This window comes from Streptomyces sp. SID8352 (genome assembly GCF_009862265.1).
In the GTDB taxonomy this organism is placed as follows: Bacteria; Actinomycetota; Actinomycetes; order Streptomycetales; family Streptomycetaceae; genus Streptomyces.
In genome coordinates this window covers 231699-288016 of sequence record NZ_WWGX01000006.1, presented here as the reverse complement: position 1 = coordinate 288016, position 56318 = coordinate 231699, and the positions used below count along the sequence as shown (strand labels likewise).

At 74.5% G+C, this 56318-nt stretch carries 48 protein-coding genes and 1 riboswitch (1 of these 49 only partly in view); of the genes, 29 read left to right on the top strand and 19 right to left on the bottom strand.

The features are described 5' to 3' along the window. The first annotated feature begins 195 nt into the window (after positions 1-195). On the top strand, positions 196-645 hold the full coding sequence (locus GTY84_RS02420; RefSeq protein ID WP_161224330.1) for a spore-associated protein: 450 nt from the start codon (positions 196-198) through the stop codon (positions 643-645). Between the two features lie 276 nt (positions 646-921). Beyond that, positions 922-1142, top strand: a riboswitch (cobalamin riboswitch). 159 nt (positions 1143-1301) lie between these two features. Continuing rightward, a complete protein-coding gene (metE, locus tag GTY84_RS02415) occupies positions 1302-3623 on the top strand; it encodes a 5-methyltetrahydropteroyltriglutamate--homocysteine S-methyltransferase (protein ID WP_161224328.1) in 2322 nt (773 codons plus the stop codon). A gap of 50 nt (positions 3624-3673) precedes the next feature. Here the strand turns inward: metE and GTY84_RS02410 are convergent, their stop codons facing one another. After that, a complete protein-coding gene (locus GTY84_RS02410) occupies positions 3674-3925 on the bottom strand; it encodes a hypothetical protein (protein ID WP_161224326.1) in 252 nt (83 codons plus the stop codon). Positions 3926-4213: 288 nt separating this feature from the next. Between GTY84_RS02410 and GTY84_RS02405 the strand changes: the two genes are divergently transcribed. Beyond that, on the top strand, positions 4214-4582 hold the full coding sequence (locus GTY84_RS02405; protein WP_161224325.1) for a hypothetical protein: 369 nt from the start codon (positions 4214-4216) through the stop codon (positions 4580-4582). Between the two features lie 305 nt (positions 4583-4887). On the opposite strand, the gene GTY84_RS02400 is transcribed toward GTY84_RS02405, so the two are convergent. After that, positions 4888-5613 (bottom strand): MerR family transcriptional regulator, encoded by a 726-nt coding sequence (locus GTY84_RS02400; RefSeq protein ID WP_161224324.1) that lies wholly within the window; start codon positions 5611-5613, stop codon positions 4888-4890. A 125-nt stretch (positions 5614-5738) separates the two neighbouring features. Here GTY84_RS02400 and GTY84_RS02395 point away from each other — a divergent pair, with 125 nt between their 5' ends. After that, a complete protein-coding gene (locus tag GTY84_RS02395; RefSeq protein WP_161224323.1) occupies positions 5739-6965 on the top strand; it encodes an erythromycin esterase family protein in 1227 nt (408 codons plus the stop codon). A gap of 16 nt (positions 6966-6981) precedes the next feature. Here the strand turns inward: GTY84_RS02395 and GTY84_RS02390 are convergent, their stop codons facing one another. Further along, positions 6982-7464 (bottom strand): DUF4259 domain-containing protein, encoded by a 483-nt coding sequence (locus GTY84_RS02390; protein ID WP_345943323.1) that lies wholly within the window; start codon positions 7462-7464, stop codon positions 6982-6984. A 53-nt stretch (positions 7465-7517) separates the two neighbouring features. Between GTY84_RS02390 and GTY84_RS02385 the strand changes: the two genes are divergently transcribed. Continuing rightward, a complete protein-coding gene (locus tag GTY84_RS02385) occupies positions 7518-8285 on the top strand; it encodes an aminoglycoside adenylyltransferase domain-containing protein (RefSeq protein WP_345943322.1) in 768 nt (255 codons plus the stop codon). Then, the gene (locus GTY84_RS02380; RefSeq protein ID WP_161224322.1) at positions 8282-8890 is read left to right on the top strand and encodes a DUF1629 domain-containing protein; all 609 of its coding nucleotides are present in this window, start codon (positions 8282-8284) and stop codon (positions 8888-8890) included. The genes GTY84_RS02385 and GTY84_RS02380 overlap by 4 nt, the downstream gene beginning before the upstream one ends. Before the next feature lie 78 nt (positions 8891-8968). On the opposite strand, the gene htpG is transcribed toward GTY84_RS02380, so the two are convergent. Continuing rightward, positions 8969-10870, bottom strand: a complete 1902-nt coding sequence (htpG, locus tag GTY84_RS02375) for a molecular chaperone HtpG (protein ID WP_161224321.1) — start codon at positions 10868-10870, stop codon at positions 8969-8971. A gap of 432 nt (positions 10871-11302) precedes the next feature. Here htpG and GTY84_RS02370 point away from each other — a divergent pair, with 432 nt between their 5' ends. From GTY84_RS02370 to GTY84_RS02360, 3 genes are all read left to right on the top strand, one after another. Continuing rightward, the gene (locus tag GTY84_RS02370; protein ID WP_161224320.1) at positions 11303-12259 is read left to right on the top strand and encodes a helix-turn-helix domain-containing protein; all 957 of its coding nucleotides are present in this window, start codon (positions 11303-11305) and stop codon (positions 12257-12259) included. 202 nt (positions 12260-12461) lie between these two features. Beyond that, entirely contained in the window at positions 12462-13460 is a 999-nt protein-coding gene (gene gap, locus GTY84_RS02365) for a type I glyceraldehyde-3-phosphate dehydrogenase (protein WP_161224319.1), read from the top strand. 82 nt (positions 13461-13542) lie between these two features. Next, entirely contained in the window at positions 13543-14043 is a 501-nt protein-coding gene (locus tag GTY84_RS02360) for a peptidylprolyl isomerase (protein ID WP_161224318.1), read from the top strand. Between the two features lie 156 nt (positions 14044-14199). Here GTY84_RS02360 and GTY84_RS02355 read toward each other — a convergent pair whose 3' ends face one another. Continuing rightward, entirely contained in the window at positions 14200-15225 is a 1026-nt protein-coding gene (locus GTY84_RS02355) for a glycerophosphodiester phosphodiesterase family protein (RefSeq protein ID WP_161224317.1), read from the bottom strand. A gap of 112 nt (positions 15226-15337) precedes the next feature. After that, positions 15338-15781: a DUF3093 domain-containing protein gene (locus GTY84_RS02350; protein ID WP_161224316.1), complete on the bottom strand. Its 444-nt coding sequence runs from the start codon at positions 15779-15781 to the stop codon at positions 15338-15340. Between the two features lie 169 nt (positions 15782-15950). Between GTY84_RS02350 and GTY84_RS02345 the strand changes: the two genes are divergently transcribed. Then, positions 15951-16703, top strand: coding sequence for a hypothetical protein (locus GTY84_RS02345; protein ID WP_161224315.1), 753 nt, complete (start codon positions 15951-15953; stop codon positions 16701-16703). Positions 16704-16913: 210 nt separating this feature from the next. Here GTY84_RS02345 and GTY84_RS02340 read toward each other — a convergent pair whose 3' ends face one another. Next, positions 16914-17966: a LacI family DNA-binding transcriptional regulator gene (locus GTY84_RS02340; RefSeq protein ID WP_161224469.1), complete on the bottom strand. Its 1053-nt coding sequence runs from the start codon at positions 17964-17966 to the stop codon at positions 16914-16916. Positions 17967-18258: 292 nt separating this feature from the next. On the opposite strand from GTY84_RS02340, the gene GTY84_RS02335 reads away from it, so the two are divergent. Beyond that, positions 18259-20070: a glycoside hydrolase family 35 protein gene (locus GTY84_RS02335; protein ID WP_161224314.1), complete on the top strand. Its 1812-nt coding sequence runs from the start codon at positions 18259-18261 to the stop codon at positions 20068-20070. Between the two features lie 117 nt (positions 20071-20187). Here GTY84_RS02335 and GTY84_RS02330 read toward each other — a convergent pair whose 3' ends face one another. Next, positions 20188-20619 (bottom strand): hypothetical protein, encoded by a 432-nt coding sequence (locus GTY84_RS02330; RefSeq protein WP_202548982.1) that lies wholly within the window; start codon positions 20617-20619, stop codon positions 20188-20190. Positions 20620-21212: 593 nt separating this feature from the next. On the opposite strand from GTY84_RS02330, the gene GTY84_RS02325 reads away from it, so the two are divergent. The 10 genes from GTY84_RS02325 to GTY84_RS02280 all read left to right on the top strand — a co-directional run bounded on the left by GTY84_RS02325 (position 21213) and on the right by GTY84_RS02280 (position 32190). Then, the gene (locus tag GTY84_RS02325; protein ID WP_161224313.1) at positions 21213-21740 is read left to right on the top strand and encodes a hypothetical protein; all 528 of its coding nucleotides are present in this window, start codon (positions 21213-21215) and stop codon (positions 21738-21740) included. A 433-nt stretch (positions 21741-22173) separates the two neighbouring features. Then, positions 22174-24312 carry a hypothetical protein gene (locus GTY84_RS02320; RefSeq protein WP_161224312.1) on the top strand — a complete coding sequence of 713 codons (2139 nt, stop codon included), beginning with the start codon at positions 22174-22176 and terminating at the stop codon, positions 24310-24312. Positions 24313-24355: 43 nt separating this feature from the next. After that, complete coding sequence (pelF, locus tag GTY84_RS02315; RefSeq protein WP_161224311.1) at positions 24356-25867, top strand: GT4 family glycosyltransferase PelF; 1512 nt, start codon at positions 24356-24358, stop codon at positions 25865-25867. Continuing rightward, entirely contained in the window at positions 25864-27273 is a 1410-nt protein-coding gene (locus GTY84_RS02310; RefSeq protein WP_161224310.1) for a hypothetical protein, read from the top strand. The genes pelF and GTY84_RS02310 overlap by 4 nt, the downstream gene beginning before the upstream one ends. Before the next feature lie 402 nt (positions 27274-27675). After that, on the top strand, positions 27676-28677 hold the full coding sequence (locus tag GTY84_RS02305) for a GDP-mannose 4,6-dehydratase (RefSeq protein WP_161224309.1): 1002 nt from the start codon (positions 27676-27678) through the stop codon (positions 28675-28677). A 31-nt stretch (positions 28678-28708) separates the two neighbouring features. Continuing rightward, positions 28709-29422 carry a nucleotidyltransferase family protein gene (locus GTY84_RS02300; RefSeq protein WP_161224308.1) on the top strand — a complete coding sequence of 238 codons (714 nt, stop codon included), beginning with the start codon at positions 28709-28711 and terminating at the stop codon, positions 29420-29422. Between the two features lie 7 nt (positions 29423-29429). Further along, positions 29430-30356: an NAD(P)-dependent oxidoreductase gene (locus GTY84_RS02295; protein WP_161224307.1), complete on the top strand. Its 927-nt coding sequence runs from the start codon at positions 29430-29432 to the stop codon at positions 30354-30356. Further along, complete coding sequence (locus tag GTY84_RS02290; RefSeq protein WP_161224306.1) at positions 30353-31015, top strand: spherulation-specific family 4 protein; 663 nt, start codon at positions 30353-30355, stop codon at positions 31013-31015. The genes GTY84_RS02295 and GTY84_RS02290 overlap by 4 nt, the downstream gene beginning before the upstream one ends. Next, entirely contained in the window at positions 31012-31857 is an 846-nt protein-coding gene (locus tag GTY84_RS02285) for an endo alpha-1,4 polygalactosaminidase (protein WP_161224305.1), read from the top strand. Before GTY84_RS02290 ends, GTY84_RS02285 begins: the two co-directional genes overlap by 4 nt. Before the next feature lie 15 nt (positions 31858-31872). Further along, on the top strand, positions 31873-32190 hold the full coding sequence (locus GTY84_RS02280; RefSeq protein ID WP_161224304.1) for an antibiotic biosynthesis monooxygenase: 318 nt from the start codon (positions 31873-31875) through the stop codon (positions 32188-32190). Positions 32191-32267: 77 nt separating this feature from the next. On the opposite strand, the gene GTY84_RS02275 is transcribed toward GTY84_RS02280, so the two are convergent. After that, positions 32268-35642 (bottom strand): pyruvate carboxylase, encoded by a 3375-nt coding sequence (locus tag GTY84_RS02275; protein ID WP_161224303.1) that lies wholly within the window; start codon positions 35640-35642, stop codon positions 32268-32270. Positions 35643-36666: 1024 nt separating this feature from the next. Between GTY84_RS02275 and GTY84_RS34835 the strand changes: the two genes are divergently transcribed. Further along, positions 36667-37032, top strand: coding sequence for a CAP domain-containing protein (locus tag GTY84_RS34835; RefSeq protein WP_345943314.1), 366 nt, complete (start codon positions 36667-36669; stop codon positions 37030-37032). 433 nt (positions 37033-37465) lie between these two features. On the opposite strand, the gene GTY84_RS02265 is transcribed toward GTY84_RS34835, so the two are convergent. Continuing rightward, complete coding sequence (locus tag GTY84_RS02265) at positions 37466-37732, bottom strand: hypothetical protein (protein WP_161224301.1); 267 nt, start codon at positions 37730-37732, stop codon at positions 37466-37468. A 449-nt stretch (positions 37733-38181) separates the two neighbouring features. Between GTY84_RS02265 and GTY84_RS02260 the strand changes: the two genes are divergently transcribed. Continuing rightward, positions 38182-39411 carry a cytochrome P450 gene (locus tag GTY84_RS02260; RefSeq protein ID WP_161224300.1) on the top strand — a complete coding sequence of 410 codons (1230 nt, stop codon included), beginning with the start codon at positions 38182-38184 and terminating at the stop codon, positions 39409-39411. 112 nt (positions 39412-39523) lie between these two features. Here GTY84_RS02260 and GTY84_RS02255 read toward each other — a convergent pair whose 3' ends face one another. The 5 genes from GTY84_RS02255 to GTY84_RS02235 form a co-directional block, all read right to left on the bottom strand. After that, a complete protein-coding gene (locus tag GTY84_RS02255) occupies positions 39524-40789 on the bottom strand; it encodes a cytochrome P450 (protein ID WP_161224299.1) in 1266 nt (421 codons plus the stop codon). Next, complete coding sequence (locus tag GTY84_RS02250) at positions 40786-41412, bottom strand: ATP/GTP-binding protein (protein WP_161224298.1); 627 nt, start codon at positions 41410-41412, stop codon at positions 40786-40788. The genes GTY84_RS02255 and GTY84_RS02250 overlap by 4 nt, the downstream gene beginning before the upstream one ends. Next, a complete protein-coding gene (locus GTY84_RS02245; protein WP_161224297.1) occupies positions 41393-41749 on the bottom strand; it encodes a DUF742 domain-containing protein in 357 nt (118 codons plus the stop codon). Before GTY84_RS02245 ends, GTY84_RS02250 begins: the two co-directional genes overlap by 20 nt. Continuing rightward, complete coding sequence (locus tag GTY84_RS02240; RefSeq protein WP_161224468.1) at positions 41746-42159, bottom strand: roadblock/LC7 domain-containing protein; 414 nt, start codon at positions 42157-42159, stop codon at positions 41746-41748. The genes GTY84_RS02245 and GTY84_RS02240 overlap by 4 nt, the downstream gene beginning before the upstream one ends. Positions 42160-42253: 94 nt before the next feature. Further along, positions 42254-44107: an ATP-binding protein gene (locus GTY84_RS02235; RefSeq protein ID WP_161224296.1), complete on the bottom strand. Its 1854-nt coding sequence runs from the start codon at positions 44105-44107 to the stop codon at positions 42254-42256. Between the two features lie 998 nt (positions 44108-45105). On the opposite strand from GTY84_RS02235, the gene GTY84_RS02230 reads away from it, so the two are divergent. Further along, complete coding sequence (locus GTY84_RS02230) at positions 45106-45942, top strand: lysozyme (RefSeq protein ID WP_161224295.1); 837 nt, start codon at positions 45106-45108, stop codon at positions 45940-45942. 87 nt (positions 45943-46029) lie between these two features. Here GTY84_RS02230 and GTY84_RS02225 read toward each other — a convergent pair whose 3' ends face one another. Together GTY84_RS02225 and GTY84_RS02215 are read right to left on the bottom strand one after the other, a co-directional pair. After that, a complete protein-coding gene (locus GTY84_RS02225; RefSeq protein WP_161224294.1) occupies positions 46030-46752 on the bottom strand; it encodes an FAD binding domain-containing protein in 723 nt (240 codons plus the stop codon). 426 nt (positions 46753-47178) lie between these two features. Next, entirely contained in the window at positions 47179-48651 is a 1473-nt protein-coding gene (locus tag GTY84_RS02215; protein ID WP_161224293.1) for an MFS transporter, read from the bottom strand. 244 nt (positions 48652-48895) lie between these two features. Here GTY84_RS02215 and GTY84_RS02210 point away from each other — a divergent pair, with 244 nt between their 5' ends. Then, positions 48896-49459, top strand: coding sequence for a DNA starvation/stationary phase protection protein (locus GTY84_RS02210; RefSeq protein ID WP_161224292.1), 564 nt, complete (start codon positions 48896-48898; stop codon positions 49457-49459). 330 nt (positions 49460-49789) lie between these two features. Here the strand turns inward: GTY84_RS02210 and GTY84_RS02205 are convergent, their stop codons facing one another. Beyond that, on the bottom strand, positions 49790-50146 hold the full coding sequence (locus tag GTY84_RS02205; RefSeq protein WP_161224291.1) for a PRC-barrel domain-containing protein: 357 nt from the start codon (positions 50144-50146) through the stop codon (positions 49790-49792). A 263-nt stretch (positions 50147-50409) separates the two neighbouring features. Between GTY84_RS02205 and GTY84_RS02200 the strand changes: the two genes are divergently transcribed. Both GTY84_RS02200 and GTY84_RS02195 read left to right on the top strand, forming a co-directional pair. Beyond that, the gene (locus tag GTY84_RS02200) at positions 50410-51258 is read left to right on the top strand and encodes an RNA polymerase sigma factor SigF (RefSeq protein ID WP_161224290.1); all 849 of its coding nucleotides are present in this window, start codon (positions 50410-50412) and stop codon (positions 51256-51258) included. Between the two features lie 173 nt (positions 51259-51431). Next, the gene (locus GTY84_RS02195; protein WP_161224289.1) at positions 51432-52556 is read left to right on the top strand and encodes a peptidoglycan bridge formation glycyltransferase FemA/FemB family protein; all 1125 of its coding nucleotides are present in this window, start codon (positions 51432-51434) and stop codon (positions 52554-52556) included. Between the two features lie 218 nt (positions 52557-52774). Here GTY84_RS02195 and GTY84_RS02190 read toward each other — a convergent pair whose 3' ends face one another. Beyond that, complete coding sequence (locus GTY84_RS02190; RefSeq protein WP_161224288.1) at positions 52775-53533, bottom strand: class I SAM-dependent methyltransferase; 759 nt, start codon at positions 53531-53533, stop codon at positions 52775-52777. Positions 53534-54809: 1276 nt separating this feature from the next. Between GTY84_RS02190 and GTY84_RS02185 the strand changes: the two genes are divergently transcribed. Both GTY84_RS02185 and GTY84_RS02180 read left to right on the top strand, forming a co-directional pair. Next, complete coding sequence (locus tag GTY84_RS02185; protein ID WP_161224287.1) at positions 54810-55682, top strand: hypothetical protein; 873 nt, start codon at positions 54810-54812, stop codon at positions 55680-55682. A gap of 70 nt (positions 55683-55752) precedes the next feature. Further along, positions 55753-56318: the 5' portion of a DMT family transporter gene (locus tag GTY84_RS02180; RefSeq protein ID WP_161224286.1), read on the top strand. The gene runs 298 nt beyond the window's last position; only the first 566 of its 864 coding nucleotides appear in the window; the start codon lies at positions 55753-55755; its stop codon lies off the right edge, out of view.

Sequence of the window (56318 nt, the reverse complement as noted above, 5' to 3'; positions counted from 1 at the left end):
GCGCGCCCCGGTACGACCCCCGCCGCCCGGTCGCGCTGCCGGTCGAGGGGCGGCGCGAACGGCGCCGACCGCCGCGCGCCGCACGGTGCGGGACCTCTCCCACCGGCCAACTGCTCGACGGAGCACAACCATTGACGAATGTCGTGGGTCACACCGGACAGGAGGAATCACCTTCGGACTTCGCAAGGGGGAACAATGATCGCCACTCGTTCCGTCCTGACCGCCGCCGCCCTGGCCGCGCTGTCGCTGGGCGCCACGACCGCCCTGGCCGCACCCGCCTCGGCGGCGCCCAACACCACTCCGCAAAAGCTCTGCGGCACCGCCTACAAGACCGTCAACTCCCAGCCCGTGGGCGCGGTCGGCACCCTGTACCTGACCTACAACGCGACGAACGGCAAGAACTGTGTCGTCACCATCCGCAGCAACCCGGGCACGGTGCTCGACATGTCCGCGTGGCTGTACGTCAACGGCACCGACCAGGGCGCGGACGACTTCGGGCGCTACACCTCGTACGCGGGTCCGGTCCAGGTCTACGGCAAGGGCCGCTGTGTGGACTGGGGCGGCAGCATCGACAACGTGTACGTGCAGGTGTACGGCTCCAACTGCGGCTCGCTGAAGGAGCACGTGGTCACCTACACCCGCTGACCTCACGGGACCGGACGGCGCACGGCGCCCCGGGGAGGGGACCGGAAGGGCTCACCCCGGGGCGCCGGACCACCGCGCGGGACCGACCGCGCGACCGGCGGCCGGTGCCGCGGTGCGACCGCCGGTGACGGGGCGCGGCGGGACCGGCCGCTCCGGCCCCGTCACCGCGCGCCCACTCCCGTCCCGTCCAGCCCGCCCCGGCCTGCCAGTCCCGTCTCGTCTCGTCTCACCATCCGGATGGTGGACGCACCGTCCCACACCTCTCCCGCACCCCGTAGGCTGTGAGGTGCAGCTGGTTCGCCCCGTCCGCCAGGCGGGGTGTCGCAAGAGGGAACCCGGTGGGAATCCGGGACTGCCCCGCAGCGGTGAGCGGGAACGACCGCCGTCATACGCACTGCGCCCGGGAGACGGGCGTGGGAAGCGACGGCCAGTAGGTGTCCTCCGGACGGGGGACGTGCCCGCGAGTCCGAAGACCTGCCACTGCCCGTGCGCGGAGCCCCCGCGCGCGGACATTCCGGTGACCTCGTGGGCGGGTCGGCGCGCATACCCGGCGGACGGCCGCGCCCTCGCGCGCGCTCCCTCCCCGGGTCGGCCACCCTTCGCGCCCTCGTCCCGTCGCCGGGATCTCAGGGATTCATCTCGCGAAGGAGATCTCCGTGACCAGCAAGTCCGCAGCCGCGGCGGCACGGGCCACCGTGTACGGCTACCCCCGCCAGGGTCCGAACCGGGAACTGAAGAAGGCCGTCGAGGGGTACTGGAAGGGCCGCGTCACCGCCGACGCCCTCCGGACGACCGCCGCCGAACTGCGCCGCGCCAACTGGCGGAGCCTCGCCGAAGCCGGTGTGCACGAGGTCCCCACCGGTGACTTCTCGTACTACGACCACGTCCTCGACACCTCCGTCATGGTCGGCGCGGTCCCCGGGCGCCACCGCGCCGCCGTCGAGGCCGACCCGCTCGACGGCTACTTCGCGATGGCCCGCGGCACCCAGGACGTGGCGCCGCTGGAGATGACCAAGTGGTTCGACACCAACTACCACTATCTGGTCCCCGAGTTGGGACCGGATACGGTGTTCGCCGCCGACTCCGGCCGGCAGGTCGCCGAGCTGACCGAGGCTCTGTCCCTGGGCCTCACCGCCCGTCCCGTGCTGGTCGGCCCGGTGACGTACCTGCTGCTCGCCAAGCCCGCCCCCGGTGTGGCGGCGGACTTCGACCCGATCACCCTGCTGGACCGGCTGCTCCCCGTCTACGCGGAGATCCTGGCCGATCTGCGCGCCGCCGGGGCCGAGTGGGCGCAGCTCGACGAGCCCGCCCTCGTCCAGGACCGTACCCCGGCCGAGCTCAAGGCCGCCGAGCGGGCCTACCGCGACCTCGGCGCCCTCACCGACCGGCCCAGGCTGCTGGTCGCCTCCTACTTCGACCGCCTCGGCGACGCGCTCCCGGTGCTGGCGAAGGCCCCGGTGGAAGGGCTCGCGCTGGACTTCACCGAGGCCGCCGCCGCCAACCTGGACGACCTGGCCGCCGTCGGCGGGCTGCCCGGCAAGCGCCTGGTCGCCGGTGTCGTCAACGGGCGCAACGTCTGGATCAACGACCTCCGGAGGTCCCTCTCCACCCTCGGCACCCTCCTCGGGCTGGCCGACCGCGTCGATGTCGCCGCCTCCTGCTCCCTGCTGCACGTCCCGCTGGACACCGGGGCCGAGAAGGACATCGATCCGCAGATCCAGCGCTGGCTGGCGTTCGCCCGGCAGAAGACCGCCGAGATCGTCACCCTCGCCAAGGGCCTCGCCCTGGGCACCGACACCATCGCCGCCGAACTGGCCGCGAACCAGGCCGACCTCGCCTCCCGCGCCACCTCCCCCCTCACCAACGATCCGGCCGTGCGCGCCCGCGCCGCCGCCGTCACCGGTGCCGACGCCCGCCGGTCCCTGCCGTACGCCGACCGGGCGGCCGCCCAGCGCACCCGACTCGGGCTGCCGCTGCTGCCGACGACCACCATCGGGTCGTTCCCGCAGACCGGTGAACTCCGCGTCGCCCGCGCCGACCTGCGGGCCGGCCGCATCGACACGGCCGGGTACGAGGAGCGCGTCAGGGCGGAGATCCAGGAGGTCGTCTCCTTCCAGGAGAAGGCCGGCATCGACGTCCTGGTGCACGGCGAGGCCGAGCGCAACGACATGGTCCAGTACTTCGCCGAGCAGCTCACCGGCTACCTCGCCACCCAGCACGGCTGGGTCCAGTCCTACGGCACCCGGTACGTCCGCCCGCCGGTCCTGGCCGGGGACATCTCGCGGCCGGCACCGATGACCGTGCGCTGGACCTCGTACGCCCAGTCGCTCACCGGCCGCCCGGTCAAGGGCATGCTCACCGGGCCGGTCACCATGCTCGCCTGGTCCTTCGTCCGCGACGACCAGCCGCTCGGCGACACCGCCCGGCAGGTGGCCCTCGCGCTCCGGGACGAGGTCGGCGACCTGGAGGCGGCCGGGACGGCGGTCATCCAGGTCGACGAGCCCGCGCTGCGCGAGACGCTGCCCCTGCGGGAGGCCGACCACGCCGCCTATCTCTCCTGGGCGACCGAGGCGTTCCGCCTCACCACCGGCGGGGTGCGGCCGGACACCCAGATCCACACCCACATGTGCTACGCGGAATTCGGCGACATCGTCCAGGCCATCGACGACCTCGACGCCGACGTCATCAGCCTGGAGGCGGCCCGCTCCCATATGCAGGTCGCCCGGGAGCTGGCCGCCCACGGGTACCCGCGCGAGGCGGGTCCGGGGGTGTACGACATCCACTCGCCGCGCGTCCCGAGCGCCGAGGAGGCGGCGGAGCTGCTGCGCGCCGGTCTGAGGGCCATCCCCGCCGAGCGGCTGTGGGTGAATCCCGACTGCGGGCTGAAGACCCGCGGCTGGGCCGAGACGCGGGCCTCGCTGGAGAACATGGTCGCCGCCGCCCGCACGGTCCGCGCGGAGGCGCCCGCCGGGTCCTGACCACGGGCGTGTGCGGGGGACGGCCGGGCGGCCGTCCCCCGCACACGGGTTCATCCGGCGCGGACGCCGTCGGGCAGCAGCGCCGTCAGGGAGGTGACCGGGTGCCCCACCTCCAGCGATCCGAGCACCCCCTCCAACAGCGGCACCCCGGGCGCGCCCGGCAGAGGTACGGCGGAGACGGCCGGAACGGAGGGTTCCGAGGGGGTGGCGGGCGCGGCCGGGGCGGCGGTGGCGGTGGCGGTGGCGGTGGACGCCAGCACCGCGGCGGACAGGACGGAGACACACACGAGTCGCTTGACCATGACCGCCCCAACGACCGCTGCCCCCACGGGGAAACGCCAGCCGCGCCAAACGTGTGACAGCCGCCGGGACGGAGATCCGGGAAGGAACGGGGACCAGCCCGGCCGAACCCCGGCAGGACGCGGTGGGAGGCGCCCGAAGACGATCACCGAGGGGCCTTCCGGGGCGGACGGCCCTCTTTCCTCTCGTTGAACTATGAAGCAAAGTGGCTCACGGTCCCGGGCCGCCCGGCCCATGACCGGACCTCCCCACGGCGTATCCGCCGAACGACACGAAGTGAGGCATCGCGTATGAAGCCGCACCACCGACGTCTGGGCAGTGCCGCCTTCGCCACCGCCGCGGCGGCACTGTGCCTTGCCGGGGCGGGCCAGGCACAGGCCGACCCGCTCGGCAGCGTCACCTTCTACACGGGCGCCGACCGGACCGGGACTGCCGTCCGGCTCGACCTGGAGAAGGTCGGCGTGTGCCAGGAACTCGACACCCCGGCCCGCTCCTTCCTCGCCCTGTCCGACCAGGCCGTCGACGTCTTCTTCAACGAGGACTGCGTGACCGGCGCCCCCGGCCGGACGGGCGACCTGTACTTCCGCACGGGCACCCTCGGCCAGGGCGACTTCCCCTACCCGGCCGTCAGTTACCGGATCCGCTCGGCCGCGGGCTGACCCGGCCCGGAGGTCTCGGGAGCCGCACCGACCGGGGTGCCGGTTCCCGAGGACCGGTACCCGGGCTCACCCGCGGGATCCTTCCCGCGCTCCCCCTGTGCTCCCCCGCACTCCCGGCACCGCCCCGCGCGGAGACGCGCGGGAAGCGCGGGAAGCGCGGGAAGCGCGGGAAGCGCGGGAAGCGCGGGAAGCGCGGAGGGGGCCGCCGGGCCCCGCCGTCGCCCCGTCCCCGCCGGGCCCCGGCCGCCGTCTCCGGCCCCTTCCGGGACCCCGTCCGCCGCCGCGCCGTTCCGCCGCCCGGCGCGTCATTCTGCCGGGCCGTCCGCGCCCCCGGCTCCGCCCCCGTCCAGTACGCCGAGGTAACGGCCGGTCTCCGCCGACGCGTTGAGCATGGCGAGGGCCCGGGTGTGCAGGCGCCTCCGGCGCTCCGCGATGGCGGCGGACGCGGAGTCGGGGGAGGTGGCCCCGCGCAGTTCGTCCAGCAGCGGCGCGATCTGCGCCAGCAGGTAACCGCTCCGGCGCAGTTGGTGCACGATGCGGGCGTCGCGGACGTCGTCGGCCGTGTAGGTCCGGTAGCCGGTCCCCCGCTCCCGCCCCGGGCGCAGCAGTCCGGCACGCTCCCACCGGCGCAGGGTGGCGGGGCGCAGGCCGAGCCGGTGGGCCAGGGCGCCGACGGTGGTGGCGCGGTGGGCAGGAGAGGAGGCGGGCCCGGGGGTCAGCTCGGCGAGGGCGCGTTCGATGGCGTCCAGGGTCCGGCGGTCGGCGAGCAGCTCGGCGTGGCCGGCGTCGACGGCGGTGAGCGCCTCCTCGGTGGCCCCGGTGTTGAGCAGCGTCATGATCCGCCGTGCCGTGGCGTGGCCGTGGGCGGGGACGAGGGCGAGGAAGGTGCGCAGCGCCGCCGCGTGCAGGGGCGTGTAGCGGCGGTAGCCGGTGGGGGTGCGGTCGGCGGCGGGGAGGATGCCGGCGGCCTCGTAGTTGCGGACCGCCTGTCCGGACAGTCCGTGTGGCCGCGCGAGGTCGACGGGCCGCATCGCATCCCCTCCAGGTGTCACGTCGTTTGAAGGTCGTCCGGTCGGTCGATCCCCGTCGACCGGCTGTTTTCGGGTCGGACGGCGCCCCAACCCTCAACCGTCGCGTCAACGATAGCGTCGAAGCCATGATGACGGATGACTTCCCGTACCCGGCCGTCGACCGGTTCCTGGCCCGCCGCCCCCGCCCGCCGCGCGTGCTGGCGCTGGGCGAGCCGTTGCACGGCGTGGAGACCTTCCCGCTGCTGCGCAACGCCCTGCTGCGCGGGCTCGTCGAGCACCGGGGGACCCGCCTGGTGGCCCTGGAGTCGGACTGCCTCAAGGGCCGCTTGGTCGACGCCCATGTGCGCGGTGACGGCACGGCTCTCGACCCGACGATGTCCCGGGGCTTCAGCCACGGCTGGGGGGACCGGCCCTCGAACCGGGCCCTGGTGGAGTGGCTCGGCGCCCGCAACCGGGGCGCGGGCGCGAACGACGCGGTGGGCTTCGCCGGGTTCGACGCCCCCATGGAGATCACCGGCGCCGAGAGCCCCCGCGCGGCCCTGCGCCTGCTGCACGGCTTCCTCACGGACCACGCCCCGTCGGTGCCCCATCCGTGGGAGCGGATCGACGCCCTGCTCGGTGACGACGTGCGCTGGACCCATCCCCGGGTGATGTGGGAGCCGTCCCGCTCGGTCGGGGACACGGCCGACGCCCGGGAGCTGCGGGTGATCACCGACGATCTCCAGCGGCTGCTGGCCGGGGTGGCGCCCCGGTACGCCGCCGGGGACACGGCCGGGGCCCTGCGCGACGCCGAACTCGGCGCGCGCACCGCGGCGGGGCTCCTCGCCTACCACCGGGTGCTGGCGGAGACCGGTCCGGAGGAACGGATGTCCCGGGCGCTGGGCCTGCGGGACACGATGATGGCGGAGAACCTGGCCGCCCTCGCGGACCGTGAGCGGGGCCGGGGTCCCCTCCTGGCCTTCGCCCACAACCAGCATCTGCGCCGGGGTGTCGCCTCGATGCGGATGACCGGGGTGCGGCCGGCCTGGAGCCCCGCGGGCGCGCACCTGGACCGCGCACTGGGTCCGGAGTACGTGGTGATCGCGCTGGCGATCGGCTCCGCGCCGCACCTGGGGATCGACGCGCCGCCCCCGGACAGTGTGGAGGGACGGCTGTGCGCGGCCTCGCCGGAGCCGAGGCTGGTGTCCGGCGGCGAACTGGCCCGGCTGCGCGCCGGGTCCGGGGACCTGACGGCGCGCGGGACGGACGACTTCGCGTACTTCCCGCTCGATCCGGACGGTCTCGACGACTACGACGCGATCCTGTTCCTCCCCCGCCTCGCCCCGCCCCCGCCCGGGGCGGCGACACCGTAGGGTTCCGGGGCGCCCGTCAGGACGTGGAGGGCGACTCCTCCCCGGCCCCCTGGCCGGGCACCAGGACGGCGCGGAGACGCAGGACTCCCTCCCGCCACTCCGCCGCGTCGGACGTCTCGTCCCAGAGCTCGGCGAGTTCCGACTCCTCGGACAGCACCCGGGTGAGCGCGTCCGCGGCGAGCCGCCGGAGGTCGTCGCCGAAGGTCGGCAGGGCGCCGGCGGGCCCGTAGCCGGTGCTGACCGGTTCGCCGCCGGGGCACTGGGCCGCTATCAGGGCGGCCGCCGCGACGGCCTCCTCGGCCTCCGGGCTGTCGAGGAACTCCACGGCCCCGGCGGCCCGCTGGAGGGTCGCCCGGAGGAACTCCGCGCGCCCCTCCCGGTCCGTCCCGTCCAGGGTGCCGGCGAAGTCCGCGGCGGTGTCGTTCTCGAAGGGGCCGATGTCCCAGGTGCCCATGATGTACTCCTCGGGTCGATGTGCGGTGATCATCGCACCGGCCACTGACAACGGCCGTCACGGTGCGGTCGGCCGGATGAACGGAGGACGCGGGTGTGGTGAACCTGACGGAGAGGGTCGTCGGACTGGTCGACGAGGTGCTGGGCCCCGAGGTCGTCGGCATGTATCTGCACGGCTCCTCCGTGCTCGGCGGACTCCGCCCGGCCAGCGACGTGGACGTGCTGGTCGTCTCCCGGCGGCGGCTGGACGGGACCGGGCGGCGTGCCCTGCTCGGGGGCCTGCTCGGCATCTCGGGGGACGCGAACGGCGCCCGCCCGGTCGAGCTGGCCGTGGTGGTGCGGTCCGAGGTCCGGCCGTGGCGGTACCCGCCGGTCTGCGACTTCCTCTACGGGGAGTGGCTGCGCGCCGACTACCGGGCCGGGCGGGTCCCCGGGCGGGAACCGATGCCGGATCTGGCCCTGCTGATCACCATGGCGCTGGCCGGTGACCGCCCCCTCTCCGGTCCGCCCCCGGGCGAGGTCCTGGCCCCGGTGCCGTGGGCCGACGTGGTCCGGGCGAGCCTGGCCGGCCTCCCCTCCCTGCTCGACGACCTGGACGACGACACCCGCAACGTCCTGCTGACCCTCGCCCGGATCCGGGCCACCCTCGCCACCGGACGGATCATGTCCAAGGACGCCGCCGCCGACTGGGCCCTGCCACGGCTCCCGCCCGAGCACCGCCCGCCCCTGGCCCACGCCAGGCGGCTCTACCTCCACCACCCCTACGCCGGGGAGAACTGGAGCGACGCCCTGCGGGACGGGGTGCGCCCGCACGTGGAGCTGATGCTCGCCGGGATCGACCGGGCGGCGCGCGGGGAGGACCGATGACGCTGTGGATCGTCGAGCACGCCCCGGGAGCGCGAGGGTGCCCGAGGGTGCTGAAGGGCGTGCTGAACCGGCCGTGGGCGTGGGCCGTCCACGATCCCGAACCGCCGTCCGCGACGCCGCCCGGGGACTACGTGCTGACCACCCGGCACCGGGCGCTCGACGTCGACCACTGGGGGGTCAACTGGCTCGCCTCGGAGCACTTCGTGGGGATCTGCCGGGAGTTCGGGCTCCGGGTGACCCCGGTTCCCGTGCGGGTCCTGCTGTCCGGCGGGGTGCCCACGGCGAAGCGGTACTTCTACCTGCTGTGGTCCGAGTGGGCCTCGGTGATCGACCGGGAGGCGTCCGCGTACACGGCCGACACCGATCTCGTGACCGGGGAGCCCCTGCACCACCGGCACTTCCCCTCCGTCCCCGTGCTGCTGTCCGTCGACACCTTCGTGGTCGACGCGGCGAGGGTCCCGCGGGCCGCCGCCTTCCGCTGCCCCGACCTCGACCACGCGCTGGTGTGCGGTGACGCGTTCCGGAGGGCCTGCGAGGAAGCCGGTCTGCTGGGCCTCGGGTTCCGGGAGATCACCGGCTACACCAAGGCCGGGTTCTGGGGGTAGCGGACAGGCGGGCCCCCGCGGCCCGGGAGGGCGGCGGGAGCCCGTTCCCTCCGGGCCGCGGGGGCCTCAGTGAGGCGCCTACAGGGTGCGCTCCAGGCGGTCGGCGACCAGCTTCACGAACCGCGCCGAGTCCTTCGGACGGCCGCCCTCGGCCAGCACGGCGAGGGAGTAGAGGAGTTCGGCGGTGTCGGTGAGTTCCGCGCGGTCCCCGCCGCCGGTGTGGGCGCGGTTGAGGGCCTTCACCAGCTGGTGCTCCGGGTTGAGTTCCAGGATGCGCTTGGCGTGCGGGATCTCCTGGCCCATCGCCCGGTACATGTTCTCCAGCGCGGGCGTCAGCTCGTTCGCGTCGGAGACGACACAGGCCGGGGAGACGGTCAGCCGGGAGGAGAGCCGGACCTCCTTGACGTCCTCGCCCAGGTGCTCGGTCATCCAGCCGAGCAGTCCGGCGTACTCCTCGGACCGCTTGTCCTTCTCCTCGTCGGACGCCCCGTCCCCGTCCTCCGCGAGGTCGAGTTCGCCCTTGGCGACCGAGCGCAGCGGCTTGCCGTCGTACTCGCCGACCGCGTCGGCCCAGACCTCGTCGACGGGGTCGGTGAGCAGCAGCACCTCGATGCCCCTGGCGGTGAACGCCTCCATGTGCGGGGAGTTCTCCAGGGCCTGGCGGGACTCGCCGGTGAGGTAGTAGACGGCTTCCTGACCGTCCTTCATCCGCTCCGCATACTCCTTGAGCGTGGCGGGCCGCTCGGCGTCGTGCGTGGTGGCGAAGGAGCAGACGGCGAGCAGCGCGTCGCGGTTGTCCGGGTCGGTGACCAGACCCTCCTTGAGGACGGCGCCGAACTCCCGCCAGAAGGTGGCGTAGCGGTCGGGCGCGGACGCCATCATGTCCTTGACCGTGGCGACGACCTTCTTGGTCAGCCGGCGCTGGATCATACGGATGTGGCGGTCCTGCTGGAGGATCTCGCGGGAGACGTTCAGCGAGAGGTCCTGCGCGTCGACGACGCCCTTGACGAAGCGCAGGTGCGGCGGGAGCAGTTCCTCGCAGTCGTCCATGATGAAGACGCGCTTCACGTAGAGCTGGACGCCGCGCTGGTGGCCCTGGGTGAACAGGTCGTGCGGTGCGTGCGAGGGGATGAAGAGCAGGGCCTGGTACTCGAAGGTGCCCTCGGCCTGGAGGCGCACGGTCTCCAGCGGGTCCCGCCAGTCGTGGCTGATGTGCTTGTACAGCTCGTGGTACTCGTCCTCGGACACCTCGTCGCGCGGACGCGCCCACAGTGCCTTCATCGAGTTGAGCGTCTCGGCCTCGGGCGCCTCGCCGTCCTCGCCCGGAGCTGCGGTGGGCAGCAGCCGGACCGGCCAGGTGATGAAGTCCGAGTACCGCTTGACGATCTCCTTGATCTTCCACGTGGAGGTGTAGTCGTGGAGCTGGTTCTCGGAGTCCTCGGGCTTGAGGTGGAGGGTGACGGAGGTGCCCTGCGGGGCCTCCTCGACCCGTTCGAGGGTGTACGTGCCCTCGCCGCGCGAGGTCCAGCGGGTGCCGTGCTCCTCGCCCGCGCGCCGGGTGAGGAGGGTGACCTCGTCGGCCACCATGAAGCCGGAGTAGAAGCCGACGCCGAACTGGCCGATGAGCCCGTCGGCACCCGCGCCGTCCCGCTCCCGCAGCTCGCGCAGGAACTGGGCGGTGCCCGAGTTGGCGATGGTGCCGATGAGCCGGGTCACCTCGTCGTACGACATGCCGATGCCGTTGTCCCGCACGGTGAGGGTGCGTGACTCGCGGTCGACGTCGATCTCGATGTGCGGGTCGGACACGTCGACGTCGGGCGCGTCGTCCTTGAGGGAGGCGAGGCGGAGCTTGTCCAGCGCGTCGGAGGCGTTGGAGACGAGCTCGCGGAGGAAGACGTCCTTGTTCGAGTAGACCGAGTGAATCATCAACTGCAGGAGCTGACGGGCCTCTACCTGGAACTCAAACGTTTCGGTCGACATGGCGGGTGGCTACCTCACAGGTCCGCGGTGATCCGTACTGGCGGAGGCCACTCTAAAACAGCCGCGCCCGGATTCCGCAGGCGTTCCGGTCAGTCGTCCTCCGGCACGGCGGTCTCCGCCAGCCACGCGGTGCGGGCGTCGGGCGGATCGAGGCACAGGATCCGCTCGTCCTTGCCGGTGTCCAGCGGGCCATGCGGTGCTCGCCCCGGCAGTGGAACGGGGAGCCGGCCCAGGACCGCCCGAGGTCGAGCGGGTCGCGCCCGGCGCGGGCGGCCTCGGCGACGAGCGCCCCCCGTGACCGGGGGGGCGGGGGGCGCCCGGGGCGCGTCCGGAGCGGGCGCCGGGACGTGGCCGGACCCCGCGGTCCGGCGCCCCGCCGGGACGGTCACCGCACCGCCGGGCGACCGCCCCCGCCCGCGTACGCTGGTGGGCGTGTGTGCCGCCCGTCTGCATCGTGTCGCCGTCCTCGTCCTGGAGGGTGCCAAGCCGCTCGACGTGGGAATCCCCGCCCAGGTGTTCACCACCCGGGCCAGCATGCCGTACGAGGTGCGGGTGTGCGGGGCGGTCCCCGGGCTGGTGACCGGCGGCGACGGACTGTCGTACCACGTGGCGCACGGACTGGACGCATTGGCGTGGGCCGACATCGTCTTCGTCCCCGGCTACCGCTTCCCCGACCGCGACGATCCGCCCCGGCCCGTGGTCGAGGGGCTGGCGGCGGCGCACGCGCGGGGCGCGCGGCTGGCGGCGATCTCCACCGGCGCCTTCGCGCTCGCCGCCACGGGCCTGCTCGACGGGCGGCGCGCCACCACCCACTGGCACTACTCACGGGCCCTGGCTGCGAAGCACCCCCTGGTGCGGGTCGACGAGAACGTACTCTTCGTCGACGAGGGCAGCGTCCTCACCTCGGCGGGCGCGGCCTCCGGCATCGACCTGTGCCTGCACATCCTGCGCGGGGACCTCGGGGTGGCCGCCTCCAACCACGCGGCCCGACGGCTGGTCGCCGCGCCGTACCGCAGCGGGGGCCAGGCGCAGTACGTGCCGCGCAGCGTGCCCGAGCCGCTGGGCGAGCGGTTCGCGGCCACCCGGGAGTGGGCGCTCAGGCGCCTGGGCGAGCCGCTCACCCTGGAGGCGCTGGCCCGGCACGCGGCGGTGTCGCCGCGCACCTTCTCGCGGCGGTTCGTGGAGGACACCGGGTACACGCCGATGCAGTGGGTGATGCGCGCCCGGATCGACGTCGCCCGCGAGCTGCTGGAACGCTCGGAGCTGAGCGTCGAGCAGATCGCCGCCGACGTGGGCCTGGGCACCGGCGCGAACCTCCGGCTGCACTTCCAGCGCATCCTCGGCACCACGCCGAGCGAGTACCGGCGCACCTTCGCCCGGGGGGAGTGAGCACCCGCCCGGCGCGCGCCTCTCGGGGGAGGGCCGTCCGGGGCGCCCCGACGGATCCTCGGGGTTCCCCGGAGGGTCTCCCGGACCGTCTTCGACAGTGCTCCGGGGGCCGTGGCGCGATCCTTGCGAACCGTGGCGCTCCTGCCGCTGCCACGGGCCGCGGCGGCGGGCGAGGCTGGTGGGGAACCGAAGGGACTCCATCATGACTCGCATCGGCATCAACGGATTCGGCCGCATCGGACGCAATGTGCTGCGCGCCCTGCTGGAGCGCGACAGCTCCCTTGAGGTCGTCGCCGTCAACGACCTCACCGACCCCACCGCCCTCGCGCGGCTGCTCGCCTTCGACACGACGGCCGGGCGGCTGGGCCGCCCCGTGACCGTGGACGGGGACACCCTCGTCGTCGACGGGCGCCGCATCCGGGTGCTGGCCGAGCGCGAGCCGGCCCGGCTGCCCTGGGCCGAGCTGGGCGTGGAGATCGTCCTGGAGGCCACCGGACGCTTCACCTCGGCCAAGGCGGCCCGCGCCCACCTGGACGCCGGCGCCAGGAAGGTGCTGGTCGGCGCGCCGTCGGACGGCGCCGACGTGACGCTCGCCTACGGCGTCAACAACGACGCGTACGACGCGGAGCTGCACACCATCGTCTCCAACGCGTCCTGCACGACCAACGCGCTCGCGCCGCTGGCCTCGGTGCTGGACGGACTGGCCGGCATCGAGCACGGCTTCATGACGACGGTGCACGCCTACACCCAGGAGCAGAACCTCCAGGACGGCCCGCACCGCGACCCGCGCCGGGCCCGTGCCGCCGGGGTCAACATCGTGCCGACCACGACGGGCGCGGCGAAGGCCATCGGCCTGGTGCTGCCGCAGCTCGACGGGAAGCTGTCCGGCGACTCGATCCGGGTGCCGGTGCCGGTGGGCTCGATCGTGGAGCTGAACACCACGGTCGCCCGCGACGTGACCCGCGACGAGGTGCTCGCCGCGTACCGGGCCGCCGCGGAGGGCCCGCTCGCCGGTGTCCTTGAGTACTCGGAGGACCCGCTGGTGTCGGCCGACATCACGGGCAACCCGGCCTCGTCGATCTTCGACTCGGAGCTGACCCGCGTCGACGGCCGGCACATCAAGGTCGTCGCCTGGTACGACAACGAGTGGGGCTTCTCGAACCGGGTGATCGACACGCTGGAGCTCCTCTCCGCCCGCTGACCGGGCGACATCGGGGCCCGTCACGGGGTGGACCCCGGCAGCCGGTTTCCGGCCGCCGGGGTCCACAGGTCACAATGGGTGGATGAGCAATTCCCATGTTTTCTTCGACATCGACATCGACGGCCAGGACGCGGGCCGGATCGTCTTCGAGCTCTTCGAGGACGTGACCCCCAAGACCGCCCGCAACTTCATCGAGCTGGCCACCGGCGAGCACGGCTTCGGCTACAAGGGCTCGCCCTTCCACCGTGTGATCCCGCAGTTCATGCTCCAGGGCGGCGACTTCACCCACGGCACCGGCATCGGCGGCAAGAGCATCTACGGTGCGAAGTTCGCCGACGAGAACTTCACCCTCAAGCACACCGGTCCGTACCTGCTCTCCATGGCGAACGCGGGCCCGAACTCCAACGGATCGCAGTTCTTCGTCACCACGGTCGCCACCCCCTGGCTGGACGGCAAGCACGTCGTCTTCGGCAAGGTCATCCAGGGCACGGACGTGGTGGACCGCATCGAGGGCCTCGGCTCCCCGTCGGGCAGCACCTCCGCGAAGATCACGGTCCGCGACTCGGGCCTGGTCAAGGGCTGACCGCGTACCGCCAGTGACCGCGAACGCCCCGGGGGCCGTGACGGACCCCGGGGCGTTCCGCTCGTCCGGGACCCGCCCGCCGGGCCCCCGCCGCGCCCCGGCGGGCGCCCGGCGGGCGGGTCCTCGCCGTGTCCCCCCGAATGTGCCCGCGGGGGCTCAGCGCGCCGTCCGGAGGCCGGGGTGCCGGGTGAGGGACTGGGGGAAGTCGGTGATGACTCCGTCGACGCCCAGCGCGGCCATGCGGCGCATGGCGCCGGGCTCGTCGACCGTCCAGACGTTGATCTCCATGCCCAGCGCGTGGACGCGGTCGACCAGCCGCCGGTCGGTCACCGTGTACTGGGGGTTCACCTGGTCGGCCCACCGGCTGAGCCGGACGAGTTCCGCGTCGGTCGGCCGTTCGGCGTCCAGGACGCCGACCGGGACACCGGGCAGCCGGGAGCGGAACTCGCGGGCGTCGTCCGGCCGGAAGGACTGCACGGCGAGCCGGTGCCGGGTCAGGGCCTGCCGGAGGTAGCGCGGGCGCTGCCGCAGTTCGCCGGCGAGGTCCGCCGGGAGCCCGGTGTAGTGGGAGCAGGGGCTGATCTCGGCGAGGAGTCCGGTGCGGGTGCCGTCCAGCCGCGCGATCACCTCGCCCACGGTGGCGATCCGTTCGCCCGCGAAGTCCCGGTCGAACCAGGACCCGGCGTCCAGCCGCCGCAGTTCGGCCCAGGTGAAGTCGGAGACCCGGTACCGGGGGCGGCCGGGGAAGACCTCCTCGACGTCGGTGGTGCGCTCCATGGTGCAGTCGTGGAAGTCGACCAGGCGGCCGTCCCTGGTCCGCTGGACGTCGATCTCCACGAAGTCCGCCCGCTGCGCGACCGCCAGTCCGACGGCGGCGGCCGTGTTCTCGGGCGCCATGCCCGAAGACCCGCGGTGCGCGATGACGTCCGGCCCCGCCGCGCCGTCCGGCCGCCGCGGGCCGGCCTCCGGCCGCGGGACACCGGGCCGCGCGCCCCCGGGCCCCGCGGCGCCCGGCCGGGCCGTGTCCGAGGGGGCCGCGGCGGGCAGCGCCCGGTCCGCCCGTACCGCCCCGCGCGCTCCCGCCGCTCCGTCGGCATGGGCGCCCGTCGGTGCCACCGCCAGGGCCAGGCCGCTCAGCAGGGCCACGACCACTCCGCCACGCCGTCCACTCGTCCGTCCCATGTCGGCCTCCCGGGTCCGCTGGACTCCCGGCAGCCTCGCGGCCGGAGGTTACGAACGCCCCGCCGCCGCATGGCGGCGCCCCGAACCCCGGCGGGCGGGCGGACCCCGCCGCTCAGCGCCGGGCGAACGCCAACACGGCGAGCAGCGTGGTCGGCTGACGGGTCGACAGATAGAGGTAGGGCGCCGGATGGCCGGGGTGGTTCAGCTCGATGCGCAGCGCCGTGGGGACGTAGCCGCGCAGCAGCATCGCCGCCCGTCCGTCGGCCCTCCGGGTGCGCCACAGGAACGCCTCCTCGGCGTCCAGGATCTCCGCCAGGCCGAGGGAGGCGAGCGGGAAGCGGTGGGTGCCCGCCGTGAGGTGACCGCCCGTCACCACGATGCCGACCGCCCCGTAGGCGTACAGGCCGAGGGCCGCCAGGGCCGCCGCGGCGGCGAGTCCGGCTCCCGCCGCCACCGGGCCGAGGGGCAGCAGGACGAGGCCGGTCATCACGGCCGGAAGGGCGGCGAGCCAGTGCCACGTCCTCGGCACGCCGAGTCGTTCTTCGTACAGACGCATGCCGCCAGCCTGTCAGCTCCGCCCGGCCCGGTGCGCACCGCCCCGGCTACGGTGCCGCCCTCCGCCCCGTCCGGGCTGCGCCGAACGGGGGACAGCGGGAGGAGGCGGGGCACCCGCTCGTGTATGTGGTCAACCAATGAGGTGTCCACGTACGGAGTCGGAGGTCGGTATGCCCGTCAGGAGAGCACTGGTGCTCGTCGTCGGTGCCGTCGTGTGCGCCGGTGTGCTGGGAGGCGGCTGCGCCCCGCCGTCGCGGGAGGGTCCGCCGCCCGCGCGGCAGCGGACGGCGGCGGCCCATCCCGGTCCCCCGGCCGTCGTCTTCCGCCCCCTCCCCGGGCTCGGTCCCGGGATGCTGGCGCGGATCCCGGCCGCCACCCGGCAGGTGCTGATGGTCCGGGCGGCGACGGAGGACGCGTCCCGGGGGCGGGCGGTGCTGTACGAGCGCGACCCCGTACGGGGCTGGAGCGCCGCGGCCGGACCCTGGCCGACGCACAACGGGCTGCGCGGCTGGACCGACGACCACCACGAGGGCGATCTGCGCACCCCCGTCGGCGTCTTCGGACTGTCGGACGCCGGGGGCAGGCTGCCCGACCCGGGGACGCGGCTGCCGTACGACGAGGACCCGGCGTTCACGGTCGAGGGTGACGGCCATCTCGGCGAGCCGCTGGAGGGCTCGTTCGACTTCGTGATCGCCATCGACTACAACCGGGTCCCGGGCACGACCCCGCTGGACCCCACCCGGCCGCTGGGTGACGAACTGGGCGGCGGGGTGTGGCTCCATGTGGACCACGGCGGGCCCACCAACGCCTGCGTCTCCCTGAGCGAGGAGCACATGCGGGCACTGCTGCTCGCGCTGGACCCGGCGGAGCGGCCGGTGGTCGTCATGGGACCGGAGCCGGCGCTGCGGGACGGCATGGCGTGACCGGGGGATCCCGGTGTCTCCCCCGGGCCGCCCCTCCGGGCCGCTCCCCCGGACCGTCCGGCCGGGCGTCCGCACACCGGCCCGCGCGGGACCGGGCACGTCCCCCGTGACCCCGCGTCCGGTTCCCGCCTCGGCCGTGGCCGCGCGTGCGGGCACGCCGCTGCGGCGCGGGGCCCTCGGCCCTCCCGGCCGCCCCCTGCATCCGGCCGGTCAGTCGCCCGGCCCGCCGCCCGGCGCGCCGTCGCCCGGGCCGCCCCGGCGGGCCGTCCGCGCGACGGGCCGGGCCGCCGGTGCCGTGCTGGCGCGCACCACCAGCACCGGTTCGGGTCGGGCGGGGGCGGCGGCCTCCGCCGCGCCCCCGACGCGGCGCAGCAGCCGCGCCACGGCCAGCGCCCCGACCGCGGTGAACGGCTGGGCGACGGTGGTGAGGCCGGGCGCGCAGTAGGCGGCCAGGGCGATGTCGTCCACACCCACGACGGAGACGTCCTCCGGCACCCGCCTGCCGAGTTCGCGCAGGGCGCGGATCACCCCGAAGGCCATCTCGTCGCTCGCCGCGAAGACCGCGGTCGCCTCGGGGATCCGGCCGAGGACCAGCCCGTTGCGATAGCCGGACTCCGGTGTCCAGTCGCCCTCCAGCACCGGCGGCGCGGTCAGGCCCCGCTCCCGCAGCGCGTCCTGCCAGGCCGTGCGGCGGGCGGAGGCGTCGAGNCACTCCCCCGGTCCGGCGACGTGCCAGACGCTCTCGTGCCCCAGGTCGGTCAGGTGCCGTGTCGCCAGCCGGGCCACCAGCGCCTGGTCGACGGCGACGACCTCGGCGGCCGCCGTCCGCGCCCCGTCGACGGTGACCGTCGGCACGGCGCGGGTGAGGCGTTCGAGTGCCGGGGAGGCCCGCACCAGCGGGACGCAGAGGACGACGCCCTCGACGCCCTGGTCGACCAGCCGGGTCAGGGCCTCCGTCACGGCCGCCGCGTCCGGCGATGCGGTGGTGGCGCCGGAGACGGCGTAGCCCGCCGCACGGGCCGCCGTCTCGACGCCGAGGGCGAGGCCGGCCCGGGAGGCGAAGGTGGTCCGCAGGGTGACCACGCCGATGGTGCGGCTGCGGCCCGAGGAGAGGGCGCGCGCCGCGTTGTTCCTGCGGTAGCCGAGCTGCCCGACGGCGGCGAGGACCCTGGCCCGGGTCTCCGGGCGGACGTGGGGGTGGCCCGCCAGCGTCCGGGAGACGGTCTGCGCCGACACCCCGGCGAGCCGGGCGACGTCGGTCATGCCCGGGGGCCGGGCGGCACCGCCCTCCGGCGCGGTCCGTCCCTCCGCCGGGCCCCCGGCGGTCCCGGGCGTCGTCGAAGCCATCGTGTCCCTCCCGGGGGCGGTGCGTACGCGGAGCGGGCGGTGTGCGCGGAGCGGGCACCGCCGCCCATGGCCCGCAGTGTACGGCCGTCGAGGCGCCATTGGCATCGATAACAGCATCTGCCATAGTTCCGGCCGGGGCCGCCCGCACCGAGCTGGGAACAGCCTGGTGTTTCGGGGCGAGGCGGTCCGATGTCCGAGGGAGGACCGGATGGTATCGATCACACCGAGCGCACCCGATCATGCGCCGGTCCTCACCCACCCCGGGGGACGGCTGCTGCGCGCGGGGCGTCCGCACCGCGTGCTCTCCGGCTCCCTGCACTACTTCCGCGTCCATCCCGGCCAGTGGGCGGACCGGCTGCGCCGGATCGCGGCCCTGGGCCTCAACACGGTGGACACCTATGTCCCGTGGAACTTCCACGAGCCCCGGCCGGGCCGGTACCGCTTCACCGGGTGGCAGGACGTGGAGCGGTTCGTCCGGACCGCGCAGGAGATCGGCCTCGACGTGATCGTCCGGCCGGGCCCGTACATCTGCGCCGAGTGGGACAACGGCGGGCTGCCGGTCTGGCTGACCGGTCGGCCCGGCATGCGGCCGCGCTGCTCCCACCGGCCGTACCTGGACGAGGTCGGGCGGTGGTTCGACGAACTCGTGCCGCGCCTGGCCGCGTTGCAGTTCTCGCGGGGCGGACCGGTGGTCGCCGTGCAGATCGAGAACGAGTACGGCAGCTACGGCGACGACCGGGAGTACCTCCGCTGGGTGCGGGACGCCCTCGTCGGGCGCGGCATCACCGAGCTGCTGTACACGGCCGACGGGCCGACGGAGCTGATGCAGGACGGCGGCGCTCTGCCCGGCCACCTGGCGACGGCCACCTTCGGCTCGCACGCAGGGGAGGCCGCCGCGCTGCTGCGGTCGCGCCGCCGGGACGAGCCCTTCCTCTGCGCCGAGTTCTGGAACGGCTGGTTCGACCACTGGGGCGAGAAGCACCACGTCCGTTCGGCGGAGAGCGCGGCGGACACGCTCTCCGGCATCCTCGGTGCCGACGGCTCGGTCAGCCTCTACATGGCGCACGGCGGCTCCAACTTCGGTCTGTGGGCGGGCGCCAACCACGACGGCGAGCGCCTCCAGCCGACGGTCACCAGCTACGACTCGGACGCCCCGGTGTCCGAACACGGCGCGCTCACCCCGAAGTTCCACGCCTTCCGTGAGCTGCTGCGCCCGGTGACCGGCGCGCCGCCGCGGCAACCGCCTCCCGATCCCGTGCCGCTGGCGCCCCGTTCCGTCCCCGTCGTCGCGGGCGCGGGGCTGCTGGAGGGGCTGCGGACGGTGTCCGAGCCGGTGTCGTCGCCCCATCCGCCGAGCTTCGAGGAACTGGACCAGGCGTCGGGGCTGGTGCTCTACCGCGCCGGACCGCTGCTGCCGGACGGCGCCCACCCGCTCACCGTCACCGGCCTGCACGACCGTGCCCAGGTCTTCCTGGACGGTGCCCCGCTCGGTGTCCTCGACCGGGAGGACGGCTCGCTGGAGGTGACCGGCCGGGGTGAACGGGTCCGTCTGGAGCTGCTGGTGGAGAACCAGGGCCGGGTGAACTACGGTCCGCTGCTCGGCGCGCACAAGGGCATCCTCGGCGGCGTGGCGGTCGGGCGGCGCCTGGTGCACGGCTGGACCGCGCGCGGTCTGCCGCTGGACCTCTGGACCCCGGACGACCTGGAGCGCGCGGTGGCGGCGGCGCCGGGCGGGGGCGGCACCGGCGGGTTCTCGACGGCGCGGTTCACCCTCGCCGGGACCGCCGACACCTTCCTCGCCCTGCCGGGCTTCACCAAGGGGTTCGTCTGGGTCAACGGCACCCTCCTCGGGCGCTATTGGGAGATCGGCCCGCAACGCACCCTGTACGTCCCGGCGCCGCTGCTGCGGACGGGGGACAATCTGCTCACCGTCCTGGAACTGCACCGCTCCGGGGACCATGTCGAGCTGCGCGACCGGCCCGAACTGGGGCCCGCCGAGGAGTACGTGGAGACCTTCTGACCCCGCTCCCCGGCTTCTCGCGCACGCGACTCCCCTGCTCCGCGGCTCAGTTGGCCGTCGATACCGTCGGCCGAGGCGGCCCCGGTGGGCACGCGGGCGCCCCGTGACCCGGCCGGCTCAGGCGGCGCGCACCCGCGGCGGCAGGGACCGCACGGGTTCGGCGGGGGTGCGGACGGTCCGGGCCGGGGTGCGGGTGGGTCCCACCGGGGTGCGGGCGGAGCGCACCCGGTAGGTGGTACGCGTCGGATCGACGATCGGCTCGCCCAGGGCGATTCGGCCCTCGGCGCGCAGGAGTTCGCAGGTCTCGGTGGGCAGCGCCACATAGCAGCCGCCCTTGCCGGTCACGGAGTCCAGCGGGCGCCAGTAGCGGTATCTGCGCCGCCCGTCGGGGTGTTCGGTGACGAAGACCGGGGTGCGGGAGTCGGAGACGATCCGCAGGACGTCGGCGTCGGCGGTGGACGGCGCGGGCGGGACGGCCCGGCGGGTGCGGGCGGAGGACGGGGCGCGGGCCGGTATGGGTGCCTCGGCGCGGACGGCGATGAGCGGCATCGGGGGGTGACCTCTCCTGGGCAGGGACTCGATCGAGACCCGCGTACCCGGTTCGGCCGGTGTTGATCTCGCTATCCGCATTGTGCGGCACCCCGCCGACAGCGGGGCACTCCGACACTTCCCCGCATCATCCTCCGGTATGCCTCCCCTCATGATCGTCCTTCAACCGCCGCCTCCCCACCGCCCGTTCCGCCCGCCTCCGCGGCCCGGCCGCGCGTGGCGGAGTCCCCGGCGCGCCCTCGGGCCGGGCGGCCGGCCCGTCGTGCGCCCCCGGACGGCACCGGCGCGTACGCGTCGCGCACGGACCCGCTCCGGGCCGCGGTGGCCCGGGTTCCGCGTCCGTCCACCGCCGTCGGCACCGACGCGGAATCCGCCATTGCCGTGCGACGGCTCAACCGGCCCGCTGACGCGCCCTTGTCGCCGGCAGGAGCGCGGGGCACTTCCGCGTTCAGGTGCGGCGACGTCCTCCATCCCGCGACGTTGCGACACCCTCACGAGTCCTTCACGGGACGCACACTTTCCGGCCGACTCGTGCTTCCGGCGTGACCCGGGGTGCAGACGGTGCCTCGGGGCCGTGCTTAGTCTCCCGGGCCATGCGATCCTCTCGAACGAGGCACTTCGGTCTCGCCACGATCATTGCCCTCGCCCTCGCCCTGTTCGGCATGGCGCCCTCCGCGAGCGCCGCCGCCGCTCCGTCGGCCGAGCTGACCTTCAGCACCGACACGGCCACCACCACGCCCGGCGGCACGGTGAACCTGTCGATGACGCTCACCAACCACAACACCTACGACGTCTGGTTCGTCTACCAGACGATCGACCCGACGTACCTCACCACCATGCGGCCCGACCTGAAGTACAGCTTCACCGGCTGTAGCCTCGCCACGGCCACCGGTCCGGTCCCCTGCACCGGTACCGGCCCGGCCAACCTCGGCCAGAACTACGGCACCACCGTGCCGCCCGGCCAGAGCCGCACGGTCACCCTGACCCTCTCGGTCGCCGCCGACTCCGGCTGCAACGGCAACATCGGCTTCTACTCGTACTACTACGCCGAGTTCAGCGACAGCAGCAGCGTCAGCAGCGGTCCCGTGTACACCCCCGAGACCCGGATCCTCTGCGCCTGAGCGCCCCCTCCTCACGGCCGGTCCCCCCTGGGGGGCCGGCCTTCGGCGTGCTTCCGGGCGGCCGGCCGTGACTTGATCTCGACATCGGGCCGAACGGCTTTCCGCGCATGGTTCCCCCGGCCGCGGCGGCGTGGATCGCACTCTTTCCGGCGCGGGCATCGCCGCAGCTCCGCAGCGCAGCGGCATACCGGACGGAGCGGTCCGGCGGGGACGAGCCGCCCCGCACGTCCGGAACAGCGCGTTTCCCGAAGCACTGGACACATACGCTTTTCCGTCAAGTTCCGCAGCAGAGACACAAAAGCTCCACACAGACCTCACTATGTGACCCGATGGATGAGGCGACGACCGGCGTCTAGGGGGGCGGCGGCGTGAGCCATGGGGTGGGAAGCTCCCTACGAGCTCCACCCCTGCCCTTGGGAGGGGATTTCACCGAATGAAGCGGACCATACGCACGACGGCACTGGCAGTGGGGGCGCTCCTCGCCTCGGTCGGACTGCCGGCCGGTGCGGCCCACGCCGACACCGCCGCTCCGCGCGTCGACCTGCGCGTGCTGGTGGTGAGCGACGGCGGGCCGTCCACCGATGCCATAGCCGCCGAGCTGGCGACCGCCGGAACGCCCTACACGAAGATCGACTTACAGAGCGCCACCAGACCCGTGATCAACGCGGGCTTCCTCGCGGACACCGTGGACGGCCGCCCCCGCGCCAAGTTCCAGGCCGTGGTCCTGCCGAGCGACAACCCGTTCCCCGCCGGCTCCGCCGAGATGGCCGCGCTGGCGACCTACGAGCGGACCTACGACATTCCGCAGGTGGATGCCTACACCTACGCCCGCCCCGAGGTCGGACTCCAGTACGCGGTCGGCACCGGCTACGCCGGCAGCCTCGACGGCACCCGCGCCGAGGTGACCTCCGCCGGTCTGGCCGGGCCCTTCGGCTACCTCGACGGCGGCGTGCCCTTCGAGGACAACTCCCCCACCGTGGGCGAGTCCTACGCCTACCTGTCGACGCCGGCGCCGGGCGCCGACTTCACCCCCTACGTCCAGGCGACGATCCCGGGCCGCTCCACCAAGGGCTCGCTGGTGGGCGAGTACCGGCACGACGGACGCCGCGAGCTGGTCGTCACCTTCGTCTACAACCAGTACCAGCAGCAGTTCCGGCTGCTGGCCCGCGGCATCGTGGAGTGGATGACCGGCGGGGTGCACCTGGGCGCCGGCCGCAACTACTTCGCGGTCCACGTGGACGACGTCTTCGCCGCGGACGACCGCTGGGACACCGAGCTGAACTGCACGCCCGGTGACGTGGACTGCCAGCCCGGCGAGGGCGGCACACCCAACCCGATCCGCATGCTCCCGGCCGACGTCGACTACGCCGCCGCCTGGCAGAGCAGCCGCGGCATCACCCTGGACCTGGCGTACAACGCCTCCGGCAGCGTCGACCACCGCGAGGACAACAACGGCGCCGACCCGCTCGCGGACAAGCTGATCACCGACCGGAACGCCTTCCGGTGGATCAACCACACCTACACGCACGCCTTCCTCGGCTGTCTCCAGGACATCAGCGTGGTGCCGTGGAAGTGCGTCACCGACCGGAACGGCGCCACCCAGTGGGTCAGCCGCTCCGCGATCTCCGACGAGATCGCCCTCAACCGGACCTGGGGCCAGACGGCCCAGCTCCCCCTGCAGAACGACGAGCTGGTCACCGGTGAGCACTCGGGGCTGAAGCTGTTCCCGCAGCAGCCGGTGGACAACCCCAACCTCGGCCCGGCCCTCACCGACCACGGCATCGCCTGGCTCGGCTCGGACAACTCCCGCGACCCCGAGCAGCGGACGGTCGGCTCCGCCACCACCGTCTCCCGCTACCCGATGAACGTCTTCTACAACGCGGGCAAGGCCGCCGAGCAGGTCGACGAGTACAACTGGATCTACACCAGCCGCGCCCAGGGCGGCAGCGGGATCTGCGAGGACAACCCCGCCACCTCCACCTGCCTCTCCGCGCCGCTGAACACCGCCACCGGGTACGCTGACTACATCGTGCCGCTGGAGACCCGGATCGCGCTCGGGCACGTGCTCGCCAACGACCCCAAGCCGCACTTCATCCACCAGTCGAACCTGGCCGAGGAGCGCATCGCCTACCCGGTCCTCGACGGTGTCCTGGGCGGCTACGACAGCCTCTTCGCGGCCAACACCCCCGTGGTCAACCTGCGGATGAAGGACATCGGCGTCGAGCTGAAGCGCCGCTCCACCTGGAAGACGGCCGTCGACTCCGGCCAGGTCACCGCGTACCGCATCGGTGACGCCGTGACGGTGCAGGCCCCCGCGGGCACCGCGGTCCCGGCCACCATGCCCACCGGTACCGTCAACGGCGGTTCAGGCTTCGGCTCCGCCTACGCGGGCACCCTCTCGGGCTGGACCTCCCCGGCGGGCGGCACCCTCTCCCTGACCCTGCCGACGTCCGCCGCCGGTCCCTCCGCACTCGCCGCCCCCGGCGGCACGGCCGCCCCGACGCCCGCGGCTCCCCGCACGCGCGTCCCGGCAGGCGTGACCGAACAGGTGCCGTACGGCGCTCAGCGCTGAGTCGCGGAACCGATCACCCCACACCCGGCCGTGGAGCACATCCATGCACGTTTCCCACGGCGCGCGGCGCCCCGGCGCGCCGCGCGTCACCCTCCTCACCGAAGGCACCTACCCGCACAGCCACGGCGGTGTGAGCGTCTGGTGCGACCAGCTCGTGACCGGCATGCCGGACATCGGGTTCGACGTCATCGCCGTCACCGGCACCGGCCGTGAGCCGGTCGTCTGGAACACGCCAGCCCACGTCTCCCGGGTCGTGTCCGTACCCATGTGGGGGCCCGCGCCGCAGGGCCGGGCCCCGCGCGGCCGGGCGGGCAACCAACTGGCCGCCGCCTACGAGCAGTTCGTGATGTCACTGCTGGACCCGCGGGCCGAGTCCGGGTTCGGCCCCGCGCTGTACCGGCTCGCGGACGCCGCCGCGGAGGGCGGGCTCAGCCCGTTCCTCCGCGGCGACCGGGCGATCGGCGTCCTCACCTCCGTCTGGAACCGGCCGGGGCTGGCCGTGCGGGAGGCCCGCCCCACCCTGCACGACGCGGTCACCGCGACCGCGCTCCTGGAACACGCGCTGCGTCCGCTGGCCGCGCCGCCACCCGAGCACGGGGTGGCGCACGCGGTCAGCGGCGGTGTGGCCGTGCTGCCCGGGCTGGCCGCGCTGGAACGGCACGGTGTGCCGCTGCTGCTCACCGAGCACGGCGTCTACCTGCGCGAACGCTATCTGGGCTATCGCACCGCCCCCTACCGCTGGCCGGTGAAGGCACTGGTGCTGGGCTTCTTCCGGCTGCTGGCCGAGGAGACCTACCGACGGGCGGCCCTGATCACCCCCGGCAACCGCTACAACCGGCTCTGGGAGGAGCGGGGCGGCGCCGCCCCGGACGCCATCCGGACCGTCTACAACGGGGTGGACCCCGCCGCCTTCCCGCCCGCCGGACCGGAACCGGAGCGGCCGGTGCTGAGCTGGGCCGGGCGGGTCGACCCCATCAAGGACCTGGAGACCCTGATCCGCGCCTTCGCCCAGGTGCGGTCCCAACTCCCCGATGTACGACTGCGGTTGTTCGGCGGAACCCCGCGCGGCGGCGAGGCCTACCGGGAGCGCTGCGAGGCGCTGGCGGAGCAGCTCGGGCACGGCGACGCGGTCACCTTCGAGGGCCGGGTCGACGACATCAAGGACGCCTACGCGGCCGGCAACGTCGTGATGCTCTCCAGCATCAGCGAGGGCTTCCCGTTCACCCTGATCGAGGCCATGTCGTGCGGCAGGGCAACGGTGTCAACGGACGTCGGCGGCGTCCGGGAGGCGGTGGGCGACACCGGGCTGGTGGTCCCGCCCCGCGACCCGGCCGCCATGGCCTCGGCGGCGCTGGAGCTGCTCGGCGATTCCGTGCGGCGCCGCGCCATGGGCGAGGGCGCCCGACTGCGGGTGATCGAGCAGTTCACCCTCCGGCAGACCATCGACACCTTCCGCTCGATCTATCTGGAACTGTCCGCGTTCGGCGCACCGACGACCGGAGCGGCCATCGTGACGCGGGAGTTCGCCTCCTCGGTGAGGAGTGCGACCGGATGAGCGGCCCCATGCCGCTGGAACCCGGCGGCGCGGAGCAGGACACCCTTGCACTGCGGCTCGCCGACCAGCGCACCCTCACCCTGCACCTGCCGGACCAGCACACCCTGGCACTGGTCCGGCCCGGCGAGGCGGTGCGGCGCGAGGCGGTGGACCGGCTGGCCGCCGACCTGGCCGACCGCATCGCCCCCGCCGTCCACGCCTACGAGGTGGCCGCCCTGCTGGAATCCGAGGGGCTCACCGGGGAGGTGATCCGGGAACGGTACGGGCACCGCGATCTCTTCTCGCTGGCGGAGGCGCTGTACACGCGCATACCCCGCCGGTTCCCGGAACCGCCGCTCCCGGCCGACCCCTGGCGGCCCGACCACGCGCGCTGCGCGCTGCGCGGCGCCCTGTTCGCGCTGCCCGGTCTCGCCTACGCGCTGGCCGGACGGCTGCTGCCGTCCGCCGGAGTGGTGACGGCGCTGGTGACGGCAGGACTGGTGTCCTGGGCCTGGAACCAGGCCCTGGGCCACCGGGCGTATCTGCGGATGGCGGCCGGCCGCCGGGAGGCGGGCCGCACCCTGCTCAAGGGGGCGCCGCTCGGCGCAGCGGCGGCCGTCGCCGCCGGTGTCCCGCTGGCCGGGTCCGGTACCGCCGCCCTGGTCGTGGCGGTCCAGTCCGGGTACCTCGCGGCGGCCGGGGTGCTGCTGGTGCTGGGCCGGGAACGGCTGCTGCTGGCCGCGCTGGCCCCGGTGACCGCCGGCGCCGCGACGCTGCCCTGGTGGGAGCCGGGGACGGCGCTGCGCGCGGGGCTGCCGTTGCTCTCGCTGCTCGGCGCCCTGGCCGCGGCCGGCTGGGCGCTGCGCACCGTGCTGGCCGAACCGCCGGTCCCGGACGCCGCCCGGCCGAGGCTGCTCCAGTCGCTGCCGTACGGGCTGTTCGGGCTGGCGGCCGGTTCGCTGGTCTTCCTGATGGGCCGGCAGTTCCCGTGGGCGGTGATCGTGCTGACCGTGAGCATGGGCCCGGCCGAGTGGCTGCTGTACCGCTACCGGGGACTGTCCGTGGCCGCGCTGCGCGCCACCGCCACCCCGGCCGGCTTCCGGCTGCGCTCCGCCGCCGTCCTCACCGGCTGTCTGCTGGTGTACGCCGGGCCGCTGGTCCCGGTGGCGCTGCTGGTCGACGCCGATCCCACCACCCTGGCCCTGCTGGCGGCGGCCCTGTGGGTGTCACTGCTGCTCCAGGCGTTCGGCACGGCCTGGCCCCCGGCCGCGCTGTGCCTCGCCGCCGCGGCGGGCGCGGCCGCGGGGGTGCTGTCGGGCCCCGCTTCCGGGGCGGCCACCGTCCTGGCGCTGTGCTGCGGCGCGGCGGCGCTCTGCCTGACGGCGCTCGCCGTGCGGACCCTAGGGCGGCCGGCCGCCCATGCCTGATCCCGGGCGCCCCCGCGCGCCCCATCCCGCCGAGCCGGCGCCCCGCGCCGCGGGACCACCGGGGCGCCCCGTCCCGCCGTCCTCCCGGGCCGCCGGTCCCCGCGCCCCCGCACCGCCCTCCGTCGTCCGCGGGCACCGCCGGCCCCCGTGCCCGGTACCGCCCGCGGCCCCGGGTCCCCGCGCCCGGCGCACCACCGACCGTCCCCGCGGCCCGTCCCCACCGCCCGCCGCACCACGAGGCGTCACGCCGTCCTCTCCACCGACCCGCGTCCCGGACCACCGCGCCGGGAACCGGCCCCGGCCGGTTCCCGGTGGCGGGGCACCGGGCTGCCCCGCCGCGCCGCCGCCTCCCCGTCCCCTTCCGTCCGCAGCACGTCCCGTCACCGATCGAAAGGATCACGCGTGACCTCCGCACCGCTCGCCGCCGTCACCGGAGCCGAGGGCTTCATCGGCTCCCACCTCACCGAGGCGCTGGTCGCCTCCGGATACCGGGTCAGGGCCATGGCCCAGTACAACTCCTTCTCCTCCTACGGCTGGCTGGAGACCCTCTCCCCCGAGGTCCTCGACCAGGTCGAGATCGTCCTCGGCGACGTCCGGGACCCCGGCTCCGTCGGCCACCTCGTGGAGGGCGCCGAGTGCGTCTACCACCTGGCCGCGCTCATCGCCATCCCGTACTCCTACCGCGCTCCGCACAGCTACGTGGACACCAACGTCACCGGCACCCTCAACGTGCTGGAGGCGGTGCGCGCCCAGGGCACGCCCCGGCTGGTGCACACCTCGACCAGCGAGACCTACGGCACCGCGCAGACCGTGCCGATCACCGAGGACCATCCGATCAACACCCAGTCGCCGTACGCCGCGTCGAAGGCGGGCGGGGACCGGCTCGCCGACAGCTACCACGCCAGCTTCGGCACCCCCGTGGTGACGCTGCGGCCGTTCAACACCTACGGCCCCCGGCAGTCCATGCGGGCCGTGATCCCCACCGTCATCGGCCAGGTGGCGTCCGGGGAGCGGACCATCACCCTGGGCGACCTGCGGCCCACCCGCGACTTCATGTTCGTCAAGGACACCGCGCGGGCGTTCCTCGCGGTCGGCACCGCGCCCGCCGACCGGGTGGTGGGCCGCACCCTCAACGCGGGCACCGGCGGCGAGATCTCCGTCGGCGACCTCGTCGCGCTGATCGGCAAGGTGATGGACACCTCCCTCGACGTCCGCGAGGACGCCGAGCGGCTGCGGCCCGCGGCCTCAGAGGTGATGCGGCTGGTCGCGGACGCCACCCGGCTGCGGGAGGCCACCGGCTGGAGCCCCGGGCACGACCTGGAGCAGGGCCTGGCGCAGACGGTCGAGTTCTTCCGCGAGCCGGCCAACCTGGCCCGCTACAAGACCGGCATCTACAACATCTGACCACCACCGGCACTGAATCGAGGGGAATCCCATGCACGCAGTGATCCTGGCCGGGGGCAAGGGTGTCCGGCTGCGGCCCTACACCACGGCGCTGCCCAAGCCGCTCGTGCCCATCGGCGACCAGCACGCCATCCTGGAGATCGTGCTGCGCCAGCTGGCCGGGGCGGGCTTCACCGGCTGCACCATCGCCATCGGCCATCTGGGCGAGATCATCCGCGCCTACGTCGGTGACGGCTCCCAGTGGGGCCTGACCGTCGACTACTCCTCCGAGGAGAGCCCCCTGGGGACGATGGGGCCGCTGCTCACCATGCGCGAGCGGCTGCCCGAGCACTTCCTCGTGATGAACGGGGACATCCTGACCGACCTCGACTACGCCGACGTCCTGCGCCGGCACCGCGCCGAACGGGCGCCGCTGACCATCGCCACCTACGCCCGCAAGGTCCACATCGACTTCGGGGTGCTCACCACCGACGCCAGCAGGGTGGTCGGCTTCACCGAGAAGCCCAGCATGGACTACCGGGTCTCGATGGGCGTGTACGGTCTGTCCCGGGCCACGCTCGACGGCTACACGGCCGGACTGCCCCTGGGCTTCGACGAGTTGGTGCTCGACCTGCTGCGCGCGGACAATCCGCCGCACGCCTACGACTTCGACGGCTACTGGCTCGACATCGGCCGTCCCGACGACTACGACCGGGCCAACGCGGAGTTCACCAGCCGCAAGGCGCTGCTGCTCAAGGGAGCCTGACCACCGCATGCGCATTCTCGTCCTGGGGTCCACCGGCTACCTGGGCACCCATGTCACCGAGCGGCTGCGCGCCCTGCCGGGCGCGCGGGTGCTCGACGGCGGCCGGTCGCCCGACGCCGAGGTCCCCGTCGACCTCGCCACCGTCCCGGCGGAGCGGCTGGCCGCGCTGCTGGAGGCGGCGGCGCCCGACGCCGTCGTCAACTGCGCGGGCGCCGTCAGCGGTGACCCGGTCTCCCTCGCGGAGGTCAACGCCCGCGGCCCCGCCGTGCTCTGCGCGGCGCTGCGCCGGTCCCGTCCCGGGGCGCGGCTGGTGCACCTCGGCTCGGCGGCCGAGTACGGGCCCGGCGAGGGACGGGTGCCGACCGCCGAGTCGGCGCCCACCCGTCCCGTCACCGCCTACGGTGCCACCAAGCTGGCCGGCACGGTGGTCCTGACCGTGTCCGGACTGGACGCGGTGGTCCTGCGGGTCGGCAACCCGGTGGGGCCGGGCGCCCCGGCGGGCGGTCTGCCCGGCAGGGTCGCCGGGCTGCTGCGCGAGGCGGGCACCGGCCCGGAGGCGGTGCTCAGACTGGGCGACCTCTCGGCCTACCGGGACTTCGTGGACGTCCGCGACGTCGCGGGCGCCGTGGAGCGGGCGGTGACCGCCGACGGCCCGCTGCCGCGGGTGCTGAACATCGGCGGCGGGCGGGCGGTCCGGGTGCGCCGGCTGGTGGACACGCTCGCGGACATCGCCGGGTTCCGGGGCCGGATCGAGGAGCGGGGCGCCGGTTCGTCCCGCTCGGACCAGGTGTCCTGGCAGTGCTCCGACATCGGCGCCGCCCGCGAGGCCCTGGGCTGGCGGCCCGCGCACACGCTCGACGAGTCCCTGGACGCGCTGTGGTCGCACCGCCCCGTACCGGCCGCCGAGCCCGCGGACGAGGGCCGGGCGTCGTGAGCCTCCTCGTCCCGCTGTACGTCCATCCGGCCGAGGACCCCGGCGCCTGGCACCGGCTGATCACCGCCGCGGACCGCACCTACGCGGTGGTGCTCAACCCGGCCGACGGCCCGGGTGACACGCCCGACCCGGCGTTCACCGCGGCGGCCGGGGCGCTGCGGGCGGCGGGGGCCCGGCTGCTGGGCTACGTCGACACCGACTACGGCACCCGGCCGGCCCCCGACGTGCTGGAGGACCTGGCCCGGCACCAGCGCTGGTACGGGACCGACGGCTGCTTCCTCGACCGGGTCAGCGCGGCCGAGTCGGGGCTGGCGGAGTACCGGCGGCTGGTGCGGGCCCTGCGGCGGCAGGGCGCCGACCCCGTCGTGCTGAACCCGGGGGTCCACCCGGCGCCCGGCTACGCCCGGTTCGCGGATCTGCTCGTCACCTTCGAGGGCTCGTGGACGACGTACGTATCGGCGTTCAGCCGCCCGGACTGGACGCAGCGCCACCCACCGGAGCGCTTCTGCCATCTGGTGTACGGCGTGCCCGAGGCCCTGGCGCCGCTCGCCGTGCGCACGGCGGCCGAGCGCGGCGCCGCCGTCTCCGGTCCCGTGACCGGGGAACTGCCCAACCCCTGGGCCCGACTTACCCCCGTACTGACAGGAGTGCAGCGATGAACGCCCGGATCTGGTTACGCACGGCGCTGGGAGCCGCCCTGGCGGCCCTGGTGCTGGCGGGATGCACCGGAACGGATGACGGAACGGGCAAGGAGAGCCACCGCGCCGGGCACACCCCGGCCCCGGAGACCGGCCAACGGTCCGCCCTCTGGCAGCCCCGGCCGGGGCTGGCCTGGCAGTGGCAGCTCAACGGACCGGTCCAGGAGACGGCCGACGTGCCCGTCTACGACATCGACGGCTTCGAGAACTCGGCGGCCGACGTCGCCCGGCTCCACCGGGCCGGACGCAAGGTGATCTGCTACATCAACGTCGGCGCCTGGGAGGACTACCGGCCGGACGCCGGGGACTTCCCGGAGCGGGTGCTGGGCGGGACCAACGGCTGGGCGGGGGAGCGCTGGCTCGACATCCGCCGGGTCTCCGTGCTCCGCCCGATCATGGAGCGCCGCTTCGACATGTGCCGGGACAAGGGCTTCGACGCGGTCGAGCCCGATCTGGTGGAGGCCTACGGCAACAAGTCCGGCTTCCCGCTGACCGCCCGCGACCAGTTGGTCTACAACCGCATGATCGCCGACATCGCCCATGAGCGCGGGCTGTCGGTGGGGCTCAAGAACGACCTGCCGCAGATCCCCGAGCTGGTGAAGGTGTTCGACTTCGCCGTCAACGAGCAGTGCGCCGAGTACGGGGAGTGCGACCGGCTGACACCGTTCATCGAGGCGGGGAAGGCCGTGTTCCACGTCGAGTACTCCGGCACGACCCGGGGGTTCTGCCCCGAGGCGCGCAGCCTGGGGCTGTCCTCGATGCTGAAGAAGCCGGACCTGGACCCCTGGCGCAAACCGTGCTGATGGCAGGATGAGGTCATGAGCGTAGTCAAGATCAATGTGCTGACCGTCCCCGCCGAGCAGCGCGAGCTGCTGGAGCAGCGCTTCGCCGCGCGGGCCCACTCCGTGGAGAACTCCGACGGCTTCGAGTGGTTCGAGCTGCTCCGGCCCGTCGAGGGCACCGACCAGTACCTCGTGTACACGCGCTGGCGTGACGAGGAGTCCTTCACGGCGTGGATGGAGGGCCCCCGCAAAGAGGCGCACCAGGGCGGTGGCGACCGTCCCGGGCCCGCCGCGACCGGTTCCACGCTGTGGTCCTTCGAGGTGGCCCAGCAGGCGGCGCCGAAGGGCGAGTGAACGCGGAGGAGGCGGTGGTCACCGGCCCGAGGGCCCGGTGACCACCGCCTCCTTGCGTCTCCGCGTCCCCGCCGCGCTCAGGCGAGCTGGACGAGGAGGTCGCCGCCCTCCACCTGCTGGACGCGGTTGATGGCCAGCCTGCTCACCGTGCCGGACTTCGGGGCGGTGATGGCGGCCTCCATCTTCATCGCCTCGATGGTGGCCACGGTGTCGCCGGCGGCGACCTCGTCGCCCTCGGCGACGGCGAGGGTGACCACACCGGCGAACGGGGCCGCCACATGGCCGGGGTCGGAGCGGTCGGCCTTCTCGGTGACCGGGATGTCGGAGGCCGCCGCCCGGTCGCGCACCTCGATGGGCCGCAACTGGCCGTTGAGCGTCGACATCACGGTGCGCATCCCGCGCTCGTCGGCGTCGCCGATGGCCTTGAGCTCGATCAGCAGACGCACACCGGGTTCCAGGTCGACGCTGTACTCGGTGCCCGGGCGCAGCCCGTAGAAGAAGTCCTTGCTGTCGAGGACGCTGGTGTCGCCGTAGGCAGCGCGGTGGGTGTCGAACTCCCGGGCCGGGCCCGGGAACAGCAGCCGGTTGAGCGTCGCCCGGCGGTCCTTGGCGAGCCCGGTGCGGTCCTCCTCGCCCAGCTCGGGCACCGGGCGGGACCCGGCGCGTCCGCGCAGCGCCCGGGTGCGGAACGGCTCCGGCCAGCCTCCGGGCGGGGTGCCCAGCTCGCCGCGGAGGAAGCCGATGACGGAGTCGGGGATGTCGAAGCGGTCCGGCGACTCCTCGAAGTCCTCCGGCGCCACCCCGGCGCCCACCAGGTGCAGGGCCAGGTCACCGACGACCTTGGACGACGGGGTGACCTTGACCAGGCGGCCCAGCATCCGGTCGGCGGCGGCGTACATCGCCTCGATGTCCTCGAAGCGGTCCCCGAGGCCCAGCGCGATGGCCTGGGTGCGCAGGTTGGAGAGCTGCCCGCCGGGGATCTCGTGGTGGTAGACGCGGCCGGTGGGCGCGGCCAGCCCCGCCTCGAAGGGGGCGTAGACCCTGCGCACGCCCTCCCAGTACGGCTCCAGGTCGCCGACGGCCTGGAGGTCGAGACCGGTGGGCCGGGCCGTGTGGTCGGTGGCGGCGACGAGGGCCGACAGCGACGGCTGCGAGGTGGTGCCCGCCATGGAGGCCACCGCCCCGTCCACCGCGTCGGCGCCGGCCTGGATCGCGGCCAGGTAGGTGGCGAGCTGGCCGCCGGCGGTGTCGTGGGTGTGCAGGTGGACCGGCAGGTCGAACTCCCGGCGCAGGGCGCCGACCAGGGTCGCGGCGGCCGGTGCCCGCAGCAGTCCCGCCATGTCCTTGACGGCCAGCACATGGGCGCCGGCTTCCACGATGCGCTCGGCCAGCCGCAGGTAGTAGTCGAGGGTGTAGAGGCGTTCACCGGGGTCGGACAGGTCGGCCGTGTAGCACAGGGCCACCTCGGCGACCGCCGTGCCCGTCTCCCGTACCGCGTCGATGGCGGGCCGCATCTGGTCGACGTCGTTGAGGGCGTCGAAGATGCGGAAGATGTCGATGCCGGTGGCGGCGGCCTCCTGCACGAAGGCGTCGGTCACCTCGGTCGGGTAGGGGGTGTAGCCGACGGTGTTGCGGCCCCGCAGCAGCATCTGGAGGCAGATGTTGGGCACCGCCTCGCGCAGCGCGGCCAGCCGCTCCCACGGGTCCTCCGCGAGGAAGCGCAGGGCGACGTCGTAGGTGGCGCCGCCCCAGCACTCCAGGGAGAGCAGACCGGGCAGGGTGCGGGCGACGGCCGGGGCGACGGCGAGGAGGTCCCGGGTGCGGACCCGGGTGGCGAGGAGCGACTGGTGGGCGTCGCGGAACGTGGTGTCGGTGACGCCGATGGTCGGCGACTCGCGCAGCCGCCGGGCGAAGCCCTCGGGGCCGAGTTCCGCCAGGAGCTGCCGGGAACCGGCCGCCGGCTCCCCGGCGGGCAGCGGCGGCAGCTTGGTCAACGGGTCGATCAGCGCGGGGCGTTCACCGTGCGGCTTGTTGACCGTGACGTCCGCGAGGTAGGTCAGCAGCTTGGTGCCGCGGTCCGCGGACTGGCGGGCGGTGAGCAGATGGGGACGCTGCTCGATGAACGAGGTGGTGGCACGCCCCGCCTGGAAGTCCGGGTCGTCCAGCACCGCCTGGAGGAAGGGGATGTTGGTGGCGACGCCGCGGATGCGGAACTCGGCGACGGCCCGCCGGGCCCGGTTGACCGCGGTGGTGAAGTCCCTTCCCCGGCAGGACAGCTTGACCAGCATGGAGTCGAAGTGCGCGCTGATCTCCGTCCCGGCGTGGGTGGTACCGCCGTCGAGCCGGATGCCGGAGCCGCCGGGCGAGCGGTACGCGCTGATCCGGCCGGTGTCGGGGCGGAAGCCGTTGGCCGGGTCCTCGGTGGTGATCCGGCACTGGAGCGCGGCTCCGCGCAGGGTGATGTTCTCCTGGGCGAGACCGAGGTCGGCCAGGCTCTCCCCGGCGGCGATCCGCAACTGGGCCTGGACGAGGTCGACGTCGGTGACCTCCTCGGTCACCGTGTGCTCGACCTGGATGCGCGGGTTCATCTCGATGAAGACGTGGTTGCCCTCGCGGTCGACGAGGAACTCCACGGTTCCGGCGTTGCGGTAGCCGATCTGCCGGGCGAACCCGACGGCGTCGGCGCAGATCCGGTCGCGCAGCTCCGGGTCGAGGTTGGGGGCGGGGGCGAGTTCGATCACCTTCTGATGCCGGCGCTGCACCGAGCAGTCGCGCTCGAAGAGGTGGATGACGTCGCCCCGGCCGTCGGCGAGGATCTGCACCTCGATGTGGCGGGGCTCGACGACGGCCTTCTCCAGGAACACCGTGGGGTCGCCGAAGGCGGAGGCGGCCTCCCGGGACGCCGCCTCGATGGACTCGCGCAGCCGGGCGGGGTCCTCGACCCGGCGCATGCCGCGACCGCCGCCGCCCGCGACGGCCTTGACGAAGACGGGGAAGCCGATGCCTTCGGCGGCCCGGACGAGTTCGTCCACGTCGGTGGAGGGCGCGGAGGACCCCAGGACGGGGACCCCGGCCTCCCGGGCGGCGGCCACGGCGCGGGCCTTGTTGCCGGTCAGCTCCAGGATGTCCGCGCCGGGGCCGACGAAGGTGATACCCGCCTCCTCGCACGCCCTGGCCAGCTCCGGGTTCTCGGACAGGAATCCGTACCCCGGGTAGACCGCGTCGGCCCCGGCGCGGCGGGCGGCGGCGACGATCTCCTCCACGGAGAGGTAGGCGCGCACCGGATGTCCGGGCTCACCGATCTGGTAGGCCTCGTCGGCCTTCAGCCGGTGCAGGGAGTTGCGGTCCTCGTGCGGGAAGACGGCGACGGTGCGCGCGCCCAGCTCATAGCCCGCGCGGAACGCGCGGATGGCGATCTCGCCGCGGTTGGCGACCAGCACCTTGCGGAACATTGTCGATCCCTTCAGCCCTGCCGGTGACAAGGACATGGTGTCGTCGGCGCCGCCGGTACGCCATATGAGGCGGGCCACTCGCCCGGTGTGACCTGTGCCCCCTTTTGTCCCGGCGTTCCTCAGCGGACCTTGGCGTCTTTCTTAAGGCTCCTTGAAGAACGCCCCGTGGAAGCCGTATCGGCACGGTGCCCGTCCTAGGCTCTCGGCAACCCCCCACGGTCCCGGTGGGCGCGTCCGCGTCCACCGGGGTCCCCCGCGTCCCTCCCGTCCCCGCCCCCGTCCGTCTCTCCCCCGCCCCCCGTCCGTCTCTCCCTCGGCGCAACGCCCATACCCCCCTCCTCAGCGCTGCCCCTTCGTCCCTTCCCGTCGCCCGTTTCCCGCCCGCACCCCCGTCCCCCGCCGTCCGTCGAGCCGAGGTGTCCGTCGCATGGGTTCCCGCAGAGCCGTCCGCCCGTCCCGTTCCCACGCGCGCCCGAGGCGGCGGCCGGGACGGCGCGGGACCGCGCTGGCACTGAGCGCCGCCGTCGTCGCGACGGGCGCCGCGCTCACCCTGGCCGTGACCCGGGACGGGGGCGGCGGTCCGGCGGAGTGGGTCACCGCGGACGCCGTCGCCGGGGCGCCGGGCACCGTCGGCGGCCGGGACGCCACGGCGGCCCCGGTCCCGCCGTCCCCGCGGCCGGGTGCGTCGGCGTCCGGCGCGGACGGGAGCGCGAGCGGGGGCAAGGACAAGGGTGACGGAGGCGCGGGCTCACCGGGCGGAGCCCCCTCCCCCGGGGCGAAGCCCTCTCCTGTCGGCACACCCGGCGGCGACCCTGGGGCGCGCCCGTCGGCCACCGGCGGAGCCGCTCCGCCGGGCGCGTACGCGCCGCCCTCCCGACGGCCGTCCGCTCCACCGGCGAGCGGCGGGGGAAATGGGGGCCCCGTCGACGGAGCCGGGAGCGGAGGCGGGTCGGAGGGCAGACCGGGGACGGGCTCCGGCACCGGATCGGAGGCCCGGGACGGGGCGGACCGTGCCGGGGAACGGGTGCTGGTCCTGGTCAACGAGGAACGCGCCAGGGCCGGCTGCGCACCGGTCACGGCGAACGGACGGCTGGCCCGGGCCGCCGACGCGCACAGCGGCGTGATGGCCGCGAGCGGCGTGATGTCCCACACCGGACCCGACGGTTCGACCATGGCCGACCGGGTCGGGGCCGCCGGCTACGAGTGGGCCGCGCTGGGCGAGAACATAGCCCGGGGGCAGGCCGACGCCACCTCGGTGATGGCGGCCTGGATGGACAGCCCGGGCCACCGCGCGAACATCCTCAACTGCTCCTTCGAGGAACTGGGCGTCGGTGTGCGCATGGGGGACGGCGGGCCCTGGTGGACCCAGGACTTCGGCACGGGCCGCTGACACCGGGCCCGCCCGCGCCCTGCCCCACCCTGTCCCTGTCCCCGGCTCCGGCTCCGGCTCCGGCTCCGGCTCCGGCTCCGGCTCCGGCTCCGATGAGCCCACCCCCACGGGGGCACCGCTGGTCCGGGGCCCGGCGGCGGAGGGACGTCACCGCGCGACCTCCGGAGGGGGACAGTACCGGCGCGGCGGTCGGCCACGCCCGCCTGCCGACATCCGGCCGCGGCGGACCGGCGAACCAGCGGGGCCGTGCTCCCCGGTCGCCCGTCGGCGCCCACCGGGCGAACACGGCCCACCGAGCCGCCATCGCGGAAGCCGGGGTGCGGCCCCGGCGCGGAAGCCGACGTGCGGGGAGCAGCACTCCTCCACCGGCGTACCACGGGCCGGGACCCGTCAGGGCGTGTCGCCACCGCCGGTCATGTGCCGCCACCGCCCGTCAAGGCGTGTCCCCGCGCCAGTCGAAACGGCCCGGATCGCCCGGCCGGGGAGCGTACGCGGCCCGGCCTCCCGGCCCGTAGCGGCCCAGTTCCGTCACCAGCGACACCCCTCCGCCCCGTTCCTCCTCGGGTGTCTGCGTGATGTCCAGGAGCAGGCCGTCCAGCGGGCCGCCGATCAGCTGGGCGTAGCTCCGCCTGGCCCGTGGCCCCGGATCGTCGTGGTCGGCGCCGTACACCCGGCCCCGCATGAACTCCGCCTCATCCATGCCGACCAGCGTCGCACCCGCCACTGACAACGCCCCCGGACCGGCGTCGGGGTGCGGGTGGCGGCACGGCCGTCCCTTGCCGTGCCGCCATGTACCCACACCATCCGAATCAGCGAGTACCCGACGACCGCCGCTCCACACCTCCCGGCCGCACGGGGTGCCGTCCCGCCCCCGATCCCGCCCCGCGCACCGCCCGGGACACCCGCCCGGGCGGCGGAAGAGGCACCTCCGAGCCGGTCCGGAGGCGCCCCGGAAGGCGGGCCGCCGACCGGCCGGCCGGTCCGCGGCGGCGGCCGGTCGCACGGCCCGGACGCCGCCGGGGCCCCACCCGCCCCGTGCGCCCTCCCGCGCCACCGGCGTGCGCGTACAAGGCGCCGCGCGCGGTCTGTCCGATCCGACGGGTCGTCAATACCCTGTCCTGTAAAGGCCGTTGTCGACCGAGGAGCACCATGTCCACCAACACGCGGCGGGCCATCGACATCCTCTCCCCCGAGTTCGGGGCCGACCCCTACCCGGCGTACCGCGTGATGCGGGACAGCGCCCCCCTCTTCTGGCACGAAGCAACCCGGAGCTGGATCGTCTCGCGCTACGAGGACGTGGAACGCGTCTTCAAGGACCGCGACGGCGAGTTCACCACGGAGAACTACGACTGGCAGCTGGAACCCGTGCACGGCCGGACGATCCTCCAGTTGAGCGGGCGCGCGCACTCGGTGCGGCGCGCGCTGGTCGCACCCGCGTTCCGCGGGTCGGAGCTGCGGGACCGGTTCATGCCCGTGATCGAGCGGAACTCACGGGAGCTGATAGACGCCTTCCGGAACACCGGCCGGGCCGACCTCGTCGGTGACTACGCGACCCGCTTCCCGGTCAACGTCATCGCCGAGATGCTGGGCCTGGACAAGGCCGAGTACGAGCGGTTCCACCGCTGGTACACCTCGATCGTCGCCTTCCTGGGCAACCTCTCCGGCGATCCCGAGGTCGCGGCCGCCGGGCTGCGCACCCGGGTGGAGTTCGCCGAGTACATGGTCCCCGTCATCCAGGAGCGCCGGAGGAACCCGGGGGACGATCTGCTCTCGACGCTGTGCGCCGCCGAGATAGACGGCGTGCGGATGAGCGACGAGGAGATCAAGGCGTTCTGCAGCCTGCTGCTGTCGGCGGGCGGCGAGACGACGGACAAGGCCATCTCCGGCATCTTCGCCAATCTGCTGGCGCACCCGGACCAACTGGCCGCGGTGCGCGCCGACCGGACACTGATAGCCCGGGCGTTCGCCGAGACGCTCCGCTGGTCGCCGCCGGTGCACATGATCATGCGCCAGACGGCGACCGAGGTGTCGATCGCCGGTGGCACCATCCCGGCCGGTGCCACCGTCACCTGTCTGATCGGCGCGGCCAACCGCGACGAGCGCCGCTACCGGGAACCCGACCGCTTCGACGTGTTCCGGGACGACCTCACCACGACGACCGCCTTCTCGGCCGCCGCCGACCATCTGGCGTTCGCCCTGGGACGGCATTTCTGCGTCGGGGCGCTGCTGGCGAAGGCCGAGGTGGAGACTGGGGTCGGTCATCTGCTGGACGCGATGCCGGACGTACGGCTCGCCGAGGGGGCTGCGGTGACGGTGCGCGGGGTGTTCACCAGGGGCCCGCACACCCTGCCGGTGCGGTTCACCCCCGGCACGGCCTGAACCCCGGTCGGCCCCCGCGCTCGGACCGGTGCGCGCCGCTTCACCGGCACGGGGGACGTGACCGCCGGACCGGGGGACGGGACCGCCGGACCGGGCGGCGGGGGCCGGGGGATCAGGCGACCACCGACGGGGTGAACCGGGCGGGGAGGGCCGCCAGACCGCGCATCCAGATGGAGGGACGCCAGGTCAGCTCCCCCGGCTCCACCGCCAGCACCAGATCGGGCAGACGCTCCAGCAGCGTCTCGACGGCGGTGCGCGCGATGACGTCCGCGAGCAGCGGGGCCGGGTAGGGGCAGCGGTGCTCGCCGTTGCTGAAGGAGAGGTGGGAGGAGTTCTCCGCGCCGACGTGCGCCTCGGGCCAGATCTGCGGATCGGTGTTGGCCGCGGCCAGGCCGAGGACGAGGCAGTCGCCCGCCCGGATCTGCCGCCCGCCGAGCTGGGTGTCGTGCACGGCCCAGCGGCCGATGAAGTTCTGGGTCGGGGTGTCCAGCCACAGCACCTCGTTGAGGGCCTCACCGACGCTGAGCCTGCCGCCCGAGACGTTGAGCGCGAAGCGTTCGTCGGTGAGCAGCAGGCGCAGGGTGTTGCCGATCCAGTTGGCGGTTGGCTGCTGGGCGGCGGCGATCACGGAGATGAGGTCCTGGACGATCTCCTCGTCGGTGAGTCCCGCCGGGTGGGTCAGCATCCGGGAGGTGACGTCGGGGCCGGGCCGCTCCCGCTTCTCCCGGACCAGCCGGTGGATGCGCTCGCCGACACGGGTGTAGGCGGCCACGGGGTCGTCGCCGTCGGCGGCGTCCAGGGAGATCCGCAGGTCGTCGACGAGTTGCCGGGTGTCGGCGCCGCCGTGCGGCATGCCGCAGATGCGGACGGCGGCGCGCATCGGCAGGGCGTGCGCGTAGTCGCCCATCAGCTCGGCCTGCCCGCTGCCGGCGAAGGCGGCGATGAGCCGGTCGGCGAGGTGGCGGCAGTCGCGGGCCAGCTCGAACTGGTCGACGACCGCGAGGGCGCGGGTGATCACACCGGCCCGCCGCCGGTGCTCCTCGCCCTCGGCGAACAGCACCGACGGCTGGTGGCCGACATAGGGCAGGAGGGGCCAGTCGGCGGGGATGGAGTCCCACTGGTTCCAGCGGCGGGAGTCGCGGGCGAACAGCTCGTCGTGGCCGGTGACATAGCTGACCTCGGTGTAGCCGAGGACCAGCCAGGCGGGGATGCCGCCGTCGAGGAGCACGGGGGCGACGGTGCCGTGCCGGGCGCGCAGGTCGCGGTACAGCTCGGACGGTGTCTGCTGGTACTCCAGTCCGGCGAGGTGCACGGCGTCGCGGTGGGCGGGGCACTCCGGGGCGGCGGAACCCGCGGGGGCGGGACGGGTGTCGGTCACGATGCGCTCTCCTGCGCGAGGGCCTGTTGGTAGAGGTGGTCCACGAGGGTGACCAGGACGTTCTTGCCGGAGGCACGCACCCGCGCGTCGCAGTCGATCAGGGGGACGTGGTCGGGCAGGGCGAGTGCCCGGCGGATCTCGTCGAGGGGGTGGCGGGCGAGGTCCCCGTCGAAGCGGTTGACCGCGACCACGAAGGGGGTGCGGTGGTGTTCCAGCCGGTCTATCGCGTACCAGGAGTCGTCCATCCGGCGGGTGTCGACGAGGACGACGGCGCCGAGGGTGCCGGAGAAGAGACGGTCCCACAGGAACCAGAAGCGCTCCTGGCCGGGGGCGCCGAAGAGGTAGAGCACCATCCGGTCGTTGAGACTGATGCGCCCGAAGTCGAAGGCGACGGTGGTGGTGGTCTTGGCGGTGAGGCCGCCGGTGTCGTCGACGCCGACCCCGGCCTGGGTCATCACCTCCTCGGTGTTCAGGGGGCGGATCTCGCTGACGGAGCGGACCAGGGTGGTCTTGCCGACGCCGAAGCCGCCCACGACGACGATCTTCAGTCCGGTCTCGGCGGCGTCGGTGAGGGGCGTGCGGCCGCCGGCGGTTCCCCGGTTCTCAGAGGTTGCGGAGCCCATGGAGCACTTCCTTGAGGAGGTCGATATCGGGGTGCGACGCGACGGACTGCCCCAGGCGTGGATGGCGGGCGGTGATGGTGCCCATGGCGAGCAGGTCGCCGAGGAGGATGCGGATGACGGTGATCGGCAGTCCGAGTTCCGCGGCGACCTCGACGACGGCCGTCGGGTGGCGGCACAGGTCGAGGATCTCGGCGTGCTCGGACTGCATGCCGGCCGTGGGCGCGCATTCGCTGACCACCAGGGTGACGAGGTCGAAGGCGTCGTCGGCGCGGCTGCGTCCGCCGGTGACCGTGTAGAGCCGCTGGGGCTCGCCGGTGTCCACGGGTCTGCGGGTCACGTGGAGGTGCTCCGGGCGTGGCGGGGTTCGGCGCGCAGGTGGTCCCCGATCTGGTCGACCAGTTCGGTCATCTGGTGGCCGACGACGCCGGGGTCGGCGTCCTCGGCGGCGATGACGGCGAGGTGCGCGCCCTGTCCGGCCTCGACGATGAAGAGCAGGCCGCCGTGGAACTCGGTCATGGAGTGCCGGACCCCGCCGGTGCCGTTGCCGAACTCCACGGAGGCGCCCTGGGCGAGGGCCTGGATGCCGGAACAGATGGCGGAGAGCTGGTCGGCCTGGTCTAGGGCGAGGTGTTCGCTCCAGCAGAGTTTGAGGCCGTCCCGGGACAGGACCAGGGCGTGGCGGGTGTCGGGTGTGCGGTCGAGCAGGTTCTGCAGGAGCCAGGTGAGGCTGTTGTCGGTGGTCTGCATGACGGGTGGTGGGACGGTGGTGCGCGGGGCGGTCACCGGCCCGGTCCTCCATTCTCACGAGCGCGAAGGATGCGAGGGCTCCGGGGGACGGCCCTCAGGCCGGGGCGGGCGGTTCGGTGGCCGGCGGGGTCCCCCCGGGCGGGGAGCCGGCGGCACCGGAGAGGCGACCGCGGTGGTAGGCGCCGAAGCGGGAGCCCGCGTCGCGGGGCAGCGCGGGGACACGGTCGTGCGGTTCCGGGTAGGGGGACCGGGCCGTGGGGTCGTGGGCGGCGTGGGTCTGCTGCCCGCGTTCGCGCTCGGCCTCGGCCATCGTGCGGCCGGGGGCGCGGACGGGCAGGCCGCCGGGGGTGGCGGGGCGGTGGTGCCGGTCCTGCTGTTCGGGCAGGCCGGTCGGCACCGGCCGGGCGGGCGGCGTGCTCTCCAGGGGGTGCGGCGCGCTGTCCGGCGGTGCCGCCGGGCGGGGGATGACGGGCAGGTGCCCGGCGGCCGGGGCGGGCACGGGGGTGGTCCCGGGGGCGGGGACGGGACCGGTGCCCCGGTTGCGGGCGCCGACGGGGGTGCCCGCGGCGGGGGTGCGTCCGGCGCCGACGGGGACCGGTACCCGCTGCTGGGCGAGGAGTTGCGGGGGCAGCAGGACGACGACGCCGGTGCCGCCGCGCGAGGAGGGCCGGTAGCTGACGCCGATGCGGTACTTGGCGGCGAGCCGCCCGACCACGGCGAGGCCGAGCCTGGTGCCCTGGAGCTGCGCGAGATCGGTGGAGCGTCCGGAGACGGCCTCCTCGGCGTGGTGCATCGCGGCGTCGGCCATCCGCAGGCCGCTGTCCTCGACGGTGACGACGATTCCGGCGGTACGTTCCTCCACGTAGACATGGACCTCGTCGATGGGCGGCGAGAAGTTGGCGGCGTTGTCCATCAGCTCGGCCAGCAGGTGCATCACGCCCTCGGCGGCGTACCCGGAGATCGCGGCGCGGGTGGAGCAGTGCATCCGGACCCGCCGGTAGGCGGCGATGCGTCCGACGGCGCCGCGCAGGATGTTCTCCATCACGATCGGCTTGTTCCACGCCCGGCTGGCGCGGCCGCCCATCAGCACGGCCAGGCGGTCGGTGATCAGGCCGAGCTGGGAGGTGCTGTGGTCGAGGCGGAGCAGGTCCCCGAGGACGTCCTCGCCGTGCCGGTCCTGCATCTCGCGGAGGTCCGCGAGCATGCTGACGGCCTTGGCCTGGACGCGGCTGAGGGACTTGGCGGAGGCGGCCTGCGCCGCGGCGGTGCGCCGCTCGCTGTGGGCCAGCTCCCGGACGAACAGGTCGGACAGGGCGCGCAGTCGGCCGCTCTGCGGCCAGTCCAGCTCGGCCAGTACGTGCTGGGCCGAGGTGCCGTCGCGCAGTCGGGCCACGGCCCCGGGCAGGGTGCGGCCCGTGAGGTGGTCCAGCTCCGTGGTGATCAGGGACAGCTCGTGCTGGGCGGTCCGGTGGCGGGCCTCGGCGTCCCCGGTCCGGCGGACGGCGTCCTCGGCGAGGGAGGCGTAGCTCTGGAGCACCTGGCGCAGATGGGGGCCGGGGACGGCGGGGGCGCCCGCGACGGCCTCGTCGGCGCCCGCTCCCTCGCGCAGCCGCCGGGTGACGCCGGGCAGGACGACGTTGGCGAGGTGCAGGCAGCCGGCGTTCTCGTGGGCGAGCTGCGCCTTGAGCGCGGCGTTCTCCGCGGTCCGCTCGGCGGCGGTGCGGTGGGCACGGCGGATCAGGCGGGAGCCGATGCCGACGACCACGGCGACACAGAGCCAGGACGTCACCGCGAGGGTGGCGGTCCAGCCCTTGGCGGCGCCGGGTGCGGCGGCCCAGGCGGCCCCGGCCGCGGCCGCGGCGGCCGGCAGCACGACGAGGAGCGGGGTGGGCGCGGAGCGGCCGGAGTGCCGGGTCCGGGGTGGGCTGGGGGGTGCAGGGGCTGACATTCCGCGGTCCCTCGGGTCCTGGAGTGCGGGGCCGTTCGGCATGCGTCTCGGCATGTGTCGCGGCGGCTCGGGCGGTCCCGCCGGGCGACCGGTCGCTCACGGGCGGCGGGATGTGGCTCATGGTAGTCAGGCGGATGCTCATCGTGGCCGGATCGCCCTCAGGGCCGCGCGCAGGAGCGAACTTCCCCGGATTTTCGGCACTCGAACGAACCGGTGTGATACAGGCGTTCTGGTCGTGCGTTCCCCGTCCCGCGCCGCCCCGCCCACCCCGCTCCCAAGGCACCCGTCACGTGGTCTCCGGGCCGACGGCGGCTCGGCCGACCGGCTCGGCCGGGCCCCGCGACGGGCCGCCGGACGCGGTCCGCGAGTGCGCGGACGGACCCGCCCGACATGACGGACGGGTGCGGCGCGCAGCGGGGCGGGCGGCGGAGGTGCGGGGCCGGTGCCGTTACCCGTCCGGGTCATACGCGGCGCGGCCGGGTGACCACCATGCCGCTCCCGTCGCAGACGCGGCCGGGGCCCCGCCCGGAGCCCCGCGGCCGATGGCCCGCCGCACCCCGGAGGCAGCCCGCTCCCCCGCCCTCCGGGGTGCCCTCCCGGCCTGCGCCGCCCGCGTCCGCGAGCGCCCCCTTCCGCCGGGTCGTCCCGCCCCTGCGGACTCCCCGGCCGTACCGCCGTACCGGCGCGCGCGGCCGGGGCCGTCCAGGTCAGGCCGGGTGCGGGGGCCGGCCGGGGGCCTCGCCCGCCGTCGCCGTCCGGGCCCGCCCGGCGGCCGCGGCAGCTCCCGCTCCCCGGTCCGGGGCGGGCGTCGCCGCGGCCGCCCCTCCGTCGGCGCGGTCACCGCCCCGGGGCCGTCGCACGCGGCTGACCCCTCCTCAGGGCCGGACGCGTCCCCCGCTGACGCGGCGACGGATTCCGGGCACCGCCGGGTGCGCGCGGGGGCCTCCGTCCGGGTGAGTGCGGATGCGGACGGGCCCGACACCGGCTCGGATGGGGGCATGCGCGAACCCATAGCCGTGGCTTCCCGCCACTCCCGTGTCCTCATGTCGAGCGCTCTGCTCGCCGCTCCGTCACTCCTGTTGTCCCTGTGCGCCGTTCCGGCGTCGGCCGGCGATGCCGGCGGGACCCCCGTCCGAGGTACCGCCCACATGGGCAGCGGCGTCCTCGCCCACGAGGGGGTGCGGGGCCTCCCGGTGGAGTCCCGGGTCACCCAGACGGAGGGCGTGGACGTCTCCAGCCATCAGGGCAACGTCGCCTGGTCGACCCTCTGGAACAGCGGGGTCAAGTGGGCCTACGTGAAGGCCACCGAGGGCACCTCCTACCGCAATCCGTACTACACCCAGCAGTACAACGGCTCGTACGACGTGGGCATGATCCGCGGCGCGTACCACTTCGCGACGCCGGACACCGCCGGCGGCGCCGCCCAGGCCGACTACTTCGTCGACCGCGGCGGAGGCTGGTCGAAGGACGGCAGGACCCTGCCGGGCGTGCTCGACATCGAGTACAACCCGTACGGGGCCACCTGCTACGGCCGGACGCACAGTCAGATGGTCTCCTGGATCCGCGCCTTCCTGGACCGCTACCGGGAACGCACCGGCCGGGACGCCGTGATCTACACCTCCACCAACTGGTGGACCCAGTGCACCGGCGACTACAGCGGCTTCGGCTCCGTCAACCCGCTGTGGATCGCCCGGTACGCCGCGACGGTGGGGCCCCTGCCGTCCGGCTGGTCGTTCCACACGATGTGGCAGTACACGTCGTCCGGGCCGACCGTCGGTGACCACGACAAGTTCAACGGCTCGCTGGACCGGGTGAAGGAACTGGCCAACGGCTGACCCGGTGGGGCAGCGGTACGGACGGCGCGGCCGAGGGGTCGCGCCGTCACCGTCCCGGGGGCCGCCCGCCGTCACGGCGGTCCCGCCTCACCGTCCGTGCGGCTCCGCCAGGATGCCGGTGACGCTCCGGCGCATCATGTCCCGGGCACCGGACGGCAGGGCCGCGAGGCCGGTGCCGTCCAGCGCCGCGAGTGCCTGCTCCGCTCCCCCGTCGCACGGGACGCCGGCGTCGAGCACGTCGTAGCCGTCCCGGACGGCCACCCGCAGCCGCCGCCCTCCCCCGGGCCCCGGGTGCACCGCGGTGGCGACGACCAGCGGCGGTGGACCGCCCGCCGCCGCGTCCGCCTTGCCGTACCCGCTGGCCAGGGGGGTGTTCCAGCGCAGGCCGAGCAGGAGCGCGCGCTTCGCGACCACCTCGGGGAGATCGGTGTCGTAGGTGCCGTCGGGTCCGAGCACGGTGGCGGTGGCGTCGAGGACGAGGGCCGCAGGGAGCAGGCACCGCAGGGCGCTGCCCACGATGTTGCCGCCGACCGTCGCGGTGCGCCGTACGGCCCCGGTGCCCACGGAGCCCGCCGCCAGGCGCAGTACGTCGGGCACCCGTTCGTCGATCCGGTGCAGCACCACGGCCGCGCCCAGCGCCCCGGGTTCGACACGGTTCGCCTCCGGGAGGTCGCGCAGGGACATGGCCGACTCGGGGAAGCCGTCCCGCTGCCAGGCCGCCCAGAGGAGGGTGGCCCCGCCGATGGGCACGGCTCCGTCGGCCAGGCATTGCCTCGCCTCGCTCACGGACGTGGGCAGTCTCAGCAGCACGGTGATCGGCCTGCCTCTCCCTGGACGCGGTGGGGGCGCCGGGCCGCCGCCGGACGGGCGGCCCCCGGTCCGGCGCATTGTCCGTGGCGTCACGGGGGCGCGTACAGGGCTCATGCGCGCCGCACCGTGCGCCCTGTGGCGCCGGAGCCGTCCACCAGGGCGGTGCGGGGCCGCACGGCAGGGGCGGAGGAGGGCGGTCCGACTCCGGGGACGGGCGCGCGCGGCTCCGGCAGCGGCAGAGTGCTCGGCCCCGAGGCCGGTGCCTCCCCGTCCCACCGGTCTCACGGGTCCCACCGGTCTCACCGGTCTCACCGGTCTCACCGGTCTCACCGGTCTCACCGGTCTCACCGGGCGACCGGTCCCACCGGGCCGACCGGCCGGACCGGTCAGCCCGCCCCGGCCCCGGCTTCCCCGTCGTCCTCCCCGTCACCGGGATTCCGAGCGCTTCGGGTTCTCCGTCCGCTCCGCCGTCCCCGCACCGCCGCGGGCCCGGGGCACCTCCGCCGGGGTCTCCGCTCCGACCGACTCCGTGCCGGTCCGGGCGGCGTCCTCGGGCCCGGTGGCCGCGAGGGGCGCGGCCGCGGGCGGGGCGACGGCGAGCACGGCGTCGGCCGACGGGACGTCGGCGGACGCGGGGCCGGAGGGCGGCTCCCCCGGCGCCGGGTCCGCCTCGGCGCGCAGGTCCCGTACCTGCGGTGAGAGCAGGGCCGCGGCCGTGGCCAGCACGACCAGGGCCGCGCAGCCGAGCAGGGCCGGTGCCGTGCCGACCGCCTGCGCCACGGGCCCGGCGACGAGCAGACCGAGCGGGGCGAGGGCGAGGGAGCCGAGCAGGTCGTAGGAGCTGACCCGGGACAGGGCCTCCTCGGGCACGCGCCGCTGGATGGCCGTGGCCCACAGGACGCCGAAGACGTCGCCCGCGATCCCGGCGCAGAACATGGCCGCCGCGATCGTCCAGAGCGGGGCCCGGAGCCCGAGCAGGGCCGGTGGCACGGCGGCCGGGAAGGTGCACAGGACGGCCACCAGGATCGGCCGGTCCACCCGCACCCGCGCGGCGAGGCCCGCGCCGGCGACGGCGCCGACGGCCTGCGCGGCCACGATCACCGACCAGGCCCGCACGCCGCCGAAGTGCTGCTCGCTCATGAGCGGGCCGAGCACCCCGGCGTTCGCGTTGAGCGCGGCGACGACGACGGCGTACTGCGCCACCACGACCCACAGCCACTGCCGGGAGAAGAACTCGCGGCGCCCCTCGCGCAGGTCGGCCCATCCCGAGGACACCGCCCTGGGCACCGCCGCCACCCGTAGCCGGGCGGTGAGCAGGCCACTGACGGCGAACGAGGCGGCGTTGAGGGCGAGCGCCCAGCCCGCGCCGACCAGGGCGACGGTGATCCCGGACAGCGACAGGCCGAGCAGCAGGGAGGTGTTGGTGCCCATCCGCAGCAGGCCGTTGGCCCGCTGGAGCCGGTCGGCCGGGACCAGCGAGGGCAGCACCCCCTCCATCGCCGGGGCGAACAGGGCCGTCGCGGTGCCCGCGGCCACCGCCAGCAGGCACATCGCGAGCAGCGGCGCGCGGCCGGTGAGCACCATCGCGGCCAGTCCCGCGTACGCCCCGCAGCCGAGCACATCGGCCAGGACCATCAGCCGCGAACGGGACATCCGGTCCGCGATCACTCCACCGATCAGGATGAACAGCAGTTGCGGCACCGCCTGGCAGCCGAGGACCAGCGACAGCCGGCCGGGACCGGCCCCGGGCAGTGCGAGCACCGCGAAGGCCAGCGCGACACGCGCGAAACCGTTGCCGAGCACGGAGACGACCCGCGCGCCGAAGAGCAGCACGAACCGGTGGTCGCGCCAGAGTGCCCCGCCGCCGGAGCCGACGCGGGAGGAAGGGGAGCCCGTCATGAACGAGCACCCTAGGCTTCGGGGTCCCCCGTCCGCCCCGATCCGGCCACGCGCGCCCGCCCCGGGCGCCCGGGGTCCACGGGGAGCGGTGACCGGCGGGCCGGGCCCCGGCGGCCCGGCGCCCGTCCGCCCAATGGCCGAAAACCGGCGCGTCCGGTGCCGCCGGGATGTCTGTACGCGCCGAACCGGGGCACGCGTGAACAGGCACAACCCGCACACAACGCATCAGGAGCTGAGGTCCGACATGACCCACGATCTGACCCCGAAGTACACGGTCCCCGGCATCGCGCGTGAGGCCGCAGGGCGGCTGATCGGCGTGCTGCGCATGCGGCTGCACGCCTTCAACGACCTCCACCTCACCCTCAAGCACGTGCACTGGAACGTGGTCGGCCCGCACTTCATCGCCGTGCACGAGATGATCGACCCCCAGGTCGACAGCGTCCGCGAGATGGCCGACGACGTGGCGGAGCGCATCGCGGCGCTCGGCGGGGTGGCCCAGGGCACGCCGGGGGCGCTGGTGTCCGAGCGGACCTGGGACGACTACTCGATCGGACGGGCCGACGCCATCGCCCACCTCGGCGCGCTGGACCTGGTGTACACGGGGGTCGTCGAGGGCATGCGCGCCGCGGTGAAGGAGGCCGGTGACATCGACACGGCCACGGAGGACCTGCTGATCGGCCAGTTGCGCGCCCTGGAGCAGTTCCAGTGGTTCGTGCGGGCGCATCTGGAGAGCGCGGGCGGCGCCCTGGCGACGGGCGGCGCCACCTCCGAGACGGAGGCCGCCGAGCGCGGCGCGGAGATCTCCTGACCGGCAGTGCGCTCCGGGTGGCCGCCCCGCGCGGGCGGTCACCCCGCACGACGGGCGGCGGGCCCCCGTTCCGGCGGGCCGCCCACCAACGGGGCCGCCCACCTCCGCCCGGTCGTGCCCGCGCCCGGTCGTGCCGGTCGGCGCGCGGGCCCCCGGCGGCCGATGCGCGCGCCGAGCAGGACCGGATCGGCCGCCAGGACGACGACGCCGAGGACGAAGAGGCAGAAGACCCCTCGACCACGACGCCGACGAGTCCCGGGGCCACGGCGACGAGCAGCAACAGCGGGGACAGGGCCAGGGCCGTCTCCCCTCCGCGCCTGCGCGGCGGTCTCAGCGCCGCGCGAGCCGGCGCTCGCCCCTGCTGCCCTGCTGGTAGGGCAGGTCGTAGTGGGCGAAGACGTCGCTCTCGGCCTCGGCCAGCAGCTCGCCGTCCGGATCGATGCCGGGCGCGTCCTTGACCAGGCCCCGGTCGTAGGTGACCTTCACGTAGCCCGGTCCGACGGTGGCCTTCTCCACCGGGACGAAGACCAGGCGCCGCCGCGTCGGCAGGCCGACGGTGACCGTGGCGAAGGCCGGCCGGTCGGTGGCGGTGTCCACGTAGATGGATTCCAGGGTGCCGATCTTGCGGCCGCCGCTGTCGACGACGTCGTGCCCCCGCCAGTCCCTGATGTTCTCGGCTTCGAACATGTCCCGCCATCCCTTCCGTCGCCGTCCGTCCCTGTCCCAGGACGCCGCTTCCCTGCCGGGTTCCCCGCTTCGGCCGTGTCGCACGGCCCCTCCCCGGCCGGTGGGACGGGCGCGGGCGCGGACTGCCGCACGGGGAGTGCCGGACGGGGAGCGCCGGACGGGCGGCAAGAGACAGGCATGCGGGCGGGGAGCCGGGGTAGGCGGGTGAGCGTCGGCCGGTGAAGGAAAGCGGCGTGGCCGACCGGATTCGCGGGAGGGAACAGATGACGACGACCGTGCGGGTTACCGAGGACACCCGGCGCAGCACCGGCATGCCGGAGATCGCGGACCCGTCCAAGGTGGCGCCCAGGGACGCACGGGAGTTGTCACGGGTCTTCTTCGACCGGCTGGCGAGCCTGGAGGAGGGCACTCCCGAGCACCAGTACGCGCGCAACACGCTGATCGAGATGAACATGTCCCTGGTCCGCTTCGCGGCCGGCCGGTTCCGCAGCCGTGGGCCGGAGGAGATGGAGGACATCGTCCAGGTCGGCATGATCGGTCTGATCAAGGCCATCGACCGCTTCGAGCTGACGCGCGAGGTGGAGTTCACCTCGTTCGCCGTGCCGTACATCGTGGGGGAGATCAAGCGCTTCTTCCGTGACACCTCCTGGGCGGTGCACGTGCCCCGGCGGCTCCAGGAGGCCCGGGTCCAGCTCGCCCGCGCCTCGGAGGAGCTGCGCAGCCGGCTGGGCCGCAACCCCACCACCAAGGAGCTGTCCGAGCTGATGAGCCTGCCGGAGGACGAGGTCGTGGAGGCCAGGATCGCGGCCAACGGCTACAACTCGGCCTCCCTGGACGCGGCCATCAACGGCAGCGAGGACGGCGAGTCGGCGCTGGCGGACTTCATCGGCACCGACGACGCGGCGCTCGCGCTGGTGGACGACTTCCACGCCTTGGCCCCGATGATCGCGGAGCTGGACGAACGGGACCGCCGGATCATCCACTGGCGGTTCGTCGAGGAGCTCACCCAGAAGGAGATCGGCGAGCGCCTCGGGGTCTCCCAGATGCATGTGTCCCGGCTCATCTCCCGCCTGCTGGGCCGACTGCGGGAGGGCATGCTGACCACGGGCTGAGCCCGCGGCGGCACACGGTGGCCGGGCCACCCCTTGCGGGTGGCCCGGCCACCGTGTGCCGCCCCCGCGTCCCGTTCCCGCCCGAACAGCCCGGCGGGCCGGGCGGACCGGCCGCCCGCGGTATTCCCTGGGGGTGAACCACTCGGGGTCCGGCGGAGCATGGAAGGGCGCGCATGAGCCACCAAGTGAGGGCGATCAGTCGTGAGGAGCATCTGCGCTTCGTCGCGGGGCGTTCCTCCGTGAGTCATCTCCAGGTGCCCTCGTGGGGAGAGGTGAAGCGGGAGTGGCGGTCCGCGAGCCTGGGCTGGTTCGACCGGGACGGCCGGCTGACGGGTGCCGGGCTGGTGCTGCTTCGCCCGCTGCCCGGCCTGCGGCGGTACCTGGCGTATCTGCCGGAGGGCCCGGTCCTCGACTGGACCGACCCCGGGCTGACCGAGGACCTGCTGCGGCCGATGGCGGCACATCTGCGCGGCCTGGGCGCCTTCACGGTGCGGATGGGGCCGCCCGTGGTCACGCGCCGGTGGAGCGCGGCAGCGGTCAAGGCCGCGATCGCCGACCCCGGGACGCACCGGCTCGCCGAGACCCCGGCCACCTGGGAGGACCCCCGGGCCCTCGCCGTCGGGGAGTGGCTGCGCGGGGCGGGCTGGCGGCCGGTGGAACCCGGTGGCGGGGAGGGCTTCGCCCCCGGGCAGCCCCGCCATGTGTGCCGGCTCCCGCTGGCCGGGCGGTCGCTGGAGGAGATCCGGGGCGGGCTCAACCAGCAGTGGCGGCGCAACATCAGGAAGGCCGAGAAGGCCGGGGTGAAGGTCGTCCGGGGCGCCCCGGACGACCTGCGCACCTTCCATGAGTTGTACACGGAGACCGCCGAGCGGGACCGGTTCGTGCCGCGTCCGCTCGGCTACTTCCAGCGCATGTGGGCGGCACTGACCGCCGAGCACCCCGACCGCATGCGGCTCTACCTGGCCCACCACGACGGGGAGGTGCTCGCCGCGGCCACCATGCTGACCGTCGGCGACCACGTCTGGTACTCCTACGGCGCCTCCACCGCCCGGCGGCGCGAGGTACAGCCGAACAACGCCCTCCAGTGGCGCATGATCGGCGACGCGCACGCGCTGGGCGCCCGGGTCTACGACTTCCGGGGCATCACCGACAGCCTGGACGAGGACGACCCGCTGCTCGGGCTGCTCCGGTTCAAGACCGGGGCGGGCGGCGAGGCCGTCGAGTACCTGGGCGAGTGGGAGTTGCCGCTCAACCGGGTGCTGCACCGGGCACTGGGGCTGTATCTGTCCCGGCGCTGACGGCGCGCGCCAGCACCTGGGCGGCGCGGGAGCGGCGGGCCGGGCCGGCGCGGGAGCGGCAGGTGACGCGGGACGGCGGGCCTGGGCGGCGCGTTCGCGCCACCGCCACCAGCCGTCGCACCCTCGCCCTCACCCCGTCACCGGGTCCGCGAGCCGTCGCCGCCCGGTCGTGTGTCGGCACCGCCGTCGGATCCGCTCGTCGGCACCGTCGCCGCCGGTCAGGCGGCCGGCTTCGTCCAGACCGAGACGTGGCCCCGGCTCTCGTGGGTGAAGGGCTCCCGGGACCAGCCCTCCCACCGGTGGGTGAGGCGCAGCCCGGCGAGCCGGGCCATCAGGTCCAGCTCGGACGGCCACACGTACCGGAACGGGAAGACCCGGTGCTCGGCGACGCCGTCGACGAGGGTGACGTAGTGGGAGCTCATGGCCTGGGTGACGGTGTCGTAGGTGTCGAACGCCCATCCGCCGGGGCCGATCCGGAACGGCACCGCGTTCTGGCCGGGCGGCAGCAGCCGCAGCTCGGGCACGCCCACCTCGATGACGAAGCTGCCGCCCGGTTCGAGATGCGCGGCGGCGTTGCGGAAGCAGTCGACCTGGGCCTCCTGGGTGGTCAGGTTGTTGATGGTGTTGAAGACCAGGTACACCAGCGTGAAGGAGCCCGGTACCCGGGTGGTGGCGAAGTCCCCGATGGTCGACCCGACCCCGTCGCCGCCGGGCTTGGCATGCAGCCGGGCGGTCATGGCGCGGGACATGTCGATGCCGTGCACCGGGACGCCGCGCCGGGCGAGCGGCAGGGCGATGCGGCCGGTGCCGATGCCCAGCTCCAGCGCCCGGCCCCGGCCCGCCAGCCCGGCCAGCAGGTCGACGGCCGGGTCCACCGCCCCCGGCGCGAACATGTCCGCCGATGTCTCGTCGTAGCGCGCGGCGACACGCTCCCCGAAATGACCGTCCTCGTCCGTCGTACCGTCCTCGTCAGTCATTCGACGACGGTATCCCCGGAGCCGCCCCGAGTGCCCCTGGTTTTTCCCCACGGGTGACGGGTCGGTTCCGCGCGGTCCGGGACGGCCCGGGAACGGGGCGGCAACAGGTGATCGTCCCGGACCGGGGCGGCTGCGGGGCGGCGTGCGGGACGGTCGCGGGGAGATGTGCCGGGGCAGTCGGCGGCGCGGACACCGGGACCGGGGGGCCAGGGACCAGGGGCCGCGGTGTGCCGAGCGGACGCGCATCGCGCAGACAGGAGGGATGAGCGGCAGGCAGCAGGGAGAGCCCGACGGGGGCTCCCCGCCCCGACTGGTCGCCTTCGGCCACGGCACGGCGGACCGAGCGGCGCTGGTGGTACTGCCGCGCGACGCCGGGGTGGAGTCGGTCGTGGACGTCAGGACGACGCCGGGCCGGCGCCGAACACACCGCCGTCGAGCGACGGGTGTCGGACGCCGAACGGCAACTGCGCGCGGCATGTGACGAATTCGGCCGGGCACGGGAGCACCGGCGGACGGCACGGGAACGTGCCGGAGCGGCCTCCGGGGCGGTGCGCCCGGCCGAGCGGGAGGCCCGTGGCGGCGCGCGCGAGGTGGAGCGGCTCGCCGCCCGGGTCAGGTGGGCCGCCGGGAGCGATCCGAGTGAGCGGGCGGGGGACGGGCACCTGTGTTCCGGGGATGTGTCACCCGGTTCCGGGGGTGTGTCACCCGGCCCTCGGGACACCGCCGCGCGCCTCATGTCATCGGAGGAGTCAACCGTGCGCCTTCACCGTCGAGTTCACCTCACCTCGCGCCGGACACGGTGTCGTGTGCGGCGCACGGCACCGTCACCGGCCCGTGCCGTGGCGGACGTACCGCTCTCCACTCGTCCCTGCCGGGGCGCCCGGCGTCCCCGGAGCGGGTGTCCCGGGGTGACCGCGGACGGCCACCCCGGGACACATGTGCCCAACAGCCGTGCTCGGCAGGCGATTTGTCGCCGCGCCGCCGGAAGTGGCGGGCCACGGGAACACGGCCACGGGGAAGTCCGGGACGGGTGTGCGTACACCTGGGGGTGACTCCGCGCGGCCCCTGTCACCCAGGCGAACGCCTGACCGACGGCCGTTCCGGGGCCCGTCGTTCACCGTCCGCCACTCGGGCGTCACATACCACGGGAGTGTCCTGACGTGGTATACCGGCCCGACACCATGCAGGCGAACCACAGGCACCCATCGCGTCTCGCGACGGCTGCCCCCCAACTGCTCCCGCGCCTCCACGGCCGCGAATCGAGGAGAGTCGACCCATGTCCGAGACCACCGCCCGAGCCACCGAACTGGCATCGCAGTACACCGCCCAGGTCTCCGGCGACCTGGAGCACAACGTCCGGGAGCAGGAGCGGATCGGCGCCGAGATCACCGCGCTCCAGCAGCGGCTCGCCGCGCTCCAGCACGACCACGCGCTCCTGGTGAACATGCAGCAGGCCCTGGGCCTCACGGCACCCGCCGCGCCGGAGCGCGGCGCCCCCGCGACCGGGGCACCGGCGGCCGGGGACGAGTCCACCGGTCGGGTTCCGGCGGCGGCCGTGCCCGCGCCCCGCGTCAGTGACTCCGCCGAGCCCGCCCACGACGAGGCCGCCGGGACCGCTCCGGAGGAGTCCGGCGCGAAGGAGTCCGGCGCGGAGGGGACCGGCACCGAGGAGTCCGCCCCGGCGGCGAAGTCCGCGTCCGCCAGGGCCACGGGCGGGCGCAAGCGCGTGGCGGGCAGGTCCTCCGCCAAGTCGCCGACCGGGCCGGGCGGCAAGCCGTCGGCCAAGAAGCCCTCGGCGGCGAAGCCCGCCGCGAAGAAGCCGGCCACCCGTAAGGCACCGGCGAAGAAGCCCGCCGCCACCGAGGCCGCCCCCGCCCCCGCGGCCGAGGCGTCCGCCAAGCCCACACTGGTCGAACTGGTCCGGGCGCACCTGGCCGGGCAGGGTGAACCCCGCTCCGCCGCCGAGGTCACCCAGGCGCTCGGCACCGCCGGCCTCGGGCGCACCGTGAAGACCACCGTCGTCCGCAGCACCCTGGAGGGGCTCGTCGCCCGCAACCAGGCGCAGCGCACCAAGCAGGGCACCTCCGTCTACTACACCGCCACCGACGCCCCCTCCGCGGCGCCGGACACCGCGGTGGCCGACGCCTGACGGACGCCCCGCGTCACCCGGCCGCCGGACACCCGACGCGGCCGGGCCGGGGCCGGGCGAGGATCGGAGGATGGGTGTTGTCCTGCCGGTGCTCTTCGCACTCCTCGCCGCCTTCAGCAACGCGCTGGCCACCGTGCTGCAGCGGCGGGCCGCGCTGACGGTGCCCCGCACCCGGGGCTTCAGGCCCGGCCTCCTCCTCGATCTGCTGCGGCGGCCGGTGTGGCTCGGCGGGATGCTGGCCGTCGTCGTCGCCGGGGTGGGGCAGGCGGCGGCCCTGGCGACGGGGCCGCTGTCGCTCGTGCAGCCGCTGTTCGTGCTGGAGCTTCCGCTGGCCCTCCTGCTGGCCTCGCTGATGACCGGCAGACGGCTCCCGCGGGTGCTCTGGCTCGCCGTCGGCTCCGTGGTCGTCGGCCTGGGCGTCGCCCTCGCGTCGGCGGCGCCCTCCGGCGGCACGGAGCGGGTGCCGCTGGACCGGTGGGTGCCGGCGCTGGGGGCGTGCGCCGGGGCGGCGGTGCTGCTGGCCGCGGCGGGGCTGCGGCGGCCCGTCGGCAAGGCGCGCGCCGGCTGCCTCGGCGCCTCCACGGCGGTGTGGTTCGGGCTGACCGCCGGGCTGATGAAGGACTCCATGCGGCAGCT

Excerpts from the sequence above, each read along its gene's own strand:
- GTY84_RS02420 (WP_161224330.1), top strand. The coding sequence starts at position 196 with ATGATCGCCACTCGTTCCGTCCTGACCGCCGCCGCCCTGGCCGCGCTG.
- GTY84_RS02410 (WP_161224326.1), bottom strand. The coding sequence starts at position 3,925 with ATGGTCAAGCGACTCGTGTGTGTCTCCGTCCTGTCCGCCGCGGTGCTG.
- GTY84_RS02405 (WP_161224325.1), top strand. The coding sequence starts at position 4,214 with ATGAAGCCGCACCACCGACGTCTGGGCAGTGCCGCCTTCGCCACCGCC.
- GTY84_RS02400 (WP_161224324.1), bottom strand. The coding sequence starts at position 5,613 with ATGCGGCCCGTCGACCTCGCGCGGCCACACGGACTGTCCGGACAGGCG.
- GTY84_RS02395 (WP_161224323.1), top strand. The coding sequence starts at position 5,739 with ATGATGACGGATGACTTCCCGTACCCGGCCGTCGACCGGTTCCTGGCC.
- GTY84_RS02380 (WP_161224322.1), top strand. The coding sequence starts at position 8,282 with ATGACGCTGTGGATCGTCGAGCACGCCCCGGGAGCGCGAGGGTGCCCG.
- htpG (WP_161224321.1), bottom strand. The coding sequence starts at position 10,870 with ATGTCGACCGAAACGTTTGAGTTCCAGGTAGAGGCCCGTCAGCTCCTG.
- gap (WP_161224319.1), top strand. The coding sequence starts at position 12,462 with ATGACTCGCATCGGCATCAACGGATTCGGCCGCATCGGACGCAATGTG.
- GTY84_RS02360 (WP_161224318.1), top strand. The coding sequence starts at position 13,543 with ATGAGCAATTCCCATGTTTTCTTCGACATCGACATCGACGGCCAGGAC.
- GTY84_RS02355 (WP_161224317.1), bottom strand. The coding sequence starts at position 15,225 with ATGGGACGGACGAGTGGACGGCGTGGCGGAGTGGTCGTGGCCCTGCTG.
- GTY84_RS02350 (WP_161224316.1), bottom strand. The coding sequence starts at position 15,781 with ATGCGTCTGTACGAAGAACGACTCGGCGTGCCGAGGACGTGGCACTGG.
- GTY84_RS02345 (WP_161224315.1), top strand. The coding sequence starts at position 15,951 with ATGCCCGTCAGGAGAGCACTGGTGCTCGTCGTCGGTGCCGTCGTGTGC.
- GTY84_RS02335 (WP_161224314.1), top strand. The coding sequence starts at position 18,259 with ATGGTATCGATCACACCGAGCGCACCCGATCATGCGCCGGTCCTCACC.
- GTY84_RS02330 (WP_202548982.1), bottom strand. The coding sequence starts at position 20,619 with ATGCCGCTCATCGCCGTCCGCGCCGAGGCACCCATACCGGCCCGCGCC.
- GTY84_RS02325 (WP_161224313.1), top strand. The coding sequence starts at position 21,213 with ATGCGATCCTCTCGAACGAGGCACTTCGGTCTCGCCACGATCATTGCC.
- GTY84_RS02320 (WP_161224312.1), top strand. The coding sequence starts at position 22,174 with ATGAAGCGGACCATACGCACGACGGCACTGGCAGTGGGGGCGCTCCTC.
- pelF (WP_161224311.1), top strand. The coding sequence starts at position 24,356 with ATGCACGTTTCCCACGGCGCGCGGCGCCCCGGCGCGCCGCGCGTCACC.
- GTY84_RS02310 (WP_161224310.1), top strand. The coding sequence starts at position 25,864 with ATGAGCGGCCCCATGCCGCTGGAACCCGGCGGCGCGGAGCAGGACACC.
- GTY84_RS02300 (WP_161224308.1), top strand. The coding sequence starts at position 28,709 with ATGCACGCAGTGATCCTGGCCGGGGGCAAGGGTGTCCGGCTGCGGCCC.
- GTY84_RS02295 (WP_161224307.1), top strand. The coding sequence starts at position 29,430 with ATGCGCATTCTCGTCCTGGGGTCCACCGGCTACCTGGGCACCCATGTC.
- GTY84_RS02285 (WP_161224305.1), top strand. The coding sequence starts at position 31,012 with ATGAACGCCCGGATCTGGTTACGCACGGCGCTGGGAGCCGCCCTGGCG.
- GTY84_RS02280 (WP_161224304.1), top strand. The coding sequence starts at position 31,873 with ATGAGCGTAGTCAAGATCAATGTGCTGACCGTCCCCGCCGAGCAGCGC.
- GTY84_RS02275 (WP_161224303.1), bottom strand. The coding sequence starts at position 35,642 with ATGTTCCGCAAGGTGCTGGTCGCCAACCGCGGCGAGATCGCCATCCGC.
- GTY84_RS02265 (WP_161224301.1), bottom strand. The coding sequence starts at position 37,732 with ATGGATGAGGCGGAGTTCATGCGGGGCCGGGTGTACGGCGCCGACCAC.
- GTY84_RS02260 (WP_161224300.1), top strand. The coding sequence starts at position 38,182 with ATGTCCACCAACACGCGGCGGGCCATCGACATCCTCTCCCCCGAGTTC.
- GTY84_RS02250 (WP_161224298.1), bottom strand. The coding sequence starts at position 41,412 with ATGGGCTCCGCAACCTCTGAGAACCGGGGAACCGCCGGCGGCCGCACG.
- GTY84_RS02240 (WP_161224468.1), bottom strand. The coding sequence starts at position 42,159 with ATGCAGACCACCGACAACAGCCTCACCTGGCTCCTGCAGAACCTGCTC.
- GTY84_RS02235 (WP_161224296.1), bottom strand. The coding sequence starts at position 44,107 with ATGTCAGCCCCTGCACCCCCCAGCCCACCCCGGACCCGGCACTCCGGC.
- GTY84_RS02230 (WP_161224295.1), top strand. The coding sequence starts at position 45,106 with ATGCGCGAACCCATAGCCGTGGCTTCCCGCCACTCCCGTGTCCTCATG.
- GTY84_RS02215 (WP_161224293.1), bottom strand. The coding sequence starts at position 48,651 with ATGACGGGCTCCCCTTCCTCCCGCGTCGGCTCCGGCGGCGGGGCACTC.
- GTY84_RS02210 (WP_161224292.1), top strand. The coding sequence starts at position 48,896 with ATGACCCACGATCTGACCCCGAAGTACACGGTCCCCGGCATCGCGCGT.
- GTY84_RS02205 (WP_161224291.1), bottom strand. The coding sequence starts at position 50,146 with ATGTTCGAAGCCGAGAACATCAGGGACTGGCGGGGGCACGACGTCGTC.
- GTY84_RS02200 (WP_161224290.1), top strand. The coding sequence starts at position 50,410 with ATGACGACGACCGTGCGGGTTACCGAGGACACCCGGCGCAGCACCGGC.
- GTY84_RS02195 (WP_161224289.1), top strand. The coding sequence starts at position 51,432 with ATGAGCCACCAAGTGAGGGCGATCAGTCGTGAGGAGCATCTGCGCTTC.
- GTY84_RS02190 (WP_161224288.1), bottom strand. The coding sequence starts at position 53,533 with ATGACTGACGAGGACGGTACGACGGACGAGGACGGTCATTTCGGGGAG.
- GTY84_RS02185 (WP_161224287.1), top strand. The coding sequence starts at position 54,810 with ATGTCCGAGACCACCGCCCGAGCCACCGAACTGGCATCGCAGTACACC.